The organism is Acinetobacter sp. YH12142 (assembly GCF_013418435.1).
GTDB lineage: Bacteria > Pseudomonadota > Gammaproteobacteria > Pseudomonadales > Moraxellaceae > Acinetobacter > Acinetobacter amyesii.
Genome location: NZ_VPCB01000015.1, coordinates 1 through 57,671, shown reverse-complemented (window position 1 = coordinate 57,671; position 57,671 = coordinate 1). Strand labels below are relative to the sequence as shown.

Here is a 57,671-nt window from a genome sequence, read left to right as displayed (position 1 = left end):
GCCACCATAACGGATAAAGCAAATAACTTTTTCATGAACTTCTCCTTACGAGGGGCAATATAAAAGATCGTAATGGATTTGTCATTTAAATTAGTCGTAGCCGAACAAACAAAAAAAGCCCTTTCGGGCCTTTTTTATGCGTTTGAATTAACCACAAGTTGCTTGAATAATCTTTTTATTGATTGGATTTACAGTGACGGTGACGCGCTCTACACGATAATCCATTGTTACTGGCTGCCCAGGTTTTACTAAACGGACAATTTGAGCTTGGCTAATCGCCTTGATCTGATCTTCAGTCAATTTTGCTTGGCCAATCAGCGTCTTAGCCTTATCAGCTACACATTCAGTTTGGCTACTACGGAATAATGCCCACTCTTCAACCACTTGTCCGTTTGGCAGATGGCAATACCCGACCTGAGCATTTGCTTCATCACGAATTTCAAGTTTACCTTTTTGTTCTACACAATACTGGCTGGCTGGATTTGCCATACCAATTTTTTCTGGTGTCGTTTCAGTTTGCTGTGTTGTGCTACAACCCGCCATAAATGCTGTCAGTGCAGCTAAAATCCATATATTTTTCATCAAGTCTATTTCTGAATATAAAAATTTAACTTACCAAGTTTGTGCCAAATAAACGAGTTGTTTATTGAAATTTTTAGTTGTCATTCCACTTTCTGTAATTAGGCAGCAATGTGCCCTATGTTCAAAATACAGAACGTCATTTTCTTTGAACTGATGATGATTTTTGCAATATTTAAAACGACTCAACTTGTCGCAGTTTTGATTTTAAAGGTTTTATAAATTTGAAATTTGACCTGCCCAACGCGTATGCTAAAAAAGTAATTTTCTTCAAACACGCCACGTTGCGTAGGAGCAAAATATGTCAAAAAAATTGCCGATTTATTTTTCGGACGAAGCTTGGTCGTCTTTGCAACAGCTTATGGGCGCAGATGGCAAACCCAGTCCCACCATCAATGCCCTGCTTGAAAGGCAATCTCAAAAACTATCTATGGATCCATTTTTGGATTCTTCGCTCAATGTTCAGCCTGTTCAGAAAAATACCCGTATTGAACTTCCAGTTGCCTTGGAACGTATTCCTGCTGGCCCAGCTTTCGCCAATAAAGATGTTTTTGAAAAAGCCTTAGACCTAAATGATTATTTGGTAATTAACCCGCTCGCTACATTTATTGCGCATGTCGATAGCGAGTCTTTACTCAATGCCGGCTTTGAAATTAATGATACTTTTTTAGTCGATCGTAGCTTAGAAGCCAAACATGGCGATATCGTGGTTGCACTGATTGATAATCGTGAAATCACCTTAAAGCGATTGATGATCACCGCAAAAATGTCAAAAGAAGAAATTGCCGACATTTTTGGTGACCCCAATAAAGTCTTACCCAAAATTTGGCTAAAAGCAGAAAATCCAGCCTATGCGCATATTATCCCTTCAGATAGCGAATCTATCGTTGTTCAGGGTGTTGTGACCTTTAATTTAAAGCAATTTTATAAGCGCTCATCACACACCTAAACACAAGAATTCGTCATGAAAGCTGCAAATAAAATATTTGCGTTAGTTGACCTTAACAACTGCTACGTCAGTTGTGAGCGTGTCTTTAACCCAAAGCTCAATAATGTCCCTGTCGTCGTGCTGTCCAATAACGATGGCTGTGTTGTATCTCGAAGTCAGGAAGCCAAAGACCTCGGGATTAAAATGGCTGTGCCGGTCTATCAAATTCAGGATTTAATCCAACAGCATCATGTTCAGGTGTTGTCGAGTAACTATGCACTCTACACCGAAATGTCTAATCGATTTATGAATATTTTAGGCATGTATGTCGGCCCCGAAGACCGTGAAGTTTACTCGATCGATGAGTGTTTTTTAGATTTCACTGCCTATCAAGAACTGTTTGATTTGAGCCTATATGCTAAAGAAATACGAGATACGATCCTAAAATGGCTAGGTTTAACCTGCTGTGTCGGGATTGGTCGCTCTAAAACGGAAGCCAAAATGGCCAACCATTTTGCCAAAAAAAATGCTTATTTGAACGGTGTGTGCAATTTAGTTGAAATGGACCCTTGTTCCTCAGAACAACTCCTTGCGCAGACACCAGTCAATGAAGTTTGGGGCGTCGGTCGCAATCATACAAAAGCCCTGAATCAGCTTGGCATTCATTATGTTTTAGATCTGATCAATGCACAGCCTAAAGATATTCGAAAAAAATTTAGTGTGGTGATGGAAAAAACCGTCTTGGAACTGCAAGGTCTATCTTGTCTGTCTATTGAAGAAGAAGCACCGAGCAAACAGCAAATTATCAGTAGTCGTTCCTATGGTCAGCCAGTCTACGAACTGGAAGATATTAAAGCCTCTATTCGTGTATATATCGCGCGAGCCGTCACACGTTTAAGAGCAGATCATTCTCTATGTCGTATGGTGGGAGTGTTTATTCAAACGAGTCGCTTTAATTCTACTGAAAAATACGCACCTTATCTGGCCATTACACTGAATGAGCATACCGATGACTTAATTAGTATCACCCAAGCAGCAACGCGTGCCGCCGAAAAAATCTTTAAAGCGGGATTTAAATATAAAAAAGCCGGTGTGGTGTTATTAGAAATCATTCCAAAACAAAACTTTACCCCAGATTTGTTTTGCGATATGGCGTTAAGACAAAGCCGTTTGAAACTGTCCGACACCATCGACGATATTCAAAAAAAATTTGGGCATCATTTTGTCTCGATCGGCTTAACGCAGGACGATGCTGCAACATGGCGGATGAAAAAAAATCTGTGTTCCCCCGCTTACCTGAGTAATTGGAACGAACTGCTTCGTGTGAAATGAAACACTATGTTGTAGCGCCGCTTAGTCCTTCTATTGTTTTAACCGAAATGATCATTTGCAATTGCTGAATATTTATTTAGTATTTAAATGAATATTCATTTTTATATTCTCCTATTTTAAATTATGTCTGATATTCAATTAACGCTGAGCGAATACCTATCTGCGGTCAAAGAAGTCATTCAGTTGGCTTTTGATGATGCCGTGTGGGTCAAAGCCGAGATTCGAAATTTAAACATCAAAGGTGGACATTACTATCTAGAATTAGCTGAAAAAGAACAAGAAAGCGATAAAGTCATTGCCAGTTGTAAGGCCACAATTTGGAAATTTACCGCAAATAAAGTTGTCGGAAAATTTGAACGTGAAAGCGGCATTGAGCTCAGTCGCGACTTAAATGTCTTGGTTAAAGTGCGTGCCAAATTTGACCCGCAGTATGGTTTTTCGGTCAATATCGAAGAAATTGATTCGAGTTTTACTTTGGGTGATCTGGCTCGACGTTATCAACAAATTTTAGAGAAACTCACCAGCGAAGGTCTGATTCATAAAAATCGAAACTTGCCTGCGCCATTTGATATTCAGCATGTCTTGGTTATCGCACCTGAAAATGCAGCAGGCTTGGGTGACTTTAAAAAAGATGCAGATGCGTTACAACATGCTGGCGTGTGTGAATTTGTCTATCATGCTGCAACCTTTCAAGGGAATACCGCAGCACAAAGTATCCGAGATGCTTTAGCACTGGGTTTAAGACAATGGGCCAATGACTTTCAAACTGCGCCAGATTTGATCGTGATTATTCGTGGTGGCGGTGCTGTTAACGATCTTGCTTATCTGAATGATTATGATTTGGCTGCACTTTTATCTAAGCGTAGCGTGCCAATTTGGGTCGGTATCGGCCATGAAAAAGACCGCACGATCTTAGATGAAGTTGCACATCGCTCTTTCGACACCCCGAGTAAAGTGATTGGGGGGATTCGTAATCATATAGTTGAGCGAACACAAGAAGTTTTAGAGGCCTTACAAAGCATTCAACTGCGCTCTCAACATCAAATTGCTCTGTATCAAAGTCAAAATGATCAGTTGCTACAGGTCATAAAGACCTTGGCTCAAAGTCAAATCAATGACTCAACTCGGCTCTTACAGCAATACCAAGATAACACTGCTTATTTTGCTCAGTTACAACTTAAAACAGCTGCACAGAATATTGAAATACTCATGCGTGAGACTTTGTTGCAAAACCCTGCACATGTGCTCTCCAAAGGTTATGCCATCGTGCGGCAGCAAGGTCACGCCATTCGCGCAACGAAAAATCTTCAGCCTTCAACGCATTCACCGATTGAAATTGAAATGCAAGACGGCATCATCACGGCTGACATTCAACATATACAGGTAAAAAATCATGACGACTGATACTCTAAGTTTTAAAGAAGGCTATGAAGTTTTAAAACGTAATGCTGAATTACTCGAATCTCAGCAAGAACCCGATATTGATAATCTTATGAAAATCGTTGAAGAGTCGATGCAAGCCTATAAAGCCTGCAAGACTCGTGTTGAAGCAGTACAACAGGCACTGAATGATACGTTTAAAGATTGATTTCTCAATTCATTATTTGCATAAAAAACGCAGCCTAAGCTGCATTTTTTTATATTCAAATTTTGACTTCTCTTAGAAGCGCCAGTTATAGAATAAGTCAATTGCACGCTCTAAAGACTGACTCGCTTCCAAGTACAAACGTTGATTCATTTGATAACGTAAGGTCAATTTATTCACAGGTGTAAATACTCCGACGCCATAACGAATGAATAAGTCAGGTGTGATATAACCCGTCACAGAAACCTGAGTATCATCCCCTGTTCCTTGAGCATCCAATGCCAAACCACTCAGACCAAATGTACGACCAATTTGATTGGTCAATGCACGTGTACCACCCAAGCCCATACTAATACCCGCTGCAGCAATCGTATTGTTCACATCAGAACGGAAACCTTCCGCCTGACTTAAACCTGAACTTCCTTCATTAATACGACCTGTAATTAAGGCATTTAAGGCTTCTTGTTCAGACAGACCTGCATCGTTATACACCTGAATTGCAGGACTTGATGCTGTACCCGTCACACGAACACCAACGGTACTGCCTTGTACGGCTTTATTGGCATCAATATCTAAAGTTGGGTTCGCCAATGGTCCATTGAAACGGGCAATCGCACGGTTCAAGTCCAGACTTTGACCATAAGCTTCGATTTTCACACGCTGAGAAACACCGATTGCACCATTGGCACGCATTGCTGTTTCTAAACCACGTTGTGTCAAATTCAAACGACCAATCAACGGAATTCGACTATCAAAACCTTGGAAAATCACTTGATTACCAATGTTCACCTGTACATCTGCGCGAATATCCCAAGGACGTGCCGATTTTAAGATTTCAAGTTGGTTATCACCTTCATGCACCACACGTACATCTGAAGATACCCCAACCACGGTTGCAGAAGATTCTGGCATCGAAATCAATGCACGTGGCACATCAATTTTACCTTTTAAGGTTAATTTCTTACTGAAAGGCAGCACATCTAAAGATAAATCAGGCTTTACAACAGCGGTGATCAATGGCGCTTGACGGACCAACATTTCATTACCCGTTAAATTCAACTGGATACGTGGATCATTTTTCCAGTCAATATTTCCGGTTAATTTGCCCACACCACGACCACTGTTAAATGCACCATCAATCGTAGCGTGGTTTTGACGTACAGCAGAATACAACTGAATATTGGTCAAGTTTACAGGCAATGAAATCATGCTAATCGAGCCATTTTTCACTCGAATCTCACCATCCATTAAAGGCTGAGACAATGTTCCGCTAATTTTTGCCGCATAAGACAACGTACCGCCCATTGAACGGACATCTTGTATAAATGGTTTTAAGATTTTCAATTGAACTTGGTTAAAGGCCACTTCACCACGGATCGGTTTGTTGGCTTTATACGGGTCAATAATAATATTGGCATAACCTGTACCAATATCTGGAGCTTTGGTATCAAGTCGAATTTGTAGCCCTTCAGCGACACTTTTCGCAATCAAACCTACTTCATCATATTTTAAAGTAGATGCTAAATACTGTGGGTCTTCCGCTGCTAAACCGAGTAAACCGTCACGAGTCACTAAACGTGCATCAATTTTAGGTTTTGCACCTTTCGCCCAAGACGCTTTCGCATAACCATTCACTTTACCCGTGATCGCCAGGCCTTCAGGCATAAATGCTGCAAAATCATTTAAGTCTAGGTTCTTTGTCACAAAGGATACATTGCCGCGGTTTTTATTCACACGAATCGGCTGATCAAAACATAATTCACTTTGCTGGCTCATCCAACAATGTGCGCCGACAAATAAGTCAGACTGTGCAGTGTTGTAAATAATCGATGCATTTTGACGCTGCACAAGACGTGTACGCAAGGAGTCAAAGTCGCCTTTTTGAATCTGACCAAGCCAATTATTTTGTGCGTTAAAACCACCAGCTAACTGCACATAAAATTTTGATAATTTATTTTCAGCACTGACTTTTAATAAATGCGCATTACGTGTACCGGCCAGTGAAATTTGACCTTTCACAATCTCACGGTTGTTACTGCGTAAATTATCCATCGTTGCCGTTAATAAACTTGGTGAAGTCGCAGAAGTTGGCAACTCGCCTTGCACCCGTATTTTTTTCACACTGAATAAATTATTAAAAGCGAAGTCATCTATTGCGATATTGGCAGATGCTTGCAGTCGTGGTTGTGCTTGAACATTTAAGTAGCCATAAGCACGTCCACGTAGGCCTGCATAAATTTCATATAATGCCGGTGCATTAATTTTCAATTGTAAATTTTGTGCATTACCTGTGGCTTGAATTTGGTTATTGGCATAAGCCAACAGTAAATTATTCGCTTCAAACTGTTTTGGCATAAAGCCGGATTGATTTGAATTAATCACCATCGCCAAGTTACCTTGACCACGGACAGGTTTGTTATTGATCATACCTGCCAAATTCAGACGTTCAATTTGAATACGTTTTAGCGTATCTGACCACACACCACTGGTTTTTAAATTTCCAGATAATTCACCCCGTACATTTGAGGCAAAGTAATGCGGCTTAAAATGCACCAGTGATGCATTGATATCCCAACCAATGGCTTTTTGTAGTAAAACTTGTCCATTGGCAGAAATTTTACCTGCCACGCCATCATGACGTAGCTCGGCTATTTTAATTAATTCAGGTGTACCCGATACTTTGAAAATCAAACTGCCTTTACTTGCGGCAACTTGGCTTGCATTGAGGCCACCATTATAATTCACAGCAAAAGCTTTAAAGCCTCCACCTTGTTTCTCATCATGGAAAGTCAGCGCAGCAGTAGATTTACCTGTTAAATGAACCGTTTCATTTTGCTGTGCTAGTCGGCCTAACAAATCAATATTATTCAGCTGAATAATCTGTTGATTTGGTTTTGCATAACCATTGGCTTTTAATGACCCTGTAATTTGATCGACAGGCGCAGCAGCTACGATGGTTTGCGGATTGAACTGCTGTGCTTGTACATTGGCTTGCCATTTCAGCATACGTTTTTGATCAGGCAATTCTACAACTGCATTACCTTTGAGCTGACCTTTGTCGGCCACATAACTAAAGGCAGGGACATTGAGATTGTTATTTTTCAGATTCAGTTTGGCTTGATATTGTCCAGCAGGCAGAGCACCTTTTTCATGTCTTGACACGGTGGTCGCCACGTTGATGTTCTGCTGACCTTCTGTAAGCGCCAATTGCACATTGCCCGAATCACTACTCAACCATCCAACATATGGCACTGCACGGTCTATATTTTTCCAAGACACATCCATCAGCATCGGCTGAGCTTTATTATTTTTGGCAGGCGCTTGATCGAGTTTTAAATTCCAAGTTTCATATTGGTCAAAATCCACCAACGCCGTCAAGTGCATACCTTTTTCAAGGGTCCCTTTGGACGCAATCTTACTGTTTAAATTTACAGGTAGAAAATCTTGAACCACTTGCGGGATCAGCTTATGTTTTGGATTAATTTTATCCAAACGACCACTTACATCCCAAGTGACCTGATCTTTCCAACTCACCACGCCACCCAAATTGACAGCACCGCCCATCACTTGACCATTTAGGTTAGAAATATCAAGTTGGTTGACCAAGTCCGTACTCATGAGCGCAGTATATTTACCCTCAGGAATATTGGCCCCGCTCAGGTCCGTGTCTAAATCTAAATTGAGACGCTGAATATCCCCTTTGAATTTTGCCAGCCCATTTTTAGCAAAGAGCTTTTGCTCAGTCAGTAAAGGTAAATGATAGTTTTTAAATTTAAGCGCACCAAACATCGGGACATGTGGACGCATTGGATGGACCACTGCCCATCCTGTTAAAAGATCAGGCGTATGAGTTGCCACACCGGCTTGAATCGTATCAAGAGATCCTTTAGCCACCACTTGAATATCATGAATTTTCAGGCTTTCACGTAATGAAGGTAAATTAACAATCCCCACAGCATTTAGCGGATACTTGCCTTCAAATTTCATATTCCCCGAGGCTTGGCGCACGGACAAATACCCCATATCCATACGGGTATCTTCGAATTTTAATTCCGTCCCTGACCAAAGCGCTTCATTTAATTCAATATCATAAAAATCCACACCTGAACTATGGGTTTTAATCAACATATGATCTAAATCTGCATGATCGACACGAAGTACGAACGGCAAACGGATTTCACTAAATACAAAAGGTTTATCGCTAGGTGGGGTCTTGGTAATAATTTGCAGATTTTTAACATCTGCCTTATTTAAATGAATTTCTTTATTAATAATGGCGCGCCAACCGAGTGTAATATCGGCACGGTCAATTTTTACATCGACAGGTTTTAGCGTAACGAGGACATTTCGTAGAATAATGCCCCGCCACAGGTTACCACCTTCATATTCATAGTGAATGATTTGCTGACGTTCCAGAACACGGTCAAGTAAAAACTTACTACCTTTGTCTGTAGAGAACATGACCGCCAATGCAGCCACCAAAAAGATAAGCACGAACACGAAGGTCAAAATGACACTTCGAAGAATACGACGCTTCTTCGGCAGTTGCTCTACCGGCGTTTCGTTTTCTGGTTCTTGCTGTTCTTGTTCAGTCATAAAAAACACATCACCTAAAAATTATAATTGTGAACCAATAAAGAAATGTAAACGAATTGGTTTGCTGTCGTCAGAAAGTCCGGTAGCGACATCTAAACGAATTGGGCCAATTGGCGATGCCCAACGTATCCCCACACCTGCGCTATATGCAGTCGGTGTATTAAAGTCTTTATCGTACGCATTACCAAAGTCACTAAAGACCGCAGCACGCCAGCCTTCTTTAAATTGGTAGTTGTATTCTAATGAACCCGTTGCCAAGACTTGACCACCAATTTTATAGCCATTTTCTTCGGCCGCTAAACTCTTATAGTCAAAGCCGCGAATGGTTTGGTCACCACCGGTAAAGTAGCGTAAGTTATAAGGAACTTTATCAAAGTTCTCTGTCAGAATATAACCTAAATCACTGCGCCCAACGACTTGGTGATTATCATTTTCACCCAACGAATAAATAAAGCGCCAGCCCGCATTCAAGATCGCCATATCAGCATCTGAAAGTAAGCTTTCACTTCCGACTTCAACTTTATAGGTTTGCTTGATCCCTTTACTCGGATTCACACGTTTATCAGAGTCGGTTCGAGAAATTTCATAGCCAAACATCAAGGACTGTTGTTCATTGTTGGTATTCACCAAGAATGCATCTGGAATGTCATCACTAGGATTAAGTCCGTCATCAGTAATACGGTCCAAACGATAACGTAAACCAAAGGTATGCTGCCAACTACCACGGGGGTTTTTAATAATCCGGTCCACACCCGCTACAGCAGATTCAATGGAAAGATTAACACCTTGACCGACATCATCACGTTCTTCACGTTCATAACCACCGACTAAGCTGACATAGTCATTTAATGGGTGGTTATATGGAATGTTATAGCGTCCATCAATCGATTGACGGATTTTGGATACTTCCATGTTGGCGTCAAAAGAATGACCACGTTTATTCACGATGGCACGGCGATACTGGCCACGAACACGTGTGCCTGTATCAGTACCAAAACCTGCACCAATTTCTGCACTATTCAGCTTGTCTGCATTCAGTGTCACGATCACAGGGACTTTTTTATCTTCGCGTGCTTGCGCTTTTAAGCGATCTTGTTCTGCTTGTTTAGCATCTTGCGTATCTTGCAAACTGCGTAATTTAGAGGATTGCTCTGCATCATTCACCCCCGCAAATTGGTCTTCATCAACCACTTTTTGCGTGACTTCTTTATTCGACATCACTTCAGTTTTATCTTTCACCACTTGTGAACTTTCAGACAACTGATTTTGATCAACCAAGGTCTGAATATCTGGTGGCAGTTCAAGCGGCTTTTCAATCGGGTCTGGTCGAATCGCATCAACCAAGGTGTAGTTAAAATAGCGCGAGTTCGTCAGGTTATTGGCCAAACCATTCACACGCCAGAAAGTATAGTCAGCACCGTCTTTCCACGTCACCAAGCTTTCTAAAATATCGCGATCCAATGGAAACTCTGCATTCGGATCACTCATTCTAAATTCGACTTCGCCCAGCTTATAACGCTCGCCCGTTTCAAAGCGCAAATTGATATCGGCTGTATTTTGTGGTTGAGCCACTCTTACATCGTGCAAACGCCAGTACGAGTCGAAATAACCGTTATTAGTTGCTGCATCATTAATTCGGCCTTTCGTCGTTTCGTATTTACCATGATTAAGAATGTCACCTTCTTCCTGATCTGGTAATACACCAATCACCTGAAACTGAGCTTGGTTCGCCCCAGCCCCAGAAAATTCAACATTCTGTTTTTCAATTTGCACAGGCGTATTTGGTGTAACCAATACACGAACTTTGCTGTCAGACACTTTTTCAAATTTGAATTCAGATTGATAGAAACCCACGGCTTGCGCGGCTTGATTGGACAAGCTACGTAATTGAGGCAAAGCTGATGGAAAATCACTAAAGGATTCTTGAGTAAAACTTGAAAGCTTGCCTTTAATATTGGCTTTGAGATCTTCCAGTGCCGCACCGTAGGCTTTACTCGACGTTTGACTGGTATTATGTGCTGATGTAATTTCAACATCCGCACTAATTCGTGGCACTTTTGCCGTGTTCATCTGACGTGGCGGACGTACTTTATATAATAAGCGCTTGAAAATACCCGGCTCTGCATCATCCTCAACTGTTGGGTTATGCAGCTCTTGCAGAGTATTGGCATTTTCATTTCGTGTCGCGGTAATTTCATTATCCGAACGAATTTCACCCATGAGCTGATCAATATTGACTGGCGCTTGGTTAATTTCCGTTAACTCTTTTTGGGTAATATCTGCAACAGCAACTTCTGTTTGCTGTGTTGCACGGTACTCCTGCGCTTGACGTTTGGCTTCTTCAGCAACTTGGAAGATTTCATTCGCCATGTTTTGATCAACAGGTGTCACGGGTAAGTTTTCTAAATCTTCAAACTCAATGGGTTTAAATTCTTGTAGTTGAGTTCCTGCTTGCTGCTGTTCTTGCAGCATTTTCATGCTATCAACAGATTCTTCTGGTTCATTTATATTTTCAATTTTTTCAATTGCTTCAGGCGTCGATAGCCCTTGCTTTACAGCCTCATCCTTGATTTCAGCAACAATCTCTGCTTTTGTATCGGTAGATGTTGGAACCGTTTCTGCGGGAGTTTGGGCGAAACTATGCTGAGCACACAAGGTCAAAAAGATGCTCATATATAGACTTTTATTGCTATGATGCTGTCGTATGCAGTGAGCCATACTGTGATGAAGCATTGTTTTTTTAAACTTGATTTTTGCAGGCATAGCAAACTCTAACAAATTTCATTATGTAATGGACTTAGTCAATCAGATGTAGAGCTAAAGATCTTATATCTATTGGTTTTTCGCCATCTCCAAACTCAAAAACATATTACATGATTTTTTTAGAGATTTTACCAATCACTCACATTTCTTAATAAAACTTAATGTAGCAAGACGCTTATGAATAACAACGAACATCTGCTAGGTACACGCCGTTTCCTGCCTATGTTTTTGACCCAATTTTTTGGGGCGCTCAATGACAATGTCTATAAACAGGCTTTATTGTTGGTCATCACCTATGGATTAATCCAACAACAGGCATTACCCATAAGCACGCTAAACAATCTGGCTGCATTATTGTTTATTTTACCCTACTTTATTTTTTCAGCGACAGCAGGACAGATCGCAGATAAGTTTGAACGTTCACAACTTATCCGTGGCATCAAAATTTTAGAAATTATCATCATGATCATCGGCAGTATTGGCTTTCTGACCGGTCATTTATGGTTATTGTTGCTAGCTTTATTTTTGATGGGGACCCATTCGACATTTTTTGGTCCAATCAAATATGCAATTTTGCCTGAAATTTTAAAGCCCAATGAGCTGATGTCAGGCAATGCGCTCTTCCAATCGGCAACATCCATGGCAATTTTATTCGGGATGATTTTGGGTGGTGCCGTGATTGCTTCATCTCAAGGCAATTTAATGTGGATCAGCCTGACAGTAATGACCATCGCCATTTTAGGTTATATCACCAGTCGTTTTATTCTTAAGCAAAATGTCACTACACCTGATTTAAAAATCGATTGGAACTTTTTCCGTACCAGTTACCAAACGATGAAATATGCCAAAAGTTTGCCGCTGATTTTTACCATTTTATTGGGGAACTCGTGGTATTGGTTTTATGGTGCAACCTACCTCACCCAAATTCCACAAATGACCCAGCAAAACCTACATGCCTCCGAAAATGTCGTTAGCCTACTATTAACCTTTTTCTCTGTGGGTGTGGGCGTGGGTTCATTGCTTTGTCGTAAATTGGGCGGAACTCAAGTTAATATTAAGATGGTTCCCATCGGTGCTGTAGGTTTAACGGTATTTGCACTGTATTTAGCATTTAGTTTAACGCTTGTCCCGACTCAAACTGGCCCACTTATTACCCTTTCAGAAGTTTTTCATCAAGGTTGGGGCTATTACCATGTCATGATTGCCGTGACTTTATTGGGTATTAGTGGTGGTTTTTACATCGTTCCGCTCTATGCAATGATGCAAGCTTACTCTCCACGCTCACATCGTGCGCGAGTCGTTGCCGCAAACAACATTTTAAATGCGGTATTTATGGTATCTTCTGCTATATTTTCAATTATCATTCTGAGTGTTTTAAAGATTGATATTAAAATACTTTTTTGTATAACTGCAGTGCTCAGTGCAATCTTTTGTATTTGGCTGCTATTACGCATCAAACCTTTGCTTAAAACTACGCAAGTCTCTCTGGAGGATTAATCCATGCGTCAATTTACAGGTGTCGACAAACTTATTCACTCATTTGATCAGGCCTTACGTAGTTTGGTACCAGGAGCAACGGCTGCACACCGTGAAAATCCGTCTGTTGCTGAAAAGACTCAACTTGCAGTCAGCGAAGCACGTCATGTTGCAGGTTTAATGCGTGTTAATCACAGCGGTGAGGTCTGCGCTCAAGCCTTATATCATGGACAAGCAATGACCGCGAAACTGCCTAATGTACGCCGCGAAATGGAACAAGCAGCGATTGAAGAACAAGACCATCTAGCATGGTGTGAAGACCGCTTAAAAGAATTAGACAGCCATACTAGCCTGCTCAACCCAGTTTGGTACGGCCTTTCTTTTGGGATGGGTGCATTGGCAGGTATTGCCGGTGATAAATACAGCCTAGGTTTTGTCGCTGAAACTGAACGTCAGGTGAGTCTGCATTTAGAAGACCATATTCGACAATTGCCAGAGCAAGACGAACGTTCACGTAAAATCTTAGTGCAAATGAATGAAGATGAACTTCATCACCGTGATACAGCACTCAATGCAGGTGGTGTAGACCTTCCTGTTCCAGTTCGTATTGCCATGACTGGTATTTCTAAGCTGATGACCAAAACCAGTTATTACATTTAATGATTTTCTAATGATTGTCGCTAAGTTTTATAAATAGTGAACAAAAAGCCTGCAATGATGCAGGCTTTTTCATAAGTAATGTTTTGACTCTAATACAATAATTCCTTCGCCATCAAAACAGTTTATAGGCTGCCATCGACTTGGTGTAAACCAATCAAAATTCAAACTATAACGTTGTGCAGTGGACGGATAACCAGCTCCACCTAACTCAAGCAGCCATCCAGCCGGACAAATTTCCTTTTGGTTATTAATCACAACAGTATGATCATGTGCCAATTCCAGCAATAAATGGCGATGCAGCTCAAATGCAATAACATCAAATCCAGCTATTTGAATCGGCTGTGGAAAACGAGCCGAAGTCAGACCTTGACGAATATCAGTCATCTGTTCCAGAGTATAGTCGGTTTCAAATGATCGGTTAATCCACGTGCCTTCAGGCAGTACAACCTCTCCAAAGTTTAAGGGTTCCTGCAACTGTATATGAATTTTCTTTTGATGCTGCCACTCTGCATAGTCAGAACGAAGACCTGAAATCACGAACAATCCCAGCGTTACTGCAACAAATAAAGGGAAAAACAATACGCCAGATAAACCAATTTTAAGTACCGCATTTACTTTATATGGTCGATTTTTTTGCTTTTTATACCAATTATTCCAACTCAACCAAATCGCAATGACAATAAATAGCACCAAAATCGCAAAGCAAATAATAAGGAAACCTCCCGCACCCGCACCATAACCTAAGCCCATATTGCGCTCACTAAATATCCCTTTAAATCTTTTGATTATGTTTTGACGATTTTATCAGATCAGCCACGTTCACTTTATCAATGTTGATGATGCTTACGCCACCACTTCAACACCGTATAGAGCACACGGAAGAATACGATACATAAAATAACGGCAATAACGATGTAAATATCTTGATGATAAGACAACATTTTCGCCCAAAACAGATGTAAATAATGACTCATTTGAAAGCCAATCGTAGCGACCAACATCGCCCAAATAAAACAGGCGACCAAATTAATCAGCACATATTTCCAAACAGGATAAGCACGCACACCTACAACAATAGGTAAAATGGTTCTAAAGCCCCAAGCAAAGCGCATAAATAAAATGGTCAAAATAGGATAACGTTCAATAAACTGGCTCGCACGATCGAATTTTTGTGCAAATTCTGCATTCGACTGGATAAGTTTTTGCCCATAGCGAGCGCCCATTTGATAATAAAACTGATCGCCAATAAAACTGCCCAACATCGCCACCGCAATCAACATTGGAAAATGAAGTATGTGTTGATGGATGGCATAGGCGCCAATCATCAGCACTGTTTCTCCTTCAAACTATGTGCCAATAAAAATCGCAATATAGCCATAGTGCTGAATCAGATCCGTCCAGTTCATATCATTATTTTGAAGCTAAAAAGATAATGTAATCCTGCGACAGCCTATACGCTAGCGCATACCATGACAGGATTTGAATATTTTTGTTATTGTCTACTTGGGATATTTAGGGACATTTGAAATATACGTCATGAGTTTTGAAAGCATTCCGTTTCATTCACTCAATCCACTAAAACTTTTTGACAACTCACCATAGGAAATTGATGTGCTGGATGTTCAAACATCTCATTTTTCCAAATGTCGAACATTGGAATTTTAACATCGAGTGCTAATGGCAGTTTTTTCGGATTAAATTGCATGTGCGCTAAGCCTTCGCCCCACGCGATCAGATCTAGATCCAAAGCGATATTATGAGACGGACGAACACGACCTGAGTCTGCTTCCATTTTTTTCAGTAAGGTGCTGATTTCATCTACAGATAAACTGCTTTTCACCAAACAAGCTGCATTCCAATAATCCGCCCCAATGCCATCACGACAAGGAATCACATAAATTTTGGAAAATTCAGCATGACCCAAAGCCTGAATTTGACGTAAAGCCAGTTGAAAATGCGGTTTGGGATTGAAATTACTCGCCAGAGCTAGGGCGAAAATCGTTTCGGTGGCGTTCAAGACGAATTCCTACAGAATTGGCTTGCGCGATAATGGCAGGCTTCCGGATGGTAATCATAATAGATTCAATACTGTCATAGGTAGCGAAAAGTGCATCAATCACCAGTTTTGCTGCATGTTCGATCAATTTAGGTTGAGCAGTTTGAATGACTTTGGCTGATATTTCGCAAATTTCAGCATAATTCAAGGTATCTTCAAGCTCATCTGACTGAGCCGCCTGCGCTAAACTGGTTTGAATATTGAGGTCGAGCATCAAAGGCTGAATAATCTGACGCTCCCAATTGAAACAGCCGATGACGGTCTCAACTTTCAAACCTTCAATGATAATTGCGTCCATTCTTACACTCAAATTAAAATCTTAAACATCGATAAAATCCTCCTGTTAAAGAAGGAGGGTTTTATTTATATCTTGCGGCTAAATTATTGCTTCAACAATAAATTAGGGTCCATAGTCTGCACCATTTGAATACGCTGGTCTGCATAAATATCAGTATATGGCGCAAGGATGCGCATAAAGCGGTCAAAGTACAACATTTGTTTGAATAATAAAGCGAAGTCACGTGGGAAGCGAATACCATGACGCTCTCCGACTTGTACCATATCCATCATGATGTCATTCAAATCGGCAGGATTTGAGGTTAATAATTCCTGTGGATCAGCCAAAAGCACACCGCTAAATAAACGCTCTAAATCGGCAGCTAAGACTTGTGTGTCAATTTTGACAGCCGTCATGCCCATTTTCAGCATGTTTTCAGCCATCAAGTTGTAGTCAGTTTTTTGTAGGGCATCCATAAACGCAATACATGCTGTCCACACTTCAGGTTTCAACTGGCCCACGATACCAAAATCGATGAAGCCTACTCGACCATCTTCTAGCAGCATCAGGTTGCCTGCATGTAAGTCTGCATGGAAACTGTTACATAACATCAAGCTGCCAAACCATGTATTCATCGCTGTCACCAAAACTTGCGATGGATCTTTAGCGACTTTCTTGACCACGTCAAAATCGGTCAATGGCACGCCGTATAAACGTTCCATGGTTAAGACACGACGTGTTGAATATTGGTGATAAACCTTTGGTGCTGTTGCGGCTTTGTTTTGAGTTACGTTCAGATAATTCACAAAGTCGTCAAGATTTTGAGCTTCTTCAATAAAGTCCACCTCACGTACCATGCGAACTTTAATTTCTTCAACGATATCTGCAAGTGAAGCAAATTTGACTTTGGGTACAGCTTTTTCGACCAGTTTAGTAGCCCAATGTAAGACGTTTAAATCTGTATAGAGAATCGTCTCGACACCCGGTTTTTGCACCTTAATAACAACATTTTCACCAGTGACCAATTTAGCGGCATGCACCTGTGCAATCGATGCAGAAGCCAAAGGCTTTTCATCAATTGAAGCAAATATTTCATCTAAATTACGACCAGCAAATTCTGAAGCCAATACCTGCTGCACATAACTAAACGGCAATGACGGTGTCTGATCTAAACAGCCTTGGAACTCTTCGACATATTCACGCGGAAATAAAGAAGGTGTACTGGCAATAAATTGACCCAATTTAATATAGGTTGAACCTAGTGATTCAAAAGTTTCACGCATTAATTTTGCGTTACTTGGTTTTTCAGTTGCATATTTAAAGCCGGCTTTTGCCGCAACGACAGCGGTCTCACCCATGCGGGCAACCGAGCGAATTCCATCTAACCAGATATTGTTTTTCATAATGTCTTAGAAAAAAATAATTAACGTGAGTGTAGCAAAAAAATAAGGGCTTGCTGCTTTATCTTGCCTGACAGATTGGACAATCGGGATCTATTTCAAAAGCGAGAATTTTTTGTTTCATTGACAGACCATCCCACAACAAAAGTTTTTGTTTCAATACTGTCTTTCCTAAACCCAAATAAAGCAAAGCATGATGAGCTTGCAAACTTGCCATAACATTTGGTGTGGTTGCAAGCACACCCGAGTCTGCACAGCGCAAACTTTCATTGGCATGCTGTTCTTTTGGAAATAGACATTCATAACATGCCGCGTTTCCTTCGACCATAAACAGTTGCCCTTGGAAACCAATCGCTGAAGCACTAATCAGCGCCACATTATTTTCTACGCAGCTTGCATTGACCAAATAACGCGTGCTGAAATTATCACAACCGTCGAGAACCAAATCTTGCTGTGAAATCAATGCCTTTGCATTGCTTTCATCTAATTTTGAGGTATAGCTTTGCACACGGATATACGGGTTAATCGTTTGTAAACGTTTAGCCAAAATTTCAGCTTTATAAAAACCTACATCGTGTTCGATATACGCGATTTGTCGTTGCAAATTACTGATTTCAATGCGATCTGCATCGATCAAAGTGATTTGGCCAACGCCTGCACGTGCCAATAATTCGGCTGTAGTACAACCAATTCCACCACACCCTACGATGAGTACATTGGCAAGTTTTAGCTTCTCTTGCGCATCGATGTCCCAACCATCAAGCAATATTTGACGGCTGTATAGATGCATTTCATCATCACTTAATTCCATGTCTGAATCTAGATCGAGCTGTGCATCCATGTTCTGCTATCTCATTTAAAACATAAAACCGAGGCCATTATAACGAGCAATCCAAAGATAAGGACGAAAATAAATATTCAATTTTGCTATGAAAATTTAGGCATTCACATTTTAAACAAAGCCTGAATACTTTGTTCAATTGCCGTATTTACCTGCTGCATATCGATCTGCTGATTTAAAAATAGTAAATCGACGAAAGGCTTCGAAATGGTTGCACCAAATAACATATCCGCCATGATATCTGCATTTAAGTTCAATACAAATTGGGCACTTGGAATATGACTCACAGTATGAATCAAATGATCTCGGCTTTTGGCGATACCTTTTTCATAAAAAGTATCACTTATTCCATCAACACCAACACGCTCTGCGATCGCCAGTCGGCACAACTTAATATGCCGCTCGGACAGGACATGCTCAGCGATTTTCTTCAACTGATTCTGCAAGGCCAACACACGATCTAAACTATTGGCATCAAAAGCATCTTCAGTCCAGATATAGGACGACTCAACCAATGAAATAAGCAGTTCACGTTTATCAGAAAAATACACATATAGCGTTTTTTTAGACATACCTGCTGCGGTCGCAATTTCAGACATGGTGACATTTTCAAAGCCCTTCTCACCAAAGAGTTGTTCTGCAATAGAAAAGATTTCTGCACGCCGCTGTTCTGCCGACATGACCAAAGGACGGCCTAGTTTTGCCAATGCTGCTCTCCTTAACTTAGGGAACCAATAGGTTTCATAATGCGCCGCTTTTCACAAGATCCGACCACATTATGACAGCATCAAATACACGTGCAATGCTCATACTCATTGCATTACTCGCAACCATCGGCCCGATAGGTATTGATATGTACCTACCAAGCATTCCCGCTATGGCAACATCTTTAGGGAGTAGCGAAGGTGCGATCCAACTGAGTTTGATGACATTTTTTGTGGGTTTAATGCTTGGCCAGCTGATGTATGACCCACTCTCGGATAAATTTGGCCGTAAGCCGCTTATTTACTTAGGTTTAGGAATTTATATTTTAGGCTCAATCGGCTGCGCATTTGCACAAAGCGTTGAACAATTACAATGGATTCGGTTTATTCAAGGTTTAGGTGGTTCAATTGGGATGGTGATTGCGTTTGCCATCATCAAAGATCAGTTTCAAGGCCCCGCAATGGGCAAAATGATGTCAATGGTTTTGGCGATATTAGGCCTTTCATTGGTGGCTGCACCTCTAATTGGTGATGGCTTGCAGGCTTTAGGTTCATGGCGAAATATTTTTATTTTTTTAGCCGTATATGCCGCGATTGTATTGGCAGCCGTTGCAATGCTACTCCCTGAAACACGTCAAGTGGAAATGCGCCAACAATTCAAGCTTTCACAAACCATCAAATTATATGGGCAAATTATCAGGGATCGTAAGTTCATCATTTACTCACTGACACTGTGTATTGCGCAAGCTGGCTTCTTTGCTTATATCGCTGGTTCAGCCAGTGTATTTATCAGTGAGTATCAGCTAAGTTCTACCCAATTTAGCCTGCTCTTTGCATTCAATGCATTTGGTTTAATTGCTGCTGCAATCTTTAACCCCAAAGTGCATGAAAAATTTGGACCACTGAATGCCTATAAAATCATGAACAGCAGTTTCTTACTCATCATGGCTATACTGCTCCTTGCGATATGCTTAGGCTATTCAAATCTAATATTCTTCTGTAGCGCACTATTTATTGCCGTTGCACTATTAGGTTTCATTATGCCTACCGGCAGCCAGTTGGCTCTTATGTTTCAGCATAAAAATGCTGGCACAGCATCTGCATTATTAGGTGCTTTACAATTTGGCTTTGGTGCGATCATTACAACTTTAACCGGTAAATTTAGTAATTTTGGCAGCTTAGGTTTAGTCACAATCATGTTTGCTTGTGCACTTATTTCTGCACTGCTTTGCCTCATGAGCTTTCCAAAACATTTACCGATGTCTCAGCATTAAAATTGCCAAATCAAAAATAATTATTATCCAACTTCAGATAAGCAAATCGAAAAAAGGCTGCATGTACGCAGCCTTTCCTTTAATCCATCTCAGCCTAAACTTAACTGACCTTTTGCATTAATTGCGCTTTGGCCACTTCTTGTTGTTTCAACAGATTACGTTGGATTTTTCCACTCGATGTTTTAGGCAACCCATCTACAAATTCAATTTCTTTTGGATAAGCATGCTTGGATAAACGAGATCGCACATAGGCTTGTAGCTTATCCATGAGTTCTGAACTTGCTTGATATTGTGGTTTCAATACCACAAAAGCTTTGACCAATTCTGTACGCTCAGGATCAGGCTTACCGACAACTGCCGATTCTAAAACCTCTTCGCACTCTAATAATGTGCTTTCCACATCGAAAGGTCCTACACGATAGCCTGACGTTGTAATGACATCGTCAGCACGACCCACAAAATCAATGCCGCCTTCTTCGTTTAAACGAACGGTATCACCGGTTAAATAGTAGTTCCCGACAAAGGCTTTACGGTTATTGCCACCATAGCCTGTGAACCACATCAGTGGAGATTGCGACCAATCTAATGCCAATGTTCCAATGCCACCACGTTCAATTTCTTGATAGTCTTTATTAAGCACCGCGAAACGATGGCCCGGTATAGCAAAACCGGCTGAACCCACTTTTTTGTAGTGTTCTAAAGCATGATGATTTGCAATCACCATTCCAAGTTCCGTTTGTCCATATTGGTCATAAATATTGACGTTTAAGTCGTGATTAAACCATTGAATCACTTCAGGCGTTAGCGGCTCACCTGCGCTACTCACAACCCGTAAATGTGATTTTATGGATGCGTCAAATTTTTCTTTGAAGCCAAAGAACATACGAAAAGCCGTTGGTGAACCAGTCAAATTACTGACTTTATATTTTTTGATGACTTGAAGTGCATGATCAACACTAAAAGCCCGTTCATCCATAATAATGCTGTGTCCTAAACTTAATGGCCCTGCAATTCCATAGTACAAACCATAAGCCCAACCCGGATCTGCCAAATTCCAAAATGAATCTTCATCACGCAAATCAACCGCATGTGTCATATACCCTTTAAATGCCAATAACGCTTTGTGTGGCACAGGTACAGACTTGGCTAAACCGGTCGTTCCCGATGTAAACATCATTAAAAATTCATCGTCAAATGAACGGGGAACTGAGTTAAATGTGGCGTCATGCAATTGCAACTCTGACCAAAAGTCAGGATCTGTTTGAATTGCTTGATCGGCATGTACGTTTAAAATATGCGGTAAATCAATGTGATTAAGTTTTGATCGTTGCTCAGTGTTGGTTACAATCAGCTTTGTTCCCGCAGTTTGCACCCGATGCTCAATCGCTTTGGACTCAAATGCCGTAAACAAAGGCTGATAAATTGCCCCTATACGCCATGTTGCCAAAATAGTAATCAATAACTCTGCAGTACGGGGTAATAGACCTGCAATGCAATCACCTGCTTTTAGCCCAATGCGCTGATAATAATTCGCCAATTGTGCCGAAGCTAAATCTAATTGCTCAAAAGTCCATTGTTCAGATTCACCATTTTTACCTTCCCAGATCAGTGCAGTTCGATTTTGCCCAACATAGCGCCCACAACATTCATCATAAGCATTGATTGAACTTGGCGTACCGACCAATTGTTCTGCAACCATTTTTTCAAAATTAAAATCACGATATGCTTGTTCTAGTGTCTTCATGACGACAATTCCTATCCTGTTCTCTATGATTCAAAGTGCAAGACTTTGAGGTTTATTGATCTTGTTGTTGTACCGCTGCGTACTAGTGACGATTCCTTTGCCACATCCGCTTTTACTGCTTTTCTATACACCGATTGCAATGTCGGTTTTTTAGTTTTGAAACTTATACTCTTCGACAATCTATTCGTAAATTACCTATTCTTAGACTGTCTATACCTAGATAACCATGTTTGGATGTGCCCTGCAATTTCCATAACCATCAACGCCATTGCAGGGTTTGAACATCGACTAAAGTCTATTTTTTAACCTTTCACCCTTTGGTGACTTCACGTGCAATCACCAGCCGCTGAATGTCCGATGCACCTTCATAGATTTGACTGACACGCACATCACGATAAATTCGTTCTACTGGGAAATCAGATACATAACCATAGCCCCCATGAATCTGAATCGCATCTGAACACACCCGTTCAGCCATCGTCGATGCAAAAAGTTTCGCCATCGAGGCTTCTTTTAAACATGGAAAACCTGCATCTTTTAACGTCGCTGCATGGAAAATCAATTGGCGAGCCGCCTCAATTTGGGTAGCCATATCCGCGAGGCGAAATGCCACGGCCTGATGCTGTACAATCTCTACGCCGAATGCCTTGCGTTCATTGGCATATTCAACGGCTGCATCTAATGCCGCACGGGCCATACCCACAGACTGTGCTGCAATACCAATTCGACCTGACTCTAAGTTCGATAAGGCAATTTTATAGCCTTCACCCTCTTGGCCTAAAAGACTGTCTGTAGGAATACGACAGTCATCTAAAACAATCGTTGCTGTATCGGAACAATGCTGACCCATTTTGTCTTCTAAACGCGTTACGATATAACCCGGCGCATCCGTTGGTACTAAAAAGCACGAAATCCCTTTTTTACCTGCAGACTTATCCGTTACCGCAAAAACCAAGGCTACTTGGGCATGTTTTCCTGTGGTAATAAATTGCTTGGTGCCATTTAACACCCACTCGTCACCATCACGCTCCGCTTTACATTCCAACGCACTCGCATCTGAACCCACTTGTGGTTCTGTTAAGCAAAAACATCCCAACCATTCGCCTGTGGCTAATTTTTTTAAGTATTTTTCTTTTTGTGCTTCTGTACCATAACGCTGCGTGATGCCACATGGCAGTGAGTTTTGTACGCTAACAATTGTGGAAATCGCACCATCGCCAGCAGCAATTTCTTCTAAGGCAACAACCAAAGACACATAGTCTAAACCTGCACCACCCCATTCATCCGAAACCGTCATGCCTAAAGCACCTAGCTCACCAAGTTCCTTTAGCTCTTGTGCAGGAAATGCTGCCGTTTTGTCACGCTCTGCTGCCGTTGGTTTCAGTTTTTCTTGCGAATAGCTTCGCATCATGTCCTGAACCATTTTTTGTTCATCATTTAAAATCATGAGACTTCCTTTTCTAAATCTTTTATAGCGCGTATAGCTTTAAATTTTGGATAACTGCGGAATTAAAAATACTTTGGCTGTATAAAGCAAAGTTGGATACACGACGACGTCATTTGCAACTGTCTGAGGCAGGACGCCATTAATCTCTAATGTTTGTGTAATCTGTAAATCAATAAATACTTGATGACGAGTTTTGCAAATGACAATGGTTTTGGTTACTTTTGCCGAAACAAAAGTAACGAGATGAGCTACTGTCAACGAAGTTATTCTCGATCAGACTCCGTCGTAGAAGCCAGAATAAGCAGTTTTAATAAATAACTATTTAGGCTGCATACGAATCGCGCCATCAAGACGAATCACTTCGCCATTGAGATAGGCATTTTCAAAAATATGCGTCACTAATTTTGCAAACTCTTGTGGTTTTGCTAAACGTGGTGGGAAAGGCACCATTTGCCCCAAAGCATCTTGTACATTTTGTGCTAAGCCTTTGAGCATCGGCGTTTCCATAATACCCGGAGCAATGGTCATCACACGGATTGATTCACGTGCAAGCTCACGTGCAAGAGGTAATGTCATTGCAACCACTGCCCCTTTTGATGCTGCATAAGCCGACTGACCAATTTGACCATCGAAAGCCGCAACCGACGCAGTATTCACTATCACGCCACGCTCTTCTTCACCTGCTTTTAATTCATATTTAGCAATCAGTTGTGCCGCATAGCGCAGCATATTGAATGTGCCTGAAACATTAATATTTAATACTTTTTGGAACATCGCCAAATCATGTAATCCGTCACGACCTAAAACTTTTGCAGAAGGTGCGATACCTGCACAGTTCACTAAGCCATTAAGTTGACCAAATTCCGCTTCAACTTGTGCAAAGAAAGCGCCGACCGCTTGTTCATCAGTGACATCCAATTGAACAAATTTGGCATGATCACCCAGTTGACGTTGCATCGCTTCGCCATGCTCATGATTCATATCCACAATAATCACTTTTGCACCCAGGCCAATCAGATGTGTTGCTGTCGCAGCGCCTAGTCCTGATGCACCACCAGTCACAACAAAAACTTTTCCTTTAATGTCCATATCAATTCCCTATTTACGATGTCTTGTTTTAAATTCGACTTAAGATGCAGAGTAAACAGAGAATTTATTCAGTACAATTTCCAAATGTTGCATCTTTTCTGATGTATTTGGACAATTCTGAACAAGGACCTATCCGCACATATGCCGAAGCATGGACTCGAATACAGCAAAGGGACGATTTCAATCGACTTGGTGCATGAAGCATTACACGATGCGCAAAAAAAGCAATTTGATATTTCTGCTATTTTACAAAAGGCGGGTATTCCCTCTGAGTTACTGCTATCGCGTAAAACCAGAGTTTCTGTTTCTCAATATGCGGCTTTATGGACTCATCTTGCAGATGTGATGGATGATGAATTTTTTGGCATGGATCGGCATGCCATGCGACGTGGTAGTTTTAAACTACTTTCGAAAATGGTCATGCATAACAGCACCTTGGGGGATGCACTTAAGCAAATCCTACAATTTTTAAATCTGGTTTTAGATGACTTGCATAGTGATTTAACCATTGAAGATCACTTTGCTTATATCGTGATCTATGACCAACAAGCGCCTAAACGCATGTTCAGCTATGCAACATATTTGATGCTCATCCACACGCTACTGTGCTGGCTAAGTGGACAACGGATTTTATTAAACCAAATCCAATTTAAATGTGATGCACCGCTTGATGATCACGACTATAAAGTTCGCTTCTGTGAAAATATTCATTACCAAGCCAGTCAAAACTATATTCAGCTAGATGCCAGTTACCTAACCCTGCCAATCAAACAAGATACACGTTCGTGGTATCAATTCCTACAACAAACACCTGAAAACCTCTTGGTACGCTTTAAAAACCCGTATGCACTCAGCAGCCAAATTCGTAAACAACTGTTAGACGTTTCTCCTGCCGAATGGTTAGAGTTTTATGAGTTGGCAGTCAAAATGAATATGTCGGAAGCCACAATGCATCGCCGTCTTAAAAGTGAAGGTGTGAGTTATCAACAACTCAAAAATGATATCCGACGTGATACTGCCATCGATTTTTTAACTCATACCGATAAAAGTTTGCAAGATATCAGTGAAGAACTAAATTTTCATGATCCGAGTGCTTTTCATCGGGCATTTAAAAAATGGACAGGCGTCAGTCCCGGTGCGTATCGACAAAATAATGCGCCTGAATTCAAGGCCTAAAATTTGATATTCGCTATTTATAAATTGAATATTCATCTAATTAATAGAAAATCAATAACTTAAAAATATTCAATAAATAGACTGACCATTCATCCTTGAACGATTGCTACTTTAGTCTAATTAGGTTATTTTTCACTCAATTTAAAGCACTTTGCTTATTTATTTTCCAATTCTCCTGCATCTCCTTGAAAGGCTTTCCTATGCTTAAGATGATTGATGTTCTTGAACAACAACTTGTTCAAAACTTTTCAGATTCTCTTTTCACTCAGATTGACGCAATTGATGAACTGTTTCATGAACAGCTTAAAACTGTCGCAGATATTGATTTGCAAAATTTGATCTCACAATTTTTTAGCACTGAAAATGCAGTTGAAGTTGCTCATGCACTGGATATCCAAGCAAATGACATTGAAGCAATTCAAGCAGGTGCAAATCTAAAAGATGAAAATTTAGTCAATGCAACTGCAAAAATTATTGCTTACTGTCTTGCAGTAGAAACATCAGCTTTAGAACAAGTTGAAGTTTTCGATAGCTTACAAGACTACCCAATGTAAGTATTCATCACATATAAAAAGCAGCGAAAGCTGCTTTTTTATTGGAAAGATTATTTGAAGTCTATAATTCACAATAATTTTTGAATATTCATTACACTAAAATATCTAAGCATTTTTCATGCAAGCTTACACATTAATTTATATAAAAAAATTTCAGCACAATTAAATTCAATAAAATATTTTATATCAAATACTTATATTTGATTTATAAGCTTATCTCGTTTTCTATTATTCTTAGCATTTATTCTGTTTTGTTTCTGAAATATTTCCGTCGTATCTATGTGCTCATAATTCAACACTTGTTTGTGAACGATATGACTTCCCTATTTAAAAGCTCAAAACTAATTTTTTCTACGCTGACGTTCAGCCTACTCAGTAGCTCTATCTTTGCTGCTATTCCTTCGACACTTAAACTGGATTATGCCTACTATGCACCGACCAGTTTAGTGGTAAAGGAACAAAAACTCTTAGAAAAAGCTTTACCCAAGACACAAATTAAATGGGTCTTTAGCCAAGGCAGTAATCGCTCACTCGAATATCTGAATAGTGGCAGTGTGGATTTTGCCTCAACGGCAGGACTAGCAGCCGTTTTGAGTCGCGCCAATGGCAGTCCGATTAAAACCGTATACATCCAATCACAGCCTGAATGGACAGCATTGGTTGTGGCAAAAAACTCTCCGATTAAAAGTCTGAAAGACCTCAAAGGCAAAAAAATTGCAGCGACCAAAGGAACCGATCCGTTCCTATTTACTTTGCAGTCTTTAGAAACAGTCGGCCTCAATAAACGTGATGTGCAATTGGTACATTTACAACATCCCGATGGCAAAACGGCTTTAGAACGTGGTCAAGTCGATGCATGGGCGGGATTAGATCCTCTCATGGCATCGGCACAGGTACAATCAGGCACGCGTTTGCTGTATCGAAATGTGGGTTTTAACAGCTATAGCGTTTTAAGTACCAAACAACAATTTAGCCAGCAAAGTCCTGAAGCCGTTGAAGCTGTGATTAAAGCCTATGAACAAGCACGTCAATGGGCCAAAGCCAATCCAGATAAATTAGCCGAATTATTGGCACGTGAGTCCAAGCTTCCATTGGCTGTTGCCAAGCTGCAGTTGAGTCGTACCAACTTTGAGCAAAATATCCCAACAGCTAAACACATTGCGGCCTTAAAGAAATCTGGCACGATTTTGACTGAGGAAGATTTAGTTCGTAAAGGAACCAATGTCAATCAAGTCATTGACCAACTTTTTGATGCACGTTATGCGAAAAAGGTTGTGAAATAACATGTCATCATCAGTGACTCAACCCAAAATCGATACAGCGGTTTCGACCGCTTCCGATTCATCAAACCATATAAAACCCAAGTTGATCTTGATTTTAAAAGGTCTAACTCTTCCAGTGGTTTTATTGCTGCTATGCGAAATATTGGTCAAAAATGGTGTTATCGAACCCTATCTACTCCCTGCTCCAAGTAGTCTTTGGCAGTCCTTTATAGAGTTATCTGAAGGTGAACTTTGGCAGCATATCTGGACCAGTACTTGGCGGGTATTTTTAGGCTTTTTTATTGGTAGCGGACTTGCTCTGATATTTGCACTCTTGGTCGGTTTAAACAAACAAGCCGAAGCATTTTTAGAACCCACATTTTCAGCGATTAAATCCATCCCCAGTTTGGCATGGATTCCCTTACTGCTCTTATGGTTAGGTATTGATGAATCTTCAAAAATCACCCTCATTGCCATAGGTGCTTTTTTCCCGACCTATACCAATACCGTTGCAGCTATTCAAGGTGTAGACCGAAAACTCATTGAAGTTGCTCAAGTTTATCGTTTGAAATATTTGAGACAGATTCGTGAGATTATTTTACCTGCAGCATCACCGGGTATACTTACAGGCTTACGCAATAGTTTAAGTTTGGCGTGGATGTTTATGATTGCAGCAGAGTTGATTGCAGCCACGCAAGGTATTGGCTATTTGCTCAGTGATGGTCGTGAAACCTCACGTCCAGATATCGTAATTATTGCCATTATTCTATTGGCGCTCTTAGGGAAAATCACCGATAGCCTGATGAAATATCTAGAACAATATCTATTACGTTGGCGAGATGTGGTGAAGTAAACCTATTTTCTACACTTGCAAATGCACGCATACAAATGCTCACATGTGCATTGAAAAACAAAAAAATAAAGCGCATTCAATGCGCTTTATTTCTGACTATCTCTAATACCAAATCAATGTTGCCACTGACCTAAACTGACACGGTCATTACCACCATAATCTTTTACAGTCCGAACATTTCGATATCCAGCCTGTAAGAACAAATGTCTGACTGCTTCCCCTTGGTCATAACCATGTTCGAGCACCACCCAACCATTCACGGTTAAATGTTTTTTGGCTTGAAGAATGATTTGTTCAAGATCTGCAAGTCCATGATTGTCTGCAACCAAAGCACGTTCAGGCTCTGTCGCCAAATCCTTCATGTGTACATCATCAACATCGATATACGGCGGATTTGACACAATTACATCAAAGAAAGCACGTCCAAAAGGTTTCAACCAAGAACCTAAGACAAACTGCACATGTTCAAGATCATGCTTTTTGGCATTAAACTCAGCAACTTCCAAGGTAGGTTCGTAAATATCCGAAGCTACAATTGACCACTCTGGACGTTCACTGGCTAATGACAAGGCTACAGCGCCAGTTCCTGTTCCTAAATCCACCACACGAGCATCTTCAGGAAGTTCTAAACGGAGTACAGTTTCAACGAGCACTTCGGTATCAGGACGTGGTACCAAAGTATCTTTAGTCACTTTTAAATCTAGCGTCCAAAATGGCTGAGAACCTGTGACATAAGCCAAAGGCTCACCTGCGGTAATACGATCAAGACTGTCGACATACAGTTGTTCTTGTTCTGCCGTCAATTCTTGATCCTTTTTCATGATTAAATCAAAAGAATCAATCTTGGTGATGTGCTCTAACAACCACGCATTTTCCTGACGTTCATAACTTTCAGGTTCACCACGATAGGCCAAAGCCTGTGCAATATTCATTAGCCACCATTCTGCTGTGCTAATAATGCCAACTGATCGGCTTGATATTCACGATGCAAACTATCTAGCAATTCAGTCAAATCACCTTCCATCACTGCATCTAACTTATACAGTGTTAAGTTAATACGATGATCAGTCATACGACCTTGTGGATAGTTATAGGTACGAATACGCTCAGAACGGTCACCAGAACCTACCAAGTCACGACGCATTTCAGACGTCGCTGCATCTGCCGCTGCGCGTTTAGCATTTTCTAAACGAGAAACCAATAGCGCCATCGCTTTGGCTTTGTTTTTATGTTGTGAACGTTCGTCCTGACATTCTACAACTGTACCCGTTGGAATATGGGTAATACGTACAGCAGAGTCAGTTTTGTTAATGTGCTGACCACCCGCACCTGATGCACGATAGGTATCAATACGTAGTTCTGAAGGATTAATTTCTACACTGGTGTCTACATCAATTTCCGGCAAAATCGCAACAGTACATGCCGAAGTATGCACACGACCTTGTGACTCAGTTGCAGGAACACGCTGTACACGATGCGCACCACTTTCAAATTTTAAGCGGCCATATACGCCTTCACCATTGATGAGGCAAATTACTTCTTTATAACCGCCATGTTCGCCGTCATTTTCAGACAACACTTCAATACGCCAACCTTGTGATTCAGCATATTTACTGTACATTCGATACAAGTCACCCGAGAAAATGGCAGCTTCGTCACCACCCGTTCCGGCACGGATTTCTAAATAGGCAGAGTTCGCATCATTCGGATCTTTTGGAATCATCAGAATGTTTAAGTCTGCTTCAAGCTGACCAATCAAAGCTTTATTTTCTTTAATTTCTTCAACGGCCATTTCTTTGAAATCTGGATCCGTCATCATCACTTCAGCAGTTTCAATATCTTCTTCTGCTTGACGGTATTTTTTCCAAACTTCAGTGATTTCAGATAAATCACTATGCTCACGTGACAACTGACGGAAACGTTTATTGTCTGAAATGACTTCTACATCTGCGAGTAATGCATTTAATTCTTCGTGACGGTCAGAGAGCTGATCTAATCGTAAACGTAACGATTCTTTCATTTTTCAAAAAATCTCAATACACAGGCTCTACCGCTAAACTTTCACGGATATGCCAAAATTCAAAATAATGGGGCTAGTGTACCGATAATGGGTCTGAAATGACATATATATTGTTTTTTGGCCTATCAATGACCCTAAATATCAAAGTGTGAACTTCATCACTCCTACCTTTCTCCACAAAGTCGTACAGATTTTCTGCATTCGACCATTTTTTTCACAATATTAATAAAACTTATACAAACTAGACACTCAAATCACCAAATAAAGAGAAAGCTCTCCATATTTATAGCGAATAGTTTTGTTACATTTACTGCCATCGACATGATTAAGAAAAGTCCTCGCGTTTATGAAGGACATGGAGTGAACTATGAAACTGAATACTCTTTTAATGACAGCCACTCTAGCAACTGCTTCTATGTTCACTGTGTCTGCAAATGCAGATAGTACAACACGCGTTGCTGCAGCTAGTGCATTAGGTAGTGTTGCAGGTACTGCAATTGGTAAAAACATGGGCGGTAATACCGGAGCTACAATTGGTGCCGCTCTTGGTGGTGCTGGTGGTGCTGCGGTAGCAAGTAATAAACGCAACCGTACAGAATCTGCTATCGGCGGTGCTTTAGGTGGCGGTACAGGTTATACCGTTGGTAAAAGCATGGGCGGTACAAACGGTGGTTACATTGGTTCTGCACTAGGTGCTGCTGGTGGTGCGGCTTTAGGTAATAAAATCTCTAAAGACAAAGCTTACGACAAACAGCAAGAACGTAAATACAAAAAACGTTACCGTCGTCGTCACTAATTCAAAATTAGTGAGTCCAAATTTATTGGATAGTGAAAAGAGCACCTTCGGGTGCTTTTTTTATGTATCGCCTTTTTTCAAATGATAAATACAACTTTATTTATTGCAGCTCATACATATGTAGATTTGCCTTCTCTCCAACCAAGTCATCAATCATGTAGAAATAAAGTGCAAAATTTACATTGCAGCAACGGAACACGTATTTTATTTCACATCACGCTCCAAATATTCGCTATGTGTTTTCATATATTGATATCAACAGATAAACATCATGCTTCGTAAGGAGTTTAAAAATGAAAATTAATAAAATTCTATTCAGTGCAGCAATTGCCGCTTCAGCGCTTACCATGACTGCGACACATGCAGGTAATAGCACCAATACTGCATTAACATCTGCTTTAGGTGGTGTTGTTGGTGCAGCAATCGGGAACCAAGTTGGCGGCCAAACAGGCGCAATGATTGGTTCAGCAATTGGTGGTGGTGCAGGTGCTGCTGCATCAGCGAATAAACGTGACCGTAATGGTGCCATCATTGGTGGCGCACTTGGTGGCGCGGGTGGTTATACCGTAGGTAAAAACATGGGCGGCACAAACGGTGGTTATATCGGTGCTGCACTTGGTTCAGCCGGTGGTTCTGCGCTTGGTAAAAAAGTGTCTGAAGACCGTCGCTATGATGACCGCTACAATGGTCGTTATGATGATCGCTATGACCGTCGTTATAACAACCGTGGCTATCGTACCAATAATTACAGCTACAACGACCGAGGCTACCGTGGAGACAATGGTCGTCACTTAGGTTGGTACAAAAACGGTAAACGTTAATCGAGATATTTCAATGAAAAAAATCAGCACCTTCGGGTGCTTTTTTTGTTTATAAAAAAAAGTTTAGATATACCAAAAGTTGACTTTTTACACAGCCCAACCAATATATCGAATTTATTCGATATACATTAGGCGTTTTATATCGTATTATTTCGATATAAAGATCTCTGAGAGAAAACATGCGCACTCTAGCCGATACAAAATTTTCAATACTTGAACTCGCACCTGTTCGAGATGATAAAACCATCGAATTTTCACTCAAACATGCACTCCAGTTAACACAGAAAGCAGAACAACTTGGCTATGAGCGTCTCTGGTTAGCCGAACACCACAATATGGATGGCATCGCAAGTTCTGCAACTGCGGTTTTACTCGGTTATCTCTTAGCAAATACACAATCCATCAAGCTCGGTTCAGGCGGGATTATGTTGCCCAACCATGCGCCGTTGGTTGTCGCTGAACAATTTGGCACACTTGAAACGTTATATCCCGGCCGCATTGAACTCGGCTTAGGTCGAGCGCCGGGTACCGACCAAACCACCATGCGCGCACTTCGCCGTGGCCGTCAGGAAACCGAAGACCAATTTCCACAAGATGTCCTTGAGATATTGCAATACTTCAAAGCACCTGAGCCACAGCAGCGCATCATTGCTACACCGGGACAAAATACACATGTTCCTGTATGGCTTTTAGGTTCAAGCCTGTTCAGTGCACAACTCGCTGCACGTTTAGGTCTACCCTATTCATTTGCTTCACATTTCGCGCCACGCATGCTTGGACAAGCAATTCAGCTCTATCGTGAAAATTTCCAAGCATCCGAATATTTAGATCAACCTTATGTCTCTATGGGCGTACCAACGGTTGTTGCTGAAACAGATGAAGAAGCAGAATATCTGGCAACAAGTGCTTATCAGCGAGTTTTAGGTTTAATGCGTGGTCAAAGTTTAAAACTTAAAGCTCCGGTCGACAGTATGCAAGGCCTATGGTCTGCTGCAGAAAAGATGTCCGTAGATAATTTCTACGCTATGGGACAAGTCGGTTCAAATGCAACCGTTCGAGCAGGTTTAGAAAACCTACTCACCAAATATGACGTTGATGAATTTATTTTCACCTGTGACATTTACGATACCGATAAGCGCATTGAAAACTTCGAACGTTTAATGCAAATCAAAAATGATCTCGCTTAAGACTCTAAGCTTAATAATCTAATCCAAGCGTTTAATCCGTCTAAAGGTAGAATTGTGACTACATTTTTTGTGGCTCTTTAGACGGATAGCAGTCAACAGATAATATGGTTTCGGCTAACAACGACCAAACCTGTACTTAAAAACCATCATTGCCTCAACGAAATAATTGCTTTACTCATTTTTATTGCTGTATAAATATTAAACATAAGCAAAACAAAGAGAAAAATAAGCAGATGAGCCAATATATTAATAAACCCACACCCGCATTTATCGCAGCAAGTTGGTGTGCACTGATCTTAGGCGCTGTGGTGTTTTGCATAGGTTTATTCAATGCAAATATGATGTTGAATGAAAAAGGCTTTTATCTCATTTTATTGCTTTATGGATTATTTTCATCGGTTTCACTACAAAAAATCATTCGTGACCGTTTAGAAGGAATGCATGTCACTGCAATCTACTTTGGACTGTGCTGGGCATCCGTCATTATTTGCCTCGTACTTCTTGCCATTGGTCTATGGAATGCTGAACTGGCATTAAGTGAAAAAGGTTTTTACATGATGGCTTTCCTAATGAGTCTGTTTGGTGCAGTTGCTGTACAAAAAAATATTCGTGATATGGACTATTTACGTACCCATACCGACCAACCCGAACTTAAACATTCAACCACGAGTCAGCTTGACTATAACTCATCAGATGATGAACCACTTTAAAACTCACAAAATTATAGATCTCAAAAGCTGTTCATGCAGGTCGCTCATTATTTCGACCTGCTTGAGCGAAAGATGAACTTCAACGCATAAAAAAATCAGTTCACTCCTAGAAATGTATAAATGACAAGGGCCAAGCAAATCAATTCTAGACAAATTGTATGACTCATCAGACTGAAAAAACGCTTTACCCCGACTGGCCCATCACAGAATATATTCCTATCTAAGACTCAACTAAAAAAACAAAAGACAAGGAATAAATATGGCCAACAAGCAGGATGCAACCCACCATATTTTTAATAATCATCTAGAGGATTTTGAACACTTTCGTGGAACGATCATCAGTTCAGAACAGATCAAAGATTATGATTTTAAGAATCAAAAAATCGCAATTATTGGGATAGATCAGCATGTGGTCTCTGAACTACATCATCTATGTCAGGTTGCAGATAACATCATGGTCTATCAAATCAAACCGCAATTTGTTTTACCGCGTACTGAACGTCTATTGAATAAATTAATTCAACATCCACTGATAGCAAAAAATCGACGTTTATTTAGCAATCGTATTAAGAGTATTTTGGCGATTCGCTTTTTAGAAGATCAAGTGCCGAACCATTGGTTAAGACATTTACTCAGTCCAAATACCGCAATTCAGAACAAAACCTTCCTAAAATCGGATCATTATTATGCAGCATTACAGCAGCCCAACTGCATCTTAAACACTTGGCCTATTGCAAAAATTCAGAGTAATTCAATCACGGCTTTAGATGAGCATACGTTTGAGTGTGATGTCATTGTGCGCAGCGAATCTAACCAGCCTAAAGAAAAGTAATTACATTGCAATTATTTTCACATGACAATTACTAGAATTTATCCGATTGATCAAAACTCACAACACCAATAGCCATCTCTGGTGGCTTTTGCTAGATCCCCTACGTTATTGAATACTTCTATTCGGTAAGGCTAAGGATTCTTAAAAATCCATAAATGAAAATAGCTTTAATCGTGCTACATGCTTTTTCAGCGCTCAGACTTAAATCATGCCTCCGACCTGCATCATCAGCTACAGTTCATTTATAGAAGTGCGATTTTTGAATAGTTATGATCAATTCTTCATGAAAATTTTATTTCAAACCAATAAATTTTCAGTCTCTTAATTTTGTCTTACACAACTCTTTTAATGACTAATTATAAGTAGGAAAATTTATACCGATGCTCATATTCAGCCGACATTTACCTATGTTCTAATCTATATTCAATAAGAAAATAACTGCTAAAAATCCAATTTTAATATCACTTCATATCTGCTTTTAAAGCCTAAATAGTCTCAATTCGAGCATTCCCCACCCACATCAATTAAATAAATGATGCCATTTCTTGAGATTTAACACCTAAAAGCGACTGTTTGATTATTTTTTATTCTATTTTCTGCCTATTTTTTTAGCATTTAAATCAGTATTTTTGAAAAATTGATTAAATATTAAACCATATTAGCTAAATCTTGTATTTATACAACTCATATCAAGTGGATTATTCAGGCTTAATTCATAGATAAAAATACAGCAAAACACGGATTCTTTTAAAAGATTTGTGCTGTCAATTTGGCCATATTTTATAAATTTCCAGGCAAAGAAATTCATCGAACTGGTACACAAATGAATGCAAAAATTGCTTAAAATTTAAGTCTAAATATTGAGGAAAATTTTCATCAATATCTTAAATATTTATCATTCATTAAAAGTATGACAAACCAGAAATTAATACTATTTTTATATAATTTATACAGTAATTTATTATCATCAGAAGAGCCACCAAAGTGGCTCAATTTACACTTAACCAATGCGACGCTTCAGTCCGGTCATTTGTAAAACACGTGTAGAAATTTCTTCAATCGACATTTCAGACACGTTTAAGTATTTAATTCCTTCAGAAATATAAATACCTTCAATCGCACGTAGTTCCATTTGGCACTGACTAAAACTTGCATAACGGCTATTGGCCTTACGCTCTGAACGAATTGCTACAAGGCGCTCTGCATCAATCATCAAGCCAAATAACTTATGTTTATGCTCACGTAAAACTGCAGGTAAACGGTTGTCATCCAAGTCTTCTTCTGTCAACGGATAGTTCGCTACACGAATACCAAATTGCAAAGAGAGATAGATGGAAGTCGGTGTTTTACCCGAACGTGACACGCCAATTAAAATTAAGTCGGCTTTGTCATAATGACGAGTACGTGCCCCATCATCGTTATCTAAAGCAAAATGCACCGCATCAATACGTGCTTTATAAGACTCAGAATCTGTTACTGCATGGGTTTGACCGACTAAAGTTGTAGGAGCTGTGCCTAACTCGTCAGATAATTTACTAATAAGCCCTTCAAAAACATCAAGATTTACTGCATCTGCCGTATTAATAATGTCACGTACATACGGGTCAACAAGGGTGTCAAACACCAAAGGCTTTTGACCGTCTTGCTGCGCTCTAAGATTGATCTCTGCAACCACATTTGTAGCTGCTTCTTCAGAGCTAATATAAGGAATAATATGAATGTCAAAATCTACATGTGGAAACTGTGCTAACAGTGAATGACCAAGCGTTTCTGCGGTAATCGCGGTACCATCCGAAACAAAGAAAACACTACGCTGAATCTGTTTACCTTCTGACATTAAAATTCTCCTCCAAAATTTGTCTTAGTGCTATATAATCATTATAGTAAACCATCTTACATGACTGTCACTTAGTAAATTTAGAATGCTAAGTAATTTGTTATAATTTCATGCCAAGATAGTGATTAATACTGCAAAAGTGGAGTAACAACTTTGGAAGCGCGCGTAATTGGTCTAGAAAAATTAGGGAAACACGACGTAGAACTCGTGGGCGGTAAAAACTCATCATTAGGTGAAATGATCAGCCATCTCGCAAATGCTGGTGTATCTGTTCCTGGTGGTTTTGCTACTACAGCTCAAGCATATCGTGAATTCCTCGAGCAAAGTGGCCTGAACGCTAAAATTAACGCTGAACTTGCTGCACTCAATGTTGACGATGTAAATGCACTTGCTGAAACTGGTGCGAAAATCCGTCAATGGATTGTAGACACTCCGCTGACTGCTGAACTTGAAAAAGAAATTCGTGAAGCTTTCACAGCTCTTTCAAACGGCAACCCTGAAATCGCGGTTGCCGTTCGTTCATCTGCAACTGCAGAAGACTTACCAGACGCTTCATTTGCAGGCCAACAAGAAACTTTCTTGAACATCCGTGGTATCGATAACATCCTTGTTGCGATTAAAGAAGTATTTGCTTCACTTTATAACGACCGCGCAATTTCTTACCGTGTACACCAAAACTTCGCACATGACGTCGTTGCGTTATCTGCTGGTGTTCAACGCATGGTTCGCTCTGAAACAGGTGCTGCTGGTGTAATGTTTACACTAGATACAGAATCTGGTTTCCGTGACGCAGTTTTCATCACAGCATCTTATGGCTTGGGTGAAATGGTTGTACAAGGTGCAGTTAACCCTGACGAATTCTATGTATCTAAACCACTTCTAAATGCAGGCAAACACGCTGTATTACGTCGTAACCTTGGTTCTAAACACCAAAAAATGATTTATGGTGAAGAAGGCGCTGCTGGTAAATCAGTGGTTGTTGTAGACGTTGAAAAAGCAGATCGTCAACAATTCGCTTTAAATGACCACGAACTTCAAGAACTTGCTAAACAAGCATTGATCATTGAAAACCATTACGGTTCTGCAATGGACATCGAATGGGCTAAAGACGGTGATGACGGTCAAATCTATATCGTTCAAGCACGTCCTGAAACTGTGAAAAGTCGCCAAAGCGTAGGTACAATGGAGCGCTACCTTTTAAAACAAAAAGGTACAGTGATTTGTGAAGGTCGTTCAATCGGTCAACGTATTGGTTCTGGTCGCGTGCGTATCGTGACTTCAATCAAAGAAATGGACAAAGTTCAAGACGGCGACGTACTTGTATCTGACATGACTGACCCAGATTGGGAACCAGTAATGAAACGTGCTGCTGCGATTGTCACTAACCGTGGTGGTCGTACTTGTCACGCTGCGATTATTGCACGTGAACTTGGTGTTCCTGCAATCGTAGGTTGTGGTAATGCAACTGAATTATTGACAGACGGTCAAGAAGTGACTGTTTCTTGTGCTGAAGGTGACACAGGCTTTATTTACGAAGGTGCTTTGGACTTTGAAATCCAACGCAATTCTATCGAATCTATGCCTAAACTTCCGTTCAAAATTATGATGAACGTAGGTAACCCTGACCGCGCATTTGACTTTGCTCAAATTCCTAACGAAGGTGTTGGTCTTGCTCGTCTTGAGTTCATCATCAACCGTATGATCGGCGTACATCCTAAAGCATTGCTTAATATTGACAGCCTACCACGTGAAACTCGTGCTGCTGTAATGTCACGTACTGCGGGTTATGCATCTCCTATCGAATTCTATGTTGAAAAACTAGTTGAAGGTATTTCTACACTTGCTGCAGCGTTTGCTGACAAACCAGTGATTGTTCGTATGTCTGACTTTAAGTCAAACGAATATGCAAACTTAATCGGTGGTAAGTTATACGAACCTGAAGAAGAAAACCCAATGCTAGGCTTCCGTGGTGCTAGCCGCTATGTGTCTGACAACTTCCGTGACTGCTTCGAACTTGAATGCCGCGCACTGAAAAAAGCACGTGACGAAATGGGCTTAACTAACATTCAAATCATGATTCCTTTCGTACGTACTGTTGCTGAAGCGAAACGTGTTATTGAATTGTTAGCGCTTAACGGTCTTAAACGTGGTGAAAATGGTCTTAAAGTGATCATGATGTGTGAACTTCCAACCAATGCATTGTTGGCTGAACAGTTCCTTGAACACTTCGACGGTTTCTCTATCGGCTCTAACGATTTAACTCAGTTAACACTCGGTCTAGACCGTGACTCTGGTATCGTTTCTCACCTATTTGATGAACGTGATCCAGCCGTTAAAGCACTTCTTTCAATGGCAATCCATGCTTGTCGTAAAGCTGGCAAATACGTAGGTATTTGTGGTCAAGGTCCTTCAGATCACCCTGACCTAGCTAAATGGTTAATGGAACAAGGCATCGAGTCTGTTTCGCTTAACCCAGACTCAGTATTAGACACATGGTTCTTCCTTTCTGAAGAAAAAGCTCAACAAGCTTAATAAACTGTGTTAAAAAAAGACCCACATGTGGGTCTTTTTTTTTATTTATACTTTTACAGACGTTTTTTGAGATTTTAGTTTTATGCAGATTTACTTGGCACGAAATAACCAACAAGCTGGTCCCTACACCTTAGAACAACTTAACCAAATGCTCGCGAGCCAACAAGTGTTACTCACGGACTTGGTTTGGCACCAAGGTATGACCGAATGGAAAGCTTTGGGTGAACTCACTCAAGGTCAGTTGGTTTATATGCCTGCAGGATATACTGCACCAACAGCATTCGAATCAAATCAAACTGCAACTACACCATCAAATACCTACGCACAGTCTCAAGCGGTACAAGAGCAAACTAGCCTAGCAAGTATTCCTAAACGTGTCCTGGCTAAAATCGTCGATTTACTCCTTTGGATACCGGCAACTTTTATCTTAACGGCATTTTTTAATCCAAGTGAAAAGACACAATTTGCCAATCTAAATGAACAGTTTATGCAAGCTGTGATGACCCCAAATGCTGACCCTAATGTTTTACAAGCACTACAAACACAAATGGTTGAGATGTTTCCCAACCAAGCTTGGATTGCAATGTTTGCTTACCTCTTCATTATGCTTTTCATTCAAGCGTATTTGATTGCTAAATCTGGTCAAAGTATTGGTAAAAAAATCACCAAAATTAAAATCGTAGATGCCGAAACCAGCCAACCTGTAAACCTCATGCGTGGCTTCACTTTACGTAGTGTTTTATTTATTTTTCTGAACTTTTTATCGATGCCTTTAAGCGCAATCATTGATTCCGTTTTTATTTTCGGCAAAAAGCGTCAAACTTTGCATGACAAGTTAGCAAAAACCAAGGTAATAAACCAATAACTTTCACTTTTATTCAGGGATGATTTTTTCATCCCTTTTTTGTGCATTACATTGAAATTAAAATAAAATTCAGATAAAAAAAACACAATCCCGACCAACAAAATAGGGTTTTAATACAGTCATTTAAAGCATCTTTATGTATAGCTTAGTTTGCCGATATCAGGCATAATGCCCTACAACGTAGCGGTGTCACATCATTGTGAACTTTTTTCATATCTGAAAAATCACAATCATGCGACACTTTATTCGCTATCCCAATTTTAAAAATTAGGGAATGGGACTCTTCACCGAGGTTGTAAAATGAGACAAACAATTTTAGCTGTATTGTCTTTATCTGCGATCGCTGCACTCTTAACTGGGTGTGGTGGTGATATGGTACTTCTAAACTCAAAAGGTCCAGTTGCTGAAGGTCAGTCAAACCTCATGCTTACTGCGATCTACCTAATGTTGTTGGTCGTTATTCCATCAGCACTTATGGCTCTCTGGTTTGGTTGGAAATATCGCGCGTCAAATAAAGATGCAGACTATGCACCTACTTGGGCACACTCGACTGCAATTGAAGTTGTAGTTTGGGGTATTCCCGTAATTATTATCGCTATTTTAGCTTGGTTAACTTGGTGGGGTTCCCACAAGTATGACCCTTACCGTCCACTCGAGTCAGATAAAGCTCCTTTAACTGTTCAAGTTATTGCTGAACAATTTAAATGGATCTTCATCTACCCTGAACAAGGCATCGCGACTGTAAACGAGATCCGCTTCCCTGAGAAAACTCCTGTAAGCCTTCGTTTAACATCTAACTTCACAATGAACTCATTTTTCATTCCGGCGTTAGGTGGTCAGATTTATGCTATGGCAGGTATGCAAACTCACTTGAACTTATTAGCTGATGAAACTAGTCCTGCTGAAGGCTTCCGTGGTTTCTCTTCTAACTATTCAGGTTATGGCTTCTCACAAATGCGCTTCCGTGCACATGCTGTGACTGATGCTCAGTTTGCTGAATGGGTTTCTGCTGTTAAAGCTGGTAATGGTTCTTCAGTTAATCCTGAAGCGGTTCAAAAAACTGTTTTAGACCAAGCTGAATTTGCAACCTTACGTGACGGCAACCGTTCTAAACACCAGATCGAAGTTTTAGTTGCCAAAGCAACTACTCCTGAAGAGAAGGCTCTAGCTGAAGCAATGAAGCCTTACCCTACTAAGCCACACCCAGTGACTTACTATTCTTCAGTTGAACCTAAATTGTTCGAATCAGTGATTAACAAATACATGAGCAACTACCACGGTGCTGATCATACAGCTACTGTTGGACACGAAGCTGCTGCTTCTGAAGCTCATGCAGGCGTTGAACATGCGACTGTTGCAGGGGAATAAGACATGAGCTTATTAGGTAAGTTAGGACCAGATGCAATTCCACACGACCCAATCGTGTTGGTTACTGTTGCAATGATGATCCTTGGCGGTATCGCAATTGTTGCTGGTATCACCTACTTTAAAAAATGGGGCTACTTGTGGAACGAATGGTTCACATCTGTAGACCATAAAAAAATTGGTATCATGTATATCCTCGTGTCAATTGTCATGCTTGTGCGTGGTTTTGCCGATGCGATTATGATGCGTCTTCAACTGTTCCTTGCAAAAGGTGGCGGTGAAGGTTACTTACACCCAGAACACTATGACCAGATCTTTACTGCCCATGGCGTAATCATGATCTTCTTCGTAGCAATGGGTCTAGTTGTTGGTTTAATGAACGTTGCTGTACCACTTCAAATTGGTGCACGTGACGTAGCATTCCCATTATTAAACTCTCTTAGCTTCTGGTTATTCGCCGGCGCTGCGGGCTTGATGATGGCTTCTCTTGCAATTGGTGAATTCGCTGCAACAGGTTGGATGGCTTACCCTCCACTTTCTGGCATCGAATACTCTCCAGGTGTAGGTGTAGACTACTATATCTGGGCACTTCAGGTTTCTGGTCTAGGTACGCTTCTTACTGGTGTTAACTTCTTCGTTACCATCATCAAAATGCGTGCGCCTGGCATGAAACTTATGGACATGCCTATTTTCACTTGGACTGCATTAGTTACTGTAGTGCTTATCGTTGCAACATTCCCAGTTTTGACTGCGACTATTGCAATGCTTTCACTTGACCGTTACTTCGGCTTCCATTTCTTTACAAATGACATGGGTGGTAGCCCAATGTTGTATGTAAACTTGATTTGGACTTGGGGTCACCCAGAAGTTTACATCTTGGTATTACCTGCTTTTGGTATTTACTCAGAAGTTACTGCTGTGTTCTCACGTAAAGCGTTGTTCGGCTATAAATCAATGGTGTACGCAACTGTAGCAATTGGTGTTCTTTCACTAGTTGTATGGGTTCACCACTTCTTTACAATGGGTGCTGGTGCCAACGTTAACGCGTTCTTCGGTATCATGACCATGATCATTGCGATCCCTACTGGTGTGAAAATCTTCTCTTGGTTATTCACCATGTACAAGGGCCGCATCACCTATACAACTCCAATGCTTTGGACACTTGGCTTCCTTGTGACTTTCGGTATTGGTGGTTTAACAGGCGTATTAATGGCAGTTCCACCAGCGGACTTCTTAGTACACAACTCTTTATTCCTTATCGCTCACTTCCATAACGTAATTATTGGTGGTGTAGTGTTCGCGATGTTCGCGGGTATCATTTTCTACTGGCCAAAAATGTTTGGTTGGAAACTGAATGAAACTTGGGGTAAAGCAGCGTTCTGGTTCTGGTTCTTCGGTTTCTACTTTGCATTCATGCCACTTTATATCCTTGGTTTCATGGGTATGACTCGTCGTTTGAATACATATGACAACCCTGAATGGGATCCGTACTTAGCGATCGCTTTATTTGGTTCTGTATTGGTTGCTATCGGTATCTTCTGTTTTGTTATGCAAATCGTTGTTGGTTTCCTTCAACGCAAAGACAACATGGACGTTACTGGCGATATCTGGGATGGTCGTACTCTTGAGTGGGCTACTTCATCTCCTTCACCATTCTATAACTTTGCTTATCTTCCAAAGATCAATGGTATTGATACTTTCTGGACTGACAAAGAAAATGGTGTTGCTTACGCTAAGCCAACTACATACGAAGACATCCATATGCCTACAAACCGTGCGGCAGGTTTCGTAATTGCAATGTTTATTACAGTTATGGGCTTCGCATTAATCTGGCATATCTGGTGGTTAGTCGTTGTAACTTTCATTGCTTCAATTATCAGCTTCATCGTTTCTTCTTTCACAAAGAAAGTGGACTACTATGTTCCAGCTGCAGAAGTTGAACGTATTGAAAATGAACGCTACGCGCTTCTTGAAAAACATTTGAAGAAGGACTAAGACAATGGCTGAAGTACTTCATCACGACAACCACGGACATGACGAGCATCATCATCACGATGATACTGACATCACTGTCTTTGGTTTCTGGACTTACTTGATGAGTGACTTGGTTCTTTTCGGGACACTCTTCATCGCGTTCGCTGTATTAAGTAGCCACGTTCCAGTGGGTACGCCAAGTGCACAAGAGCTGTTTGGTGAATCTTTAGGTTTCGTTTTAACTGAAACTTTCGCCCTTCTTATCTCTTCTGTAACTTTTGGTTTTGCTGTTCTTGCAGCATACAAGAAAAATGTTGGTCAAGTTTTAACTTGGTTAGCAGTTACTTGGGTATTTGGTGCAGCCTTCATTGGCATGGAACTTTATGAGTTCAATCATTTAGTTCATGCTGGTCATGGCCCAAGCACAAGTGCGTTCTTATCTGCGTTCTTTACTCTAGTTGGTACGCATGGTATTCACGTAACTTCTGGTTTGGTATGGATGCTTGTGTTGATGTTCCAAATCAAGAAATATGGTTTGACACTTCCAAACACTCGTCGTCTTGCTTGCCTAAGCTTGTTCTGGCACTTCCTTGACATCGTTTGGATCTGCGTATTCAGCGTTGTTTACTTGATGGGAGTTATCTAATGAGTCACGATCATAACTCTGCTGGTGCAGCTCACGGTAACGTTAAACAATATACAATCGGTTTTATCCTTTCTGTTCTACTTACCGTAATTCCATTCGGTATGGTAATGGCAGGTGGTTTTAGCCGCGGTCTATTGGTTGCCGTAATCGCGATTACTGCGGTTGCTCAGGTTCTTATTCAGTTAGTTTACTTCCTGCATATGAACTCTTCTTCAGAGCAACGCTGGAACGTGATTGCATTTGTTTATACAATCCTCACAATTGCTATCCTTTTAGTAGGTTCTGTGTGGATTATGAACTACCTTCACTTCAACATGATGATCTAAACTGGTCGTCATGCTGAAAAAGTATTTATTCCTGACTAAACCAGGAATTCTCTTCGGTAACTTTGTTACCGCTTTGGGTGGCTACTTTGTAGCTGCCCAAGGTTCTGTAGATTTCCTTCTGTTGCTTCTTACCCTCTTAGGCACCCTCTTTGTGGTCGCTTCTGGATGTGTTGTCAATAACGTTATTGACCAAGACATCGACTCAAAAATGCAACGCACACAAAATCGTGCGATGGTTAAAAAATCAATCTCGATTCCTGTTGCTTTAGTTTTTGCTTTAGTTTTAGGTGTATTTGGTTTTAGTATTTTATGGTTCTGGGTAAATGCTTACGCTTTTCTTTTTGCTGTTATTGGTTTTGTCGTATACGTTGGTTTTTACAGCTTATGGACAAAACGAACAACAATTCATCAAACCATTATCGGCAGTCTTTCTGGCGCAGCGCCACCTGTAATCGGGTATACGGCTGTTGCAAACCAGTTTGATTTAGGTGCATTACTGATTTTTATTGGTTATGCATTTTGGCAAATGCCTCATTCTTGGGGAATTGCAGTTTACCGATTTGATGACTACAAAAATGCAGGAATTCCAATTTTACCTGTAGCACGTTCAATTCATCGAACCAAGGTTGAATCTTTGGTTTACGTGATTTTGTTCTGCATCACCATGAACGGTTTATACTTTTATGGTTATGCCAATTGGATTTATATGATTGTCCTGAATGCCTTAAGTCTGTATTGGATTTATTTATCCATTCAAGGATTCAAAGCTGAAGATGATCAAGTTTGGGCAAAACAATATTTCATGTTTTCGGTCAAATTGATCACAGTGATTAGTTTAATTTTTTGTTTTACTTCCACTGCCCCTCTAAAGCCAATTGTATTTTTTTAAAAAAGATAGAGTTTTACTCTATCTTTTTTATTTCTAGGCATCTTCAATCAACTTTCCCCACTTGATATCATTGCACCTACAATTATAAATAACTGTGCCTTATGTCTTCTCAACAAAAAATTCTTCGCTCTGCTCTTTTCACATCATTTATTCCTTTTGGCATTTTCTTTAGTGCACACAGTCATGCAGGTATGGATGTCTATTGTGAACCTTCGACAGAAATTCAGACCAATGCCTATACTGCATGCAATGAATTGCCTGCGCTCACGCCGGCAAATGACAATCAAACCAATATGCTGCTGTTGCTTAGCGATTTAGGCATTGCCAAATTTAATATTCAAGAAGAAAAATCCACTTTATGGACAACTAGCTATAGCAAAGTCCCTTTTGAAGTTTCCAGTCTTTTAGTGAATAGCCACAATAAATTGCCAAATGCACGCAAACCTCTAAAAGCACCAGATTTAAGCTATAACGAGCATTGCAATAGCCTGCAAAATGGTGCGCACGCGTTTATTCAACAAGTCAAAACCGACACTAAGCTTTCAAGCAGTGAAAAAGACATGTTGATCCACGAGCGTGAAAAAATTAATAACTGTGAAAACACATTAGCTTTACTGAGCGTGAATCCCAATTGGTCTGCCGCTGCACGTCAATATGTATCCTATTTAAATGCAACGATCTCTTTTTATAATGCTAACTTTTCCACAGCGACTAAGATTTATTCAGTATTAACTAATGTGTATCAACCTTGGCTGAAAGAAACATCACAATATATGTTGATTCGAAGTGCTTTAAATGAGGCTTATCAAAGTGGTTTAGGTGAATATGGCGATTTAGATCATGACAAACTCAATCAAAACTTATTAACCACTTTTTTTAATAACATTACTCAGTACTTTAAGCTCTATCCGCAGGGTCAATATGCTGCAAGCGCACGCGGTTTATTAAGACGTGGTTTTTGGCTCAGCGGTAAACACGATTTACTGATCAATGAATATGTTTGGCAAATCAATCATCCAACATCCAGCGTCTATAATTTAGAATTGCCAAATCTACCTTATGAATTAGATCGACATGTTTTTCAAAGTAATAGACTCAATGTCAAAAATTTGAAAGATCCATTTTTTCTTAGCATTTATGACCTTATGCATATGCGCAAAAAAGAAATGGCCGATGATGTGGTCATTTCATGGGCTGAGTTAAACGCACAGAAAAAATATTTTAAAGATTCACCAGAACTGTTTCAGTATTTGCAGGCAAATCACTTATTTAATGTGCAAAACAAAGCACAAGAAGCACTCAAATATCTGCCACAACAAGTACCGAGCAGCATCAACAGTTACCTACAGTTGAGTCAGCTACTACTTAAAGGCCGCATTCTGGAAGCTAGTGGGCGAAATCAAACCACTCAAAAATATTGGGAAAACCTACTTTCCATCAGCAAAACCGCCGAACAACGTGGATTGGCTGAACTTATGCTCTATCGCTACTATGCTCAACAGCAAAATACTGCACAATTTATTGGTTCTTCAGCCAAAATCAAGCAAGCTTATCTACAGCAACAATATTTAGTCGATGCAGCGAATGAACAAAGTTTAATGTCTGTGGTCAAAAATAACGTGGCCACGCAAGATCAAAAAAATGTTGCGCTTTATACCCTACTAAATAAGTCATTGGCTTATCAAAACTTTGATTTATTTAACCAAGCGTATCGTGAATTACCAAGCAACGCGGCTCAATTTAATACTGAACAAAACACTGCGGAGAAGTTTCGCAATCAGCCATCATTTGCAAATTTCTTATGGAAAGGTGCAAGCGTGAGCAATTCGATTAAATGTCCTGACTTGGCAACTTTGACCCAACAATTGCAAGTCAACCCAAAAGACCTGAGCCTTAATTTATGCTTAGGTGAATATGCGCGTAGTTCACAAGCCTATACCATACTAAATCTCAACTACCTGCCTGATCATTCACTGCAAAGTTTCAAGGGTACTTATTTTGCCCGTGGCGATGTATATAAAAACATTATTAAAACAGGGACAAAATCTGAATTAACGGCTTATGCGCTGTACCGTGCCATTCAATGTTATGCGCCAAGTGGCAATAATGAATGCCAAGACAAAGATGTAAATAAGTCGGTTCGAAAACAATGGTTTGATCAAATCAAACGCGACTATCCAGAAACCAGCTGGGCTAAATCTCTAAAATATTATTGGTAATTGATGATGATTTTGCAGGTGATCAAGTGGTCAAGAACATTTCGACTTTTGCTTATCTTGAGTATAGGTTTGTGCTCTGCTTGCACACCTGCCCAATCTGGAAAAACACAACAGGCTCAAACCAAATTACAGCAACGTGTTGATGCAGCACATTATTCAAGTTTTTGGATTTGGGGCAATATTTCTAGTAGCCCCTACTTACAGCAAGCCACGGAGCTCTATATTTTACAAGGTGAATTGAATTGGAATAAACCTTTAAAACGATCCGAGTTTATCCCTCAAGGCATTCAAGTCCTCCATAAACCACAGCAGAAAATTTGGATTGTAATCCGTAGCCATCATTTACAATGGTCAAATAGCAATATTCAGCAAATTTTGCAGCGGCTAAAACATTGGGAAAATAACGGCAATCAGATCCAAGGCTTACAAATCGATTTTGACGCAAAAACTAAAAACATTCATCAATATGCCTTATTCCTTGAAAATATACGAAAGCAACTACCTCAAAAATATCGTTTAAGCATTACTGGTTTAATGGATTGGACAAATATTCAAGATCAGCAAACGCTCAGTGTTTTGCGACGCAATATTGATGAGATCGCTATTCAAACTTATCGTGGTAGTGTCACGATCGAGAATTACACGAGCTATTTGAATAAAGTCTCAAAATTGAAACTACCTTATAAAATAGGCCTTGTACAAAATGGCCTTTGGCACGCACCTCAACATTTAATTAATGATCCTTATTTTAAAGGTTATGTGGTGTTTTTATTGCGTACCGCTAATCGGCCTTAAACCATAAATAACTCAAGCATTTTAAATCCATGCCTTGTATTTCAAACCTAAACGCTCTAAAATTCACGCTTCGCAATTATTGCGACACAACTTTGGTTGTGACTCCTTGCTTCAATCAATTAATGATTGGGGCTGCCTAAACCGTAAGGAGCTGACAATGCGTCACTACGAAATCGTACTATTGGTACATCCAGACCAAAGCGATCAAGTTGTGGGTATGGTAGAACGTTACCTAACTCACATCAAAGAAGCTGAAGGTCAAATCCACCGTCTTGAAGACTGGGGTCGTCGTCAATTGGCTTACCCAATCAACAAGATCCACAAAGCTCACTACATTCTTATGAATGTTGAGTGTGGTCAAACTACTCTTGATGAGCTAGAAGAATTGTTCCGTTACAACGATGCAATCATTCGTAGCCTTATCATCCGTCGTGAAAACGCTATCACTGAAGAGTCACTATTGGCTAAGAGTGCTGAAGAAAAACGTGCGCGTAAAGCTCAACGTGAAGAAGCACAACAAGCTCAAGACTCTGCTGAAGCATAAGGAGAACATAACATGGCACGTTTTTACCGTCGTCGCAAGTTCTGCCGCTTTACAGCTGAGAACGTTACGTACATCGACTACAAAGATATCGACACTTTAAAACAGTACATCACTGAAAACGGCAAGATTGTTCCTAGCCGTATTACAGGTACTAAAGCTCGTTACCAACGTCAATTAGCGCTTGCTATCAAACAAGCTCGCTACTTGTCTTTGATCCCTTACACTGACAATCATAAGTGAGGTTGAGCTGTGGATATTATCTTATTACAACGCATTAAAAACCTTGGTAAATTAGGCGATAAAGTTTCAGTTAAAGCTGGTTACGGCCGTAACTTCCTTATCCCTCAAGGTAAAGCAGTTGCTGCTACTGAAGCTAACACTGCTGCATTTGAAGCTCGTCGTGCTGAACTTGAGAAACAAGAAGCTGAAGTATTAGCTGCTGCTCAAGCACGTGCTGACCAATTGAACGAAGTTAACATCGTGATCACTGCTAAAGCTGGTGACGAAGGTAAACTATTCGGTTCTATCGGTACTCGTGACATCGCTGACGCGTTAACTAATGCTGGTCTTGTTGTAGACCGCGCAGAAGTTCGTTTACCAAATGGTGCGCTTCGCAACACTGGTGAATTCAACATCGCAATCCAATTGCATCATGATGTTGTTGCAGAAGTTCTAGTTACTATCGTAGCTGAGTAATTTCTTGCAAAGAAAAGAGCATGCTTACGCATGCTCTTTTTTTATCTGTAAAAAATAGTGCTCCAACTTTTTTATATTTTTAACTCTTCATTCAATTCAATGTATGACGAATTAATCGGAAATACTTGTTCGCATTTCTGTAGAAAACGCCTATCATTTCAGTTCAATGAAGAGTTGAAAAAACTGTAATTAGCACCCATTTCCATCACATTAAATGGTTTCAGCATCAGGGATTTTTATGTCACAGGCGAATGCCAGCAAGCCAAACTCTACGCCAACAGCAAAAACCACAGAACAAAGTTCGTTGAAAGAGTTTCGTACCCCACCCCATAACCTTGCGATTGAACAAGCCGTGCTTGCTGCACTGATGACCGTTGCAGAATCTTTTGAGCAAGTGGGTGATGTACTGACTGAAGCTGATTTTTATGCGACCCGTCATAAATATATTTTCCGTGCCATCGATCAACTGTCAAAAGATAGCTCACCTTATGATGCGGTCTTGGTCAATGACTGGCTGATTAAACAAAACTTGCTCGATGCTGCTGGTGGCGAAGAATATCTGATGCAACTCATGTCAGATTCACCTTCAAGTTTCTATAACCTTGAAACGTATGCTGCAAAAATTAAAGAATTTTCCACTTTACGCAGCATGATTAAAGTCAGCTCAGAAATTTTACAAAATGCCTATGACACCAAAGGTCGTACGGTCAGTGAAATTTTAGATCTAGCAGAAACTAATATTTTCTCTATTGCCGAGCAACACAACAACAACGCCAAAGCTCAAGGCCCTAAAGCCATTAACTCTGTCGTTGCTAGTGTATTTGATAAGTTGAATGAACTTTCTCAAACTGAAGGCAGTATCACGGGTTTAACCACTGGATTTGTAGAACTTGATAATAAAACCTCAGGTATGCAAGCAGGCGATTTGATTATTGTGGCGGCCCGTCCATCGATGGGTAAAACTACTTTTGCCATGAACTTGGTTGAAAGTGTGCTGTTTAATAACAACCTGCCCGCTCTAGTTTACTCTATGGAGATGCCCGCGGACTCGATTGCAATGCGTTTGATATCCTCGTTCGGTCGTGTACACCAAGGGCATTTACGTGCAGGTAAAATGGATGCAGATGAATGGTCGAAAGTAACCAGTACCATTGTGCATCTCCAAGAAAAGAATTTGTATATCGATGACTCGTCTGCACTACCTCCAACGGAAGTACGTGCCCGCGCGCGCCGAATTGCCAAAATGCACGGCGGTAAACTTGGCTGCATCATGGTCGATTACTTGCAGCTTATGAAAGTACCCGGTATGGGCGATAACCGTGTTGGCGAGATCTCAGAAATTTCCCGAAGCTTAAAAGCACTGGCTAAAGAAATGCACTGCCCAGTAATTGCACTGTCACAGTTGAACCGATCACTGGAAAACCGTCCTAATAAACGCCCAGTGATGTCCGACTTACGTGAATCAGGTGCAATCGAGCAGGATGCCGATTTGATCATGTTTATTTACCGCGACGAGGTTTATAACAAAGAATCTAAAGAAGCGGGTACTGCAGAAATTATTATTGGTAAACAGCGTAACGGTCCAATTGGTACTGTGCGTCTTGCCTTTGAAGGTCAATACACCAAATTTAGTAACCTCTCCCCTGAGTTTTATGCTCAGTATGATGATGAAGAGTAAAGACTTTTTATCATCCATTAATTCATCGACCCTGTAGGAGTATTTAGGGTGCGCCAAGCTACAGTTTATATTGATCAACAAGCACTTCAATATAATTTAAACCGTGTCAAACAACTTGCCCCAACCGCTAAAATTGTAAGTATGGTGAAAGCCAATGCTTATGGACATGGAGTTAAAGACTGCTTAGCAGCCTTAAAAGACAGTGATGCCTTCGGTGTTGCCTGCCTAGAAGAAGCCTTAGAAATTCGTGAACTGGGTTATGAACAACCCATTACGTTGATTGAAGGCATTTTCTCAGATGATGAAATGCAAATTATCATCGATAAAAAAATTGAATGTGTGGTGCATCATCAGCAACAACTAAATTGGTTACGTGAGCATAAAGATGCCTATATCGCTCAAGGTCTGAAAGTTTGGGTTAAACTCAACAGCGGTATGAACCGTTTAGGTTTTAAAGTGCCTGAAATTATTGATGTTATCAATGCATTAAAGGCGGAAGGTTTTACTTGCGTACTGGCTATGCATTTTGCCAATGCTGACGCAGAAAATCATCCACTAAATGACCAACAACGTGAACAATTTTTACACGTAAAAGAAGCTTGTGCGCCAATCATGGGTTCGTGCTGTAACTCAGCAGCGATTTTCAAATGGCCAGAACTGAATTTTGATTTTGTTCGTCCAGGCATCATGCTATATGGCGCTACACCTTTCGCAGACCGTTCTGTAGAAGCATTAGATCTTAAACCAGTGATGACCTTTACCGCTGAAGTGATTGCTCTAAATACCATTCAAGCTGGTGAATCTGTGGGTTATGGATCGACTTTTGTTGCAGAGCAAGAAATGAATCTTGCGATTGTGTCGATTGGTTATGGGGACGGATATCCACGTGCCTTCCCTAAACAAAACTATGTATCTATTCAAGGACAGAAAACGCGGGTAATTGGCCGTGTTGCCATGGATATGATTGCGATTGATATCACTGGTATGAATGCACCAATAGGCACTGAAGTTGAGCTTTGGGGCAAAGATCGTCTGGTTGATGACGTTGCAGAAGCGAACGGAACCATTGGCTATGAATTATTATGCCGTATGAGCGCGCGCCCTGTACGTAAATTAGCTTAATTAGCCAAATCAAAAAGCCCAGATCAATTCTGGGCTTTTTTATTGGCTTTATATATTGTTTTATTTTCAGATTAAATCGTCATTGAAAATAGTCAGCTGTAGGTTTTGCTAACTCGATTAAGCCCTGACGCAATGCTTCAGACCATCCTCTACTGATCATTGTAAAATATGGGTCTTCTTCATAAATGCGTTTACCAGTAGGTATTTCTAAACTGTCTTTCTTATAGACTAAAGCATCTAATGGCATACCTACAGACACATTTGAGCGTATCGTTGAATCAAAAGAAATTAAACTGCAGCGCATTGCTTCATCGAGCGGCATATCGTAACGCAAAGTTCGGTCAAGTATCGGCTTACCATATTTACTTTCTCCAATTTGAAAATATGGGGTATCCGGTGTCGCACAAATAAAATTACCTTGCGGATAGATATTATATAGCTGCATATCAGCGCTACCAATTTGACCACCTACTAATAAACTACAGTAATAATTACTTTGTTCTAAAATATCTGAGGTGACATCAGAGATAACTTTTTTAAGGTATGCCCGACCAATTCAGCCACTTCGAACATCGTATTTACACTATATAAATTCGGCTCTTGTTTGACCTCTAGCTGATTTTGTAAATGCCCGATGACCGCTTGTGTAGTAGCTAAATTCCCAGAGGTTTGGATGGTAATAAATCGCTCACCCGCAATACCAAAGGTATAAAGTTTACGAAAAACTGAAATATGGTCAACTCCTGCATTTGTACGTGTATCACTGACAAACACCATGCCATCTTTTAATCGTAATGCACAACAATAGGTCATTTTTATCCCTCAAATGATTAACAACTCAACACTTGTACAATTGAGCTCATTGACTCAGTACCACCTTTATCACGAACGCCTCGAACTGGAGCTACATCCCAGTAGTCCCGCCCAATCGCAACATAAATATGTGATTGTGGTGTAAATAGCTGATTACTGACATCAAAACAATACCATTTATTTTCGATATAGACTTCTACCCAAGCGTGACTGGCAAGGTGGCTACTATTCGGCACAAATAAATACCCAGAAATATAACGTGCAGGAATACCCAAATAGCGACACATTGCGATCATGACATGGCTATGATCCTGACATACCCCTTGCTTATGATGAAAAGCATCAATCGCTGAAGTATGTACCGATGTTTGATTCGATACATAGGGAATATGCGCCAATATCGCTTCAGCCAAACGAATCAGATTGGCACGATTGATACGAGGGACATAGCAATCGGCAAAACTTTTCATGTGAATATCGTACTGCGTACTCGGCGTTGGCTGTAAAAACAATTTCGGGTTTAAATCATCTGAATTTGAATCTGTTGAATTCAAATTCATCTCTACGATGCCCTGCGCCATAATGGTCATTTGCAGATAAGGTTCGCGCTGAGTTGTGGTCAACCACACATTACCAAAAGTATCCAATTGCATATCACGCTGCCCCGGCACACTCACATCCCAATTTTGCACCTGTTGGTGTGCATTGGTGGACGGGGTCATTTTGATATATTGAATGCTTCTGTTTACCACATCAGTGTAAACATAATGGGTCTGATGGTTGATCATGAGCCTCATACAGCCACCTCAAACATATTTTGGATATGATCACTGAAATGGTAGAAGTTTTGGCTATTCGGCTGCTGTTTAAGTGCCAACCATGCCTCTTGCACGCTTTCCCATCCAAACTGAACCAAAGCCATGACAATATGTTCAATCTTCGCTAGGGTGTGTTGAATGTCCTGCTGCATGCGTAACTGGCGATCAAGCTGCTCTATGGCTTGTCCTAAACTAAAAAATAAAAATACATCTTCAGATTCGGACTCTAAAACATCTTGGCAATCTGTTACCACGTCACAGATATAACCTGGGTTATCACTCGCATTACGAATTAAACGGCTGAGTTCTGCATAACTTTTTGCTGAAAGTACACCCCTTAAGTCCTGAATATTACTTTGCGCATATTGAAATTGGCTGGAAAATGACGCCGGCTGCTCCGCATTTAAAACTAACTCATTCATTGAGTCGGCATCAAATGCTGGCAAACAAAAAGCGTGTGCATAGCTCAATGCCGTATCAACATCTTGAAAAGGGAAAATACTGCATAAATATTGAGTACGTGCTAAATAACGCCCCAACCAAAAAATATGTTCTGCATTACTGTTTAATAAAATCATGTTTTGCTCCTTCACTGGAGTGCTATGAGCGTAAATCGTCTACTACCCACGTATCTTTAATGCCGCCGCCTTGAGAAGAATTCACTACCAATGAACCTGCTTGCATCGCGACACGAGTTAAGCCACCCGGTACAATTTCAGTTCGATATGGTGAACTCAGTACAAATGGGCGTAAATCGATATGGCGTTCCGAAACACCCGCCTCACTTAGGGTTGGGCTGACAGATAAATTTAAAGTCGGCTGTGCAATATATAAATGTGGTGCTGCGGCCACTTTATCTTTAAAGCTATTTAATTCTTGTAAAGAAGCTTGTGGACCGATCAGCATGCCGTAACCACCTGAACCCTGCGCTTCTTTGACCACCAATTTTTCGATATTCGAGAGCACATAATCCAATTCGTTCTGCTCACGACATTGATAGGTCGGCACATTTTTCAGGATCGCTTGTTCGCCTAAATAGAAATGAATCATTTTATCCACATATGGATAAATCGATTTATCATCTGCTACGCCTGTTCCCGGTGCATTTGCAATGACCACATTATGTTGCATATACGCTGACATGAGCCCTGCTACGCCCAAAGTACTGTCAGGTTTGAAACATAATGGATCGAGAAAAGCATCATCCACACGACGATAAATTACATCAACCTGTTGTCGGCCTTTAATGGTTTTCACATAAACCTTATCGTTTTCTACATAAAGGTCACGCGATGTCACTAAGGGTACATCCATCTCCCTTGCCAAAAAAGCATGTTCATAATAAGCACTGTTAAAACTCCCTGGGGTTAAAACCACGATAAACGGGTTATCGACGTAGGCATTTTCTGCAAGAATTTCACGTAAAAGCTGCGGATACTGCTCAATCCCCATGATGTTGCTTTGCTGGCAAAGTTCAGGCATCAGTTTTTGACTGATCTTACGGCTTTCTAGCATATACGACACACCAGACGGTGTTCTAAGATTATCCTCAAGGACGTAAAATTCGCCTGATTGATCTCGGATGATATCAATGCCACTGATTTGGCTATAAATTTTACCTTTTAGCCCATGCATATACATTTGTGGCAAATAGGCTTCATGGGTTAAGACTTGCAGTTCAGGAATAATTCCTGCTTTTAAAATATCTTGTTGATGATAGACATCATGTAAAAACAGATTGAGTGCTTTCACGCGCTGTGCGCAGCCTAGAGATAAATTATTCCATTCCTTTCGTGCAATCACACGCGGAATAAGATCATAAGGTATGGTGCGTTCAATGCCCTCATCTTCGCCATACACTGTAAAAGTAATGCCTTCATAGAGAAAATGTTGTTTTGCAACCTGATTTAGTTGCTTCAATTCATCAAGCGTATGCTGTGATAACCACTGCTCTATCCGTTGGCATGATTCTTTAGCTACCGTTTTGCTGTCGCGCATTTCATTAAAAAAATCCGAATTGAATTGATTAAACAGCGCATATCCTCGAGCAAGTGGTAAAATTTTTAATGTAGAGACAGAAGTATTAACCAACTTTGCCTCATAACCCTCAATTCCATTTGAAGTTGTATTACGATTTTCTTTCAGCATAGCAACTCCATGTTTTTGTCATGTTTTGTAAATAAGATAAAGCAATATATATGCCATCAATACATATGCTGCTTCTCTTTGATTATTTATGCATCATTTTTACAAAGTGGTACAGCATGTAACTGCTCAAGTTGTGTCAAATTGCGTTATTAAAATCATCTTAGTTTTTTCAGATGAAGACTTGCTTAACGCAGGAAGATTTCTTATTGTGTCCCACAGCATCATTTTATTCATTTAAGTCCAAGTTCAAGCACTAGATTATGTCTTCACAAGAAAAAGAAACGTCGAACAGCCTCTATCGTCAGTGGCAAATTCTTTCACGGCTGTCCACAGGTAAGTGGATGGGTACCCGTGAATTACAAGAAATACTGAACCGTGAAGGTATTGATATCAGCCTACGCACCATTCAGCGCGATTTAAATCAAATTTCTCTGCGCTTCCCGATCGAAAGCAGTAAAACAACTCCGCAAGGATGGCGTTGGCGTTCAGATGCACCGATTCAAAGCTTGCCACATATGACCAGCTCGCAAGCGGTCACCTTTATGATGGTGGAGGAGCATCTAAAGCATTTGCTTCCACCGAGCTTAATTGAAGAAATGAATCCTTGGTTTGACCTCGCACGTCGAAGTCTGTCGTCGCAAAATAATGTCCGTCAGTGGATTAACCGCGTGCGTATCGTACCAGCAACTCAGCCATTAATTCCTCCTGTGGTTGAAAAAGCTGCACAGCAATCGATTTATGAAGGCTTACTACAAGACAAACAACTTGAATGTCTATATCAAGGTCGTGGACAACAAAGCGAAGAAAAGACCTATATTTTAAATCCACTGGCGTTGGTCCAAAAAGGTGCGATTATTTATTTGGTATGCACCCGTCATGACAAAACGGACATCCAAACCTTTGCTTTACATCGTTTTAAATCAGCTACGGTCTTAAATTCACGTGCATTACATCCTGTCGATTTTGATATTGATGCCTATATTGACTCTGGAGCGCTTGGTTTCCGCGTGGACTTCAATAAGCCGACTGAAATGATTCAACTCAAATTAACCATGTCGGAATCAGAAGCAGTTTATTTTGAAGAAAGTCAGCTAAGTAAAGATCAAGTGATTCAAAAAACCGAAGATGGCTGGGTTGAAGTTAGTGCAACAGTACCATTTACCTCTCAGTTAACATGGTGGCTGCGTAGTTTTGGGAAAAAGATTCAGAAAATTGAACCTGAAGAAGTCGCTATAGTTGTACAACAACGCAATGATTAAACCGATCTAAGGTTTTCTGCTACCTTAAATACTAACTAATGTTACGCACATAAAAGTAGGGTGTGTTGACATTTACAGCCGATAAATTGAGCTAAAGAGGCAACCATATAAATATACAAGCTAAAGCAACAGCGCTTTGATAGTTACGTTTTAGCTTATCGTATCTTGTGGCAATTCCTCTAA

Annotated in this window: 51 protein-coding genes and 2 pseudogenes (1 of these 53 running past the window's edge); 31 read left to right on the top strand and 22 right to left on the bottom strand. The window is 40.4% G+C overall.

Annotated features, from left to right (window positions below; translation table 11 throughout):
- Positions 1–35: the 5' portion of a hypothetical protein gene (locus tag FTU77_RS12120; protein WP_180055909.1), read on the bottom strand. The gene continues 325 nt to the left of window position 1, outside the view; the window shows 35 of its 360 coding nt (coding positions 1–35); its start codon is at positions 33–35; its stop codon lies off the left edge, out of view.
- Positions 36–147: 112 nt separating this feature from the next.
- Complete coding sequence (locus tag FTU77_RS12115) at positions 148–582, bottom strand: I78 family peptidase inhibitor (protein ID WP_180004959.1); 435 nt, start codon at positions 580–582, stop codon at positions 148–150.
- A gap of 298 nt (positions 583–880) precedes the next feature.
- On the opposite strand from FTU77_RS12115, the gene FTU77_RS12110 reads away from it, so the two are divergent.
- The 4 genes from FTU77_RS12110 to xseB all read left to right on the top strand — a co-directional run bounded on the left by FTU77_RS12110 (position 881) and on the right by xseB (position 4,427).
- Complete coding sequence (locus FTU77_RS12110) at positions 881–1,528, top strand: LexA family transcriptional regulator (RefSeq protein WP_180055908.1); 648 nt, start codon at positions 881–883, stop codon at positions 1,526–1,528.
- A gap of 15 nt (positions 1,529–1,543) precedes the next feature.
- Entirely contained in the window at positions 1,544–2,839 is a 1,296-nt protein-coding gene (locus FTU77_RS12105) for a Y-family DNA polymerase (RefSeq protein ID WP_180055907.1), read from the top strand.
- 123 nt (positions 2,840–2,962) lie between these two features.
- Entirely contained in the window at positions 2,963–4,243 is a 1,281-nt protein-coding gene (gene xseA, locus FTU77_RS12100; protein WP_180055906.1) for an exodeoxyribonuclease VII large subunit, read from the top strand.
- Entirely contained in the window at positions 4,233–4,427 is a 195-nt protein-coding gene (xseB, locus tag FTU77_RS12095) for an exodeoxyribonuclease VII small subunit (RefSeq protein ID WP_078188551.1), read from the top strand. The genes xseA and xseB overlap by 11 nt, the downstream gene beginning before the upstream one ends.
- Before the next feature lie 72 nt (positions 4,428–4,499).
- Here the strand turns inward: xseB and FTU77_RS12090 are convergent, their stop codons facing one another.
- Complete coding sequence (locus tag FTU77_RS12090) at positions 4,500–9,020, bottom strand: translocation/assembly module TamB domain-containing protein (protein WP_180055905.1); 4,521 nt, start codon at positions 9,018–9,020, stop codon at positions 4,500–4,502.
- A gap of 21 nt (positions 9,021–9,041) precedes the next feature.
- Entirely contained in the window at positions 9,042–11,783 is a 2,742-nt protein-coding gene (locus FTU77_RS12085) for an autotransporter assembly complex family protein (protein ID WP_180040386.1), read from the bottom strand.
- 177 nt (positions 11,784–11,960) lie between these two features.
- Between FTU77_RS12085 and FTU77_RS12080 the strand changes: the two genes are divergently transcribed.
- On the top strand, positions 11,961–13,280 hold the full coding sequence (locus FTU77_RS12080) for an MFS transporter (RefSeq protein ID WP_180055904.1): 1,320 nt from the start codon (positions 11,961–11,963) through the stop codon (positions 13,278–13,280).
- A 3-nt stretch (positions 13,281–13,283) separates the two neighbouring features.
- Positions 13,284–13,919: a 2-polyprenyl-3-methyl-6-methoxy-1,4-benzoquinone monooxygenase gene (coq7, locus tag FTU77_RS12075; RefSeq protein WP_180055903.1), complete on the top strand. Its 636-nt coding sequence runs from the start codon at positions 13,284–13,286 to the stop codon at positions 13,917–13,919.
- Between the two features lie 69 nt (positions 13,920–13,988).
- Here the strand turns inward: coq7 and FTU77_RS12070 are convergent, their stop codons facing one another.
- The 7 genes from FTU77_RS12070 to FTU77_RS12040 all read right to left on the bottom strand — a co-directional run bounded on the left by FTU77_RS12070 (position 13,989) and on the right by FTU77_RS12040 (position 19,200).
- Complete coding sequence (locus tag FTU77_RS12070; RefSeq protein ID WP_180055902.1) at positions 13,989–14,669, bottom strand: hypothetical protein; 681 nt, start codon at positions 14,667–14,669, stop codon at positions 13,989–13,991.
- Positions 14,670–14,746: 77 nt separating this feature from the next.
- On the bottom strand, positions 14,747–15,244 hold the full coding sequence (locus FTU77_RS12065; RefSeq protein ID WP_180055925.1) for a DedA family protein: 498 nt from the start codon (positions 15,242–15,244) through the stop codon (positions 14,747–14,749).
- Between the two features lie 242 nt (positions 15,245–15,486).
- Positions 15,487–15,936 carry a 2-amino-4-hydroxy-6-hydroxymethyldihydropteridine diphosphokinase gene (locus tag FTU77_RS12060; protein WP_111884984.1) on the bottom strand — a complete coding sequence of 150 codons (450 nt, stop codon included), beginning with the start codon at positions 15,934–15,936 and terminating at the stop codon, positions 15,487–15,489.
- A complete protein-coding gene (gene folB, locus FTU77_RS12055) occupies positions 15,893–16,273 on the bottom strand; it encodes a dihydroneopterin aldolase (RefSeq protein WP_078188558.1) in 381 nt (126 codons plus the stop codon). Before folB ends, FTU77_RS12060 begins: the two co-directional genes overlap by 44 nt.
- A gap of 83 nt (positions 16,274–16,356) precedes the next feature.
- Entirely contained in the window at positions 16,357–17,655 is a 1,299-nt protein-coding gene (locus FTU77_RS12050; protein WP_180040380.1) for an AarF/ABC1/UbiB kinase family protein, read from the bottom strand.
- Positions 17,656–17,713: 58 nt separating this feature from the next.
- Complete coding sequence (locus tag FTU77_RS12045) at positions 17,714–18,493, bottom strand: HesA/MoeB/ThiF family protein (RefSeq protein ID WP_180055901.1); 780 nt, start codon at positions 18,491–18,493, stop codon at positions 17,714–17,716.
- Positions 18,494–18,597: 104 nt separating this feature from the next.
- Positions 18,598–19,200, bottom strand: a complete 603-nt coding sequence (locus FTU77_RS12040; protein WP_180022024.1) for a TetR/AcrR family transcriptional regulator — start codon at positions 19,198–19,200, stop codon at positions 18,598–18,600.
- Between the two features lie 71 nt (positions 19,201–19,271).
- Here FTU77_RS12040 and FTU77_RS12035 point away from each other — a divergent pair, with 71 nt between their 5' ends.
- Positions 19,272–20,471 (top strand): multidrug effflux MFS transporter, encoded by a 1,200-nt coding sequence (locus tag FTU77_RS12035; RefSeq protein WP_257222239.1) that lies wholly within the window; start codon positions 19,272–19,274, stop codon positions 20,469–20,471.
- 100 nt (positions 20,472–20,571) lie between these two features.
- Here FTU77_RS12035 and FTU77_RS12030 read toward each other — a convergent pair whose 3' ends face one another.
- From FTU77_RS12030 to FTU77_RS12020, 3 genes are all read right to left on the bottom strand, one after another.
- Positions 20,572–22,215 carry an AMP-binding protein gene (locus tag FTU77_RS12030; RefSeq protein WP_180055900.1) on the bottom strand — a complete coding sequence of 548 codons (1,644 nt, stop codon included), beginning with the start codon at positions 22,213–22,215 and terminating at the stop codon, positions 20,572–20,574.
- Between the two features lie 310 nt (positions 22,216–22,525).
- Entirely contained in the window at positions 22,526–23,662 is a 1,137-nt protein-coding gene (locus FTU77_RS12025) for an acyl-CoA dehydrogenase family protein (RefSeq protein WP_180010358.1), read from the bottom strand.
- 318 nt (positions 23,663–23,980) lie between these two features.
- A complete protein-coding gene (locus FTU77_RS12020) occupies positions 23,981–24,751 on the bottom strand; it encodes a 3-hydroxyacyl-CoA dehydrogenase (RefSeq protein ID WP_078188564.1) in 771 nt (256 codons plus the stop codon).
- 141 nt (positions 24,752–24,892) lie between these two features.
- Here FTU77_RS12020 and FTU77_RS12015 point away from each other — a divergent pair, with 141 nt between their 5' ends.
- The 4 genes from FTU77_RS12015 (at position 24,893) to FTU77_RS12000 (ending at position 28,596) form a co-directional block, all read left to right on the top strand.
- Complete coding sequence (locus FTU77_RS12015; RefSeq protein ID WP_180055899.1) at positions 24,893–25,927, top strand: AraC family transcriptional regulator; 1,035 nt, start codon at positions 24,893–24,895, stop codon at positions 25,925–25,927.
- Positions 25,928–26,127: 200 nt separating this feature from the next.
- A complete protein-coding gene (locus tag FTU77_RS12010) occupies positions 26,128–26,481 on the top strand; it encodes a hypothetical protein (protein ID WP_180055898.1) in 354 nt (117 codons plus the stop codon).
- A gap of 314 nt (positions 26,482–26,795) precedes the next feature.
- Positions 26,796–27,764, top strand: a complete 969-nt coding sequence (locus FTU77_RS12005) for an aliphatic sulfonate ABC transporter substrate-binding protein (RefSeq protein WP_180055897.1) — start codon at positions 26,796–26,798, stop codon at positions 27,762–27,764.
- 1 nt (position 27,765) lies between these two features.
- Positions 27,766–28,596 (top strand): ABC transporter permease, encoded by an 831-nt coding sequence (locus FTU77_RS12000; protein ID WP_180055896.1) that lies wholly within the window; start codon positions 27,766–27,768, stop codon positions 28,594–28,596.
- Between the two features lie 113 nt (positions 28,597–28,709).
- Here FTU77_RS12000 and prmC read toward each other — a convergent pair whose 3' ends face one another.
- Together prmC and prfA are read right to left on the bottom strand one after the other, a co-directional pair.
- A complete protein-coding gene (prmC, locus tag FTU77_RS11995; RefSeq protein ID WP_180055895.1) occupies positions 28,710–29,528 on the bottom strand; it encodes a peptide chain release factor N(5)-glutamine methyltransferase in 819 nt (272 codons plus the stop codon).
- Entirely contained in the window at positions 29,528–30,616 is a 1,089-nt protein-coding gene (gene prfA, locus FTU77_RS11990) for a peptide chain release factor 1 (protein WP_078188570.1), read from the bottom strand. Before prfA ends, prmC begins: the two co-directional genes overlap by 1 nt.
- Positions 30,617–30,983: 367 nt before the next feature.
- Between prfA and FTU77_RS11985 the strand changes: the two genes are divergently transcribed.
- The 5 genes from FTU77_RS11985 to FTU77_RS11965 all read left to right on the top strand — a co-directional run bounded on the left by FTU77_RS11985 (position 30,984) and on the right by FTU77_RS11965 (position 34,962).
- Positions 30,984–31,412: a glycine zipper domain-containing protein gene (locus FTU77_RS11985; protein ID WP_078188571.1), complete on the top strand. Its 429-nt coding sequence runs from the start codon at positions 30,984–30,986 to the stop codon at positions 31,410–31,412.
- Positions 31,413–31,705: 293 nt separating this feature from the next.
- A complete protein-coding gene (locus FTU77_RS11980; protein WP_168377731.1) occupies positions 31,706–32,233 on the top strand; it encodes a hypothetical protein in 528 nt (175 codons plus the stop codon).
- 179 nt (positions 32,234–32,412) lie between these two features.
- The gene (locus FTU77_RS11975) at positions 32,413–33,420 is read left to right on the top strand and encodes an LLM class flavin-dependent oxidoreductase (RefSeq protein WP_180055894.1); all 1,008 of its coding nucleotides are present in this window, start codon (positions 32,413–32,415) and stop codon (positions 33,418–33,420) included.
- 233 nt (positions 33,421–33,653) lie between these two features.
- Entirely contained in the window at positions 33,654–34,130 is a 477-nt protein-coding gene (gene yiaA / locus FTU77_RS11970; protein WP_180007913.1) for an inner membrane protein YiaA, read from the top strand.
- A gap of 259 nt (positions 34,131–34,389) precedes the next feature.
- Positions 34,390–34,962 carry a flavoprotein gene (locus tag FTU77_RS11965; protein ID WP_180004943.1) on the top strand — a complete coding sequence of 191 codons (573 nt, stop codon included), beginning with the start codon at positions 34,390–34,392 and terminating at the stop codon, positions 34,960–34,962.
- A gap of 1,000 nt (positions 34,963–35,962) precedes the next feature.
- On the opposite strand, the gene FTU77_RS11960 is transcribed toward FTU77_RS11965, so the two are convergent.
- Complete coding sequence (locus FTU77_RS11960; protein ID WP_180055893.1) at positions 35,963–36,799, bottom strand: pyruvate, water dikinase regulatory protein; 837 nt, start codon at positions 36,797–36,799, stop codon at positions 35,963–35,965.
- 153 nt (positions 36,800–36,952) lie between these two features.
- Here FTU77_RS11960 and ppsA point away from each other — a divergent pair, with 153 nt between their 5' ends.
- From ppsA to alr, 14 genes are all read left to right on the top strand, one after another.
- Entirely contained in the window at positions 36,953–39,331 is a 2,379-nt protein-coding gene (ppsA, locus tag FTU77_RS11955) for a phosphoenolpyruvate synthase (protein ID WP_180055892.1), read from the top strand.
- An 82-nt stretch (positions 39,332–39,413) separates the two neighbouring features.
- The gene (locus FTU77_RS11950) at positions 39,414–40,196 is read left to right on the top strand and encodes an RDD family protein (protein WP_180055891.1); all 783 of its coding nucleotides are present in this window, start codon (positions 39,414–39,416) and stop codon (positions 40,194–40,196) included.
- 300 nt (positions 40,197–40,496) lie between these two features.
- Positions 40,497–41,564 (top strand): ubiquinol oxidase subunit II, encoded by a 1,068-nt coding sequence (gene cyoA, locus FTU77_RS11945; protein WP_078193967.1) that lies wholly within the window; start codon positions 40,497–40,499, stop codon positions 41,562–41,564.
- 3 nt (positions 41,565–41,567) lie between these two features.
- A complete protein-coding gene (gene cyoB / locus FTU77_RS11940) occupies positions 41,568–43,556 on the top strand; it encodes a cytochrome o ubiquinol oxidase subunit I (RefSeq protein ID WP_078193968.1) in 1,989 nt (662 codons plus the stop codon).
- A gap of 4 nt (positions 43,557–43,560) precedes the next feature.
- The gene (gene cyoC / locus FTU77_RS11935; protein ID WP_078188581.1) at positions 43,561–44,181 is read left to right on the top strand and encodes a cytochrome o ubiquinol oxidase subunit III; all 621 of its coding nucleotides are present in this window, start codon (positions 43,561–43,563) and stop codon (positions 44,179–44,181) included.
- The gene (locus FTU77_RS11930) at positions 44,181–44,507 is read left to right on the top strand and encodes a cytochrome o ubiquinol oxidase subunit IV (protein WP_078188582.1); all 327 of its coding nucleotides are present in this window, start codon (positions 44,181–44,183) and stop codon (positions 44,505–44,507) included. Before cyoC ends, FTU77_RS11930 begins: the two co-directional genes overlap by 1 nt.
- Before the next feature lie 10 nt (positions 44,508–44,517).
- A complete protein-coding gene (gene cyoE, locus FTU77_RS11925; RefSeq protein WP_180055890.1) occupies positions 44,518–45,396 on the top strand; it encodes a heme o synthase in 879 nt (292 codons plus the stop codon).
- Between the two features lie 101 nt (positions 45,397–45,497).
- Entirely contained in the window at positions 45,498–47,615 is a 2,118-nt protein-coding gene (locus FTU77_RS11920; RefSeq protein ID WP_180055889.1) for a hypothetical protein, read from the top strand.
- A 6-nt stretch (positions 47,616–47,621) separates the two neighbouring features.
- Positions 47,622–48,410 carry a DUF3142 domain-containing protein gene (locus tag FTU77_RS11915; RefSeq protein WP_180040406.1) on the top strand — a complete coding sequence of 263 codons (789 nt, stop codon included), beginning with the start codon at positions 47,622–47,624 and terminating at the stop codon, positions 48,408–48,410.
- 157 nt (positions 48,411–48,567) lie between these two features.
- On the top strand, positions 48,568–48,954 hold the full coding sequence (gene rpsF / locus FTU77_RS11910) for a 30S ribosomal protein S6 (protein WP_004696436.1): 387 nt from the start codon (positions 48,568–48,570) through the stop codon (positions 48,952–48,954).
- A gap of 12 nt (positions 48,955–48,966) precedes the next feature.
- Entirely contained in the window at positions 48,967–49,194 is a 228-nt protein-coding gene (gene rpsR / locus FTU77_RS11905; protein WP_004278792.1) for a 30S ribosomal protein S18, read from the top strand.
- 9 nt (positions 49,195–49,203) lie between these two features.
- Positions 49,204–49,650: a 50S ribosomal protein L9 gene (rplI, locus tag FTU77_RS11900; RefSeq protein ID WP_078188585.1), complete on the top strand. Its 447-nt coding sequence runs from the start codon at positions 49,204–49,206 to the stop codon at positions 49,648–49,650.
- A gap of 238 nt (positions 49,651–49,888) precedes the next feature.
- Complete coding sequence (dnaB, locus tag FTU77_RS11895; RefSeq protein WP_078188586.1) at positions 49,889–51,328, top strand: replicative DNA helicase; 1,440 nt, start codon at positions 49,889–49,891, stop codon at positions 51,326–51,328.
- 48 nt (positions 51,329–51,376) lie between these two features.
- A complete protein-coding gene (gene alr, locus FTU77_RS11890) occupies positions 51,377–52,450 on the top strand; it encodes an alanine racemase (RefSeq protein WP_180055888.1) in 1,074 nt (357 codons plus the stop codon).
- A 79-nt stretch (positions 52,451–52,529) separates the two neighbouring features.
- Here the strand turns inward: alr and FTU77_RS11885 are convergent.
- The 4 genes and pseudogenes from FTU77_RS11885 to FTU77_RS11870 form a co-directional block, all read right to left on the bottom strand.
- Positions 52,530–53,263, bottom strand: a pseudogene (locus tag FTU77_RS11885) (peptidase).
- Between the two features lie 17 nt (positions 53,264–53,280).
- Positions 53,281–54,060 carry a transglutaminase family protein gene (locus tag FTU77_RS11880; protein ID WP_180055887.1) on the bottom strand — a complete coding sequence of 260 codons (780 nt, stop codon included), beginning with the start codon at positions 54,058–54,060 and terminating at the stop codon, positions 53,281–53,283.
- Positions 54,057–54,659, bottom strand: a complete 603-nt coding sequence (locus FTU77_RS11875) for an alpha-E domain-containing protein (RefSeq protein ID WP_180055886.1) — start codon at positions 54,657–54,659, stop codon at positions 54,057–54,059. Before FTU77_RS11875 ends, FTU77_RS11880 begins: the two co-directional genes overlap by 4 nt.
- A gap of 22 nt (positions 54,660–54,681) precedes the next feature.
- Positions 54,682–56,229 carry a circularly permuted type 2 ATP-grasp protein gene (locus FTU77_RS11870; RefSeq protein ID WP_180055885.1) on the bottom strand — a complete coding sequence of 516 codons (1,548 nt, stop codon included), beginning with the start codon at positions 56,227–56,229 and terminating at the stop codon, positions 54,682–54,684.
- Between the two features lie 260 nt (positions 56,230–56,489).
- Here FTU77_RS11870 and FTU77_RS11865 point away from each other — a divergent pair, with 260 nt between their 5' ends.
- Positions 56,490–57,488: a YafY family protein gene (locus FTU77_RS11865; protein WP_180051117.1), complete on the top strand. Its 999-nt coding sequence runs from the start codon at positions 56,490–56,492 to the stop codon at positions 57,486–57,488.
- A gap of 91 nt (positions 57,489–57,579) precedes the next feature.
- Here the strand turns inward: FTU77_RS11865 and FTU77_RS11860 are convergent.
- Positions 57,580–57,671 (bottom strand): annotated as a pseudogene (locus FTU77_RS11860) (IS5/IS1182 family transposase); the annotation flags it as partial.

Bases quoted from the DNA above. Each gene is read 5' to 3' on its own strand.
- FTU77_RS12005 (WP_180055897.1), top strand. From the start codon at position 26,796: ATGACTTCCCTATTTAAAAGCTCAAAACTAATTTTTTCTACGCTGACG.
- rpsR (WP_004278792.1), top strand. From the start codon at position 48,967: ATGGCACGTTTTTACCGTCGTCGCAAGTTCTGCCGCTTTACAGCTGAG.
- xseB (WP_078188551.1), top strand. From the start codon at position 4,233: ATGACGACTGATACTCTAAGTTTTAAAGAAGGCTATGAAGTTTTAAAA.
- FTU77_RS12080 (WP_180055904.1), top strand. From the start codon at position 11,961: ATGAATAACAACGAACATCTGCTAGGTACACGCCGTTTCCTGCCTATG.
- FTU77_RS11875 (WP_180055886.1), bottom strand. From the start codon at position 54,659: ATGATTTTATTAAACAGTAATGCAGAACATATTTTTTGGTTGGGGCGT.
- coq7 (WP_180055903.1), top strand. From the start codon at position 13,284: ATGCGTCAATTTACAGGTGTCGACAAACTTATTCACTCATTTGATCAG.
- FTU77_RS12020 (WP_078188564.1), bottom strand. From the start codon at position 24,751: ATGGACATTAAAGGAAAAGTTTTTGTTGTGACTGGTGGTGCATCAGGA.
- FTU77_RS12010 (WP_180055898.1), top strand. From the start codon at position 26,128: ATGCTTAAGATGATTGATGTTCTTGAACAACAACTTGTTCAAAACTTT.
- FTU77_RS12105 (WP_180055907.1), top strand. From the start codon at position 1,544: ATGAAAGCTGCAAATAAAATATTTGCGTTAGTTGACCTTAACAACTGC.
- FTU77_RS11965 (WP_180004943.1), top strand. From the start codon at position 34,390: ATGGCCAACAAGCAGGATGCAACCCACCATATTTTTAATAATCATCTA.
- FTU77_RS12030 (WP_180055900.1), bottom strand. From the start codon at position 22,215: ATGAAGACACTAGAACAAGCATATCGTGATTTTAATTTTGAAAAAATG.
- FTU77_RS12110 (WP_180055908.1), top strand. From the start codon at position 881: ATGTCAAAAAAATTGCCGATTTATTTTTCGGACGAAGCTTGGTCGTCT.
- FTU77_RS11880 (WP_180055887.1), bottom strand. From the start codon at position 54,060: ATGAGGCTCATGATCAACCATCAGACCCATTATGTTTACACTGATGTG.
- cyoB (WP_078193968.1), top strand. From the start codon at position 41,568: ATGAGCTTATTAGGTAAGTTAGGACCAGATGCAATTCCACACGACCCA.
- FTU77_RS11865 (WP_180051117.1), top strand. From the start codon at position 56,490: ATGTCTTCACAAGAAAAAGAAACGTCGAACAGCCTCTATCGTCAGTGG.
- FTU77_RS12085 (WP_180040386.1), bottom strand. From the start codon at position 11,783: ATGCCTGCAAAAATCAAGTTTAAAAAAACAATGCTTCATCACAGTATG.
- cyoC (WP_078188581.1), top strand. From the start codon at position 43,561: ATGGCTGAAGTACTTCATCACGACAACCACGGACATGACGAGCATCAT.
- dnaB (WP_078188586.1), top strand. From the start codon at position 49,889: ATGTCACAGGCGAATGCCAGCAAGCCAAACTCTACGCCAACAGCAAAA.
- prfA (WP_078188570.1), bottom strand. From the start codon at position 30,616: ATGAAAGAATCGTTACGTTTACGATTAGATCAGCTCTCTGACCGTCAC.
- FTU77_RS12035 (WP_257222239.1), top strand. From the start codon at position 19,272: ATGACAGCATCAAATACACGTGCAATGCTCATACTCATTGCATTACTC.
- FTU77_RS11960 (WP_180055893.1), bottom strand. From the start codon at position 36,799: ATGTCAGAAGGTAAACAGATTCAGCGTAGTGTTTTCTTTGTTTCGGAT.
- FTU77_RS12045 (WP_180055901.1), bottom strand. From the start codon at position 18,493: ATGGATGCACAGCTCGATCTAGATTCAGACATGGAATTAAGTGATGAT.
- prmC (WP_180055895.1), bottom strand. From the start codon at position 29,528: ATGAATATTGCACAGGCTTTGGCCTATCGTGGTGAACCTGAAAGTTAT.
- xseA (WP_180055906.1), top strand. From the start codon at position 2,963: ATGTCTGATATTCAATTAACGCTGAGCGAATACCTATCTGCGGTCAAA.
- FTU77_RS12000 (WP_180055896.1), top strand. From the start codon at position 27,766: ATGTCATCATCAGTGACTCAACCCAAAATCGATACAGCGGTTTCGACC.
- FTU77_RS12065 (WP_180055925.1), bottom strand. From the start codon at position 15,244: ATGATTGGCGCCTATGCCATCCATCAACACATACTTCATTTTCCAATG.
- FTU77_RS12015 (WP_180055899.1), top strand. From the start codon at position 24,893: ATGCCGAAGCATGGACTCGAATACAGCAAAGGGACGATTTCAATCGAC.
- rpsF (WP_004696436.1), top strand. From the start codon at position 48,568: ATGCGTCACTACGAAATCGTACTATTGGTACATCCAGACCAAAGCGAT.
- FTU77_RS12090 (WP_180055905.1), bottom strand. From the start codon at position 9,020: ATGACTGAACAAGAACAGCAAGAACCAGAAAACGAAACGCCGGTAGAG.
- cyoA (WP_078193967.1), top strand. From the start codon at position 40,497: ATGAGACAAACAATTTTAGCTGTATTGTCTTTATCTGCGATCGCTGCA.
- FTU77_RS11930 (WP_078188582.1), top strand. From the start codon at position 44,181: ATGAGTCACGATCATAACTCTGCTGGTGCAGCTCACGGTAACGTTAAA.
- FTU77_RS12025 (WP_180010358.1), bottom strand. From the start codon at position 23,662: ATGATTTTAAATGATGAACAAAAAATGGTTCAGGACATGATGCGAAGC.
- folB (WP_078188558.1), bottom strand. From the start codon at position 16,273: ATGGACGCAATTATCATTGAAGGTTTGAAAGTTGAGACCGTCATCGGC.
- FTU77_RS11870 (WP_180055885.1), bottom strand. From the start codon at position 56,229: ATGCTGAAAGAAAATCGTAATACAACTTCAAATGGAATTGAGGGTTAT.
- FTU77_RS11915 (WP_180040406.1), top strand. From the start codon at position 47,622: ATGATTTTGCAGGTGATCAAGTGGTCAAGAACATTTCGACTTTTGCTT.
- FTU77_RS12050 (WP_180040380.1), bottom strand. From the start codon at position 17,655: ATGAAAAACAATATCTGGTTAGATGGAATTCGCTCGGTTGCCCGCATG.
- FTU77_RS12115 (WP_180004959.1), bottom strand. From the start codon at position 582: ATGAAAAATATATGGATTTTAGCTGCACTGACAGCATTTATGGCGGGT.
- FTU77_RS12070 (WP_180055902.1), bottom strand. From the start codon at position 14,669: ATGGGCTTAGGTTATGGTGCGGGTGCGGGAGGTTTCCTTATTATTTGC.
- FTU77_RS11975 (WP_180055894.1), top strand. From the start codon at position 32,413: ATGCGCACTCTAGCCGATACAAAATTTTCAATACTTGAACTCGCACCT.
- FTU77_RS11920 (WP_180055889.1), top strand. From the start codon at position 45,498: ATGTCTTCTCAACAAAAAATTCTTCGCTCTGCTCTTTTCACATCATTT.
- FTU77_RS11980 (WP_168377731.1), top strand. From the start codon at position 31,706: ATGAAAATTAATAAAATTCTATTCAGTGCAGCAATTGCCGCTTCAGCG.
- yiaA (WP_180007913.1), top strand. From the start codon at position 33,654: ATGAGCCAATATATTAATAAACCCACACCCGCATTTATCGCAGCAAGT.
- FTU77_RS11985 (WP_078188571.1), top strand. From the start codon at position 30,984: ATGAAACTGAATACTCTTTTAATGACAGCCACTCTAGCAACTGCTTCT.
- cyoE (WP_180055890.1), top strand. From the start codon at position 44,518: ATGCTGAAAAAGTATTTATTCCTGACTAAACCAGGAATTCTCTTCGGT.
- FTU77_RS11950 (WP_180055891.1), top strand. From the start codon at position 39,414: ATGCAGATTTACTTGGCACGAAATAACCAACAAGCTGGTCCCTACACC.